We start from the raw sequence: 57,671 nt of genomic DNA, 5'->3' as shown, positions 1-57,671 counted from the left end.
ACCGTAACCCGGGCTACGGTCGAGGCCGTGTCGTAATGGGGGAACTGACCCCATGTGCAACTAGCCGCCGCCGATGCCGCGCATTACGCGCCCGGTGCCCCCGCATTCGGGACACGGCGCTCCGCCGGCCTGCTTGCCGCTGCCGCTGCACTGGTCGCAAATGTCTTCGGCCGCGCCTGGGGTGCCGGGCGCTGCTTCGTCGCCGGGATTGAGGATGGGATCAGTTGGAATTGCCATGCTAGCCTCGCCGTTGGAGTGGAGTGAACACCTATTCTAGGCGCGCGCGGGGGCGGGTGACGTTCAATTCCAACTAGAAAGGATCGGGACTTATTGCCGCTTCGATAGGAAGCTGACATTGACATTATCATGGTTTGGCGGATACTTCTAGGGCAGCAATCCAGGGCAGCAATCCAGGGCAGCAATGCGGTGCGTGTGGACCGTTACAGTCACGAGCAAGGATCGGCAATGACTCTCAAGCATCAGCAAGACAGCGGCGGCGCTCCTCGCGAGCGCGCCGACTACACGCGCCAGGACATGCGCCGGCGCACCATCGTCAATCAGGCGATCTCCATGCAGGAAAGCAGCAATACCGTGTCCGCCATCGAATATCTGAAGGCAAACGATATCGAGGCGGTTGTGATTGCGCGCGTCTTGCTCGAACCGATGCAGCGCAGCGCTGAAAGTTATCATTGAGTAGCGCACGTGTTGCTAACGCAACAACGCTATCTGCAACGAAATTGTCACATGCGTCCCTGCGCCGCGTCGGATCGCACCGGCGTGCGGCAGTGCTGCGCATGCGCGCCGCCGCGCACACGGTGTTGTTAAAGCAGCATTGATTTGCGCGGGGTTGAGCCGCCTGCCCAGGCCTGGTTATGCACAAAAGGGTCTTGTAGGAAATGTCCTAATATTTTTTCGGCCGTTCAAGCTTGACTTTGCAAGTCATTGATTTTAAACGCATAAAATTTTGCCTTTTGAACGGGCATTTTGTTGAAACCCGCATCGTTGCAGGCTTGCGCGCTGTCAAGGGGCGGTTATCCACAAAGTTATCCACAGCGATTGTGGATATCTGAAAAAGCCCTTAAGAAACGGCTACTTAGCGTTGAAAAGCTAATCGACTGGCAAGTTTCCGCTTACCACCGCGGGGCACCCCCGGCGCACAAGCCAGTACGCATTCTTTATTATCCTTGCTTTTGACTACTGTGTAAATGTACAGTTGTATTCTTTCTTGCCCGATTGCCCGCCATGCCCACCGCTTCCGTCGACGCCGCCCCGCTCGATCCCTTCGCCAGCCTCAATGATGCGCAGCGCGCCGCTGTAGAGCACGACATCGGCGCCGCCGACGGTACCGCGCGGCCCTTGCTGGTGATCGCGGGCGCCGGCTCGGGCAAAACCAGTACGCTGGCGCACCGGGTGGCGCGCCTGATCCTGAGCGGCGCCGATCCCCAGCGCATCTTGCTGCTGACGTTTTCGCGTCGCGCCGCCACCGAAATGACCAATCGCGCCGGCAGCGTGCTGCAGCGCGTCTTCGCGCTCGGCGCCGGCCAGGCGCCCACGCGCTTGCCGTGGGCCGGCACCTTCCACAGCATTGGCGCGCGCCTGCTGCGCGACTATGCCGGGCGCATTGGCCTGGACGACGCGTTTACCATTCACGATCGCGGCGACTCGGAAGACTTGATGGGCATGGTGCGCCACGAGATCGGCCTGACCACAACCCAGAAGCGCTTCCCCCTGAAAGGCACATGCCTGTCGATCTATTCGCGCGCGGTCAACAGTCAGGAACCCCTGGCCCTGGTGTTGCAAAGTACTTTCCCGTGGTGTAGCGAATGGGAGCCAGAGCTGAAAAACCTGTTCGGCGCCTATGTCGACGCCAAGCAGGAGCAAAACGTGCTCGACTATGACGACCTGCTGCTGTTCTGGGCCGAGATGGCCGCCGATCCCGAGCTCGGTCCGGAGATCGGCGCCCTGTTCGACCATGTGCTGGTGGACGAATACCAGGACACCAACCGCTTGCAGGCGGCCATTTTGGTGGGCATGAAGCCGGGCGGGCAGGGGGTGATGGTGGTGGGCGACGACGCCCAGTCGATTTATTCCTTCCGCGGCGCCACGGTGCGTAACATACTCGACTTCCCCAAGCAGTTCGCGCAGCCGGCGCGCATCGTCACGCTCGAGCGCAACTACCGCTCCACGCAGCCAATCCTGGACGCGTCAAACGCGCTGATCGCCGCCGCCCTCGAGCGCCACGCCAAGACCTTGTGGACCGACAAGACCTCCACGGTGCGCCCGCAACTGGTGCTGATCCCCGACGAAGCCGAGCAGGCGCGCTGGGTCTGCAACCGGATCCTGGAACAACGCGAAGCGGGCATGGCGCTGACGCAGCAGGCGGTCTTGTTTCGCGCGGCCAGCCACAGCGCCGCACTGGAACTGGAACTGATGCGCCGTAACGTTCCCTTCGTCAAGTTCGGCGGCCTCAAGTTCCTGGAAGCATCGCACATCAAGGATGTGCTGGCGGTGTTGCGCTTTGCCCAGAATCCCAGCGGGCGCATGGCGGGTTTTCGCGTGGTGCAATTGATTCCCGGCATAGGTGCGGCGACGGCCACGCGCTTGCTCGATGCGGTCGGCGAGGCGCCCGAGCCGGTGCGCGCGGTCGAAGATTTTGCCGCGCCATCCAAAAGCAGCGGCGACTGGCTGCCTTTCGTGGCGCTCTACAAAGCGTTGCGCGCACCCGGACTGCGCTGGCCGGCCGACATCGAATTGGTCAAGAACTGGTATCTGCCGCACCTGGAGCGCTTGCATGACGACGCCACGGTGCGCTGCGCCGACGTGGAACAGTTGGCGCGCCTGGCGTCCGGCTATGGTTCGCGCGAAATTTTTTTGGCCGAAATTACGCTCGACCCACCCGAGGCGACCAGCGACCGCGCCGGAGTGCCGCACCTGGACGAAGACTATGTGATCCTGTCGACCATCCATTCGTCCAAGGGGCAGGAATGGAAGTCGGTGCACGTGCTCAATGTCGTCGATGGCTGCATTCCGTCAGACATGAGCACCGGCAATGCCGACGATATCGAAGAAGAACGGCGCCTGTTATATGTCGCCATGACGCGTGCCAAGGAACAATTGCATCTGGTGGTGCCGAACCGCTTTTTCATCAAGCAGCAGGCGCAGATGGGCGACCGCCACGTGTACGCGGCGCGCACCCGCTTCATCACGCCGCTGATGCTCAAGCACTACGAAGAGTGCGTGTGGGCGACGGCGGACACTGCCGTGGTCAAGAAGCCGGTGCCCGACAGCGTGCGCATGCTGGTGCGCGAACGCTCGCGCAGCACCTGGAAGTGAGCGCAGCGCATTAGTACCACACTAGTACCGGGCGCTGGTACCGCTCGCTAGTGCCGCTCACTCATCGCCGTCTCTAAGACCGCTCAATAATACCGCTCGATAATGCCGCTCACTGATGCCGCTCAAGCACCGAGCCGACCACCACATACTGGCGCGGTGTGCCGGCCTCGTCGCGAAACGCCAGTGCCGCACAGCGCAGCGTCAGCGCCGCGCCGTCGCGGTCGGTGGCGCCGACGTCGCCGGCCCAGCCCGATTCGCGCGCGAGGGCGTCGACAATCGCGCTGGCCATCGGTTCGGGGAAGGGCGCGGGATGCAACGCATGCAGGTCGCGCCCCAGCAGCTGGGCGCGTTCGAGGCCGGCCAGGCGGCAGGCAAACGCGTTCGCTTCCAGGATGCGGCCGTGGGCGTCGAGCGTGAGCACCAGCGCGTGCTGGTCCAGTAGCGTCTGCAGCCGGCGCGCCTTGGCCAGTTCGGCGCCCAGGGCGTCGCGTTCGGCTTGCGCCGCCTTGAGCGTGGCATAGGCGCGCAGCGACGCCACAACCGTGGTGAACAGCTTGCGCGTGGTCAGATCGGCCTTGCACCAGAAATCGTTGATGTCATAGTCGACAATGATGCTGTGTTCCAGCGCCTGTCCCGGCTGGCCGGTGCGCAGCACAATGCGTACCAGGTCGTTGCGCAGTTCTTCGCGCACGCGGCGCGCCAGGCGCAAGCCCGCGTCCGGGGTTTCCATAATCACGTCGAGCAGTATCAGGGCGATATCGGGCATGGCGCGCAGCACCGCCAGCGCCTCGGCGCCACTGTAGGCATGCAAAAAGCTCAGGCGCCGGCCCTGGAAGTTGGTGTTGCTTAGGGCAAACTTGGTGACCACGTGCACGTCCACGTCATCATCGACAATCAAAATGCGCCAGGGCGCCTCGTCCTGCGCTTCGGGCGCTTGAGGCCCGGCGGCGTCCCGGGCGTCGTCGTCGTGCAGGACCGGCAGGGCGCCGGCGGCGGCGGCGTCAGGAAGGATGGAAGGCATAGGCTCACACTATGACAGTGCGGCTTTTTTGTCAAAGAAAATACCGTGCATCCGGTGCGCCCGGTCGGTAGCCCGGTCGGTAGCCCGGTCGGTAGCCGCCAAAGTATTGCGGGGGACGCCACGCGCAGGCGCTCCCCCTGACTTCAGGAACTTTGTCGCCGCCGCGACGGTCTACTCTGATTCCCCGCCCGGTCGTTCTGCGCCTGGCGAGCATCGACGACCGACTCAACGCGCTCATGGCTGATATCGCGACCGGCAAAGGATTCTGGCGTGGGCTTCTCAAACCGCGCCACATGCTGCAAATCCTGGTGTGGCCCTGTTTTTGCGCTGTTCTCGCCGGCCTGCTGTGGGCCGGCATGTTCTCTCAGCTCGAGAACGACCGGCGCCGTCTGGAGCACACCTTGCTCGGCCAGACTGCCGCCCTGGCCCGCGCCGTCGCCAAGGGAATTTCGCTGTCGGTCAGCCACGTCGACGAACTGAGCGCAGCGCTACAGACACACTGGGAGCGCACCAGCCACCCCGGCGACGACGCGCTCTTTCACGACGCCGAATTTGCGCGCGCATGGCTCAGCTTTGTCGGCGTTGCCAATCGCAGTGGCCAGGTGGTCAGCAGCATGCAGGGCGCAGGGGCGCTGCCAAACCTGGCCGCCGACGAGTATTTTCGCTTCCACGCGCAGAACCGCTCGCGCGCGCTGCATGTCTGTACCCATTGCAGCGCCCAAGATCGCGGCGACGCCATCATCTTCAGTCGCCGGCTGGACGCGCCCGACGGCGCCTTCAATGGCGTGGTGATGCTCAACGTAAAGCCGTCCTACCTGACCAGTTTTTACGACCGGGCCAGTTTCGGCAACAGCGGCTACCTTGGCATTCGTGGCGTCCACGGCGAACTGTACGCGGCCAGCCTTGGCGGGCGCGAGGTGCACCAGCCACTGTTGCGCGTTGGCCCCACGCTGGCCGAACCGTCCGGGGCGCGCCTGGTTGACCATAGCGACCGGCCCCGTTCGGACCAGCCTCGGCTGGTGGCCTGGCAGCAGATTGGCAACTTTCCACTGTTCGTCGTGGTCGGCCTGTCTGTCGAAGAGTCTCTCGCCCCGTACCGCAGCGTGGCCGTCAATTACACGCGCGGCGCTCGGGCTGCCACTTGGTTTCTTGCCATATTCGCGCTGTGCGGGGCGCTGGCGTCGTTCACGCTGGTGCGCCGCAAGCATCAAGCCCAGGAAATTCGCGACGCGTACCGCTTGGCCACCGAAGGGGCCAACGAGGGCTTTTTCTTCCTGCGCGCCGTATACGGCCGGGATGGCACGATCGTCGATTTTCTCATCGAAGACTGCAACCGGACCGGCGCTGCGCTGGGCGGCGTCGCGCGCGAGCAACTGCTCGGCATGCGCCTGTCCGCCTTGCCCTCGGTCAGTGACTTCATGATCGCCGCCGAAATGCCTTCCCAGATCGCCACCGGGCGCCGGGCCATGCAGGAAGGCCTGGTGCAAGATGAATGGGCCGCTGCGCCATCGAGTTCTTTCCGGGGCATGTGGCTGCACCGCAAAATCATGCGCGTGGGCAGTGGGCTGGCGGTGACGCTGCGCGATATTTCGTCGGCCAAGGCGCATGAAAAAAACTTGCTTGCCATGGCCCACGAAGATGCACTGACCAAGCTGCCCAACCGTCACTGGCTGATGGCTTTCCTGCCGTTGGCGCTGGCGCGCGCCCGGCAGGAGCACCACCAGCTGGCCGTTTTTTTCATCGATATCGACAATTTCAAGCAAGTCAACGACATGCTGGGCCACGGCGTCGGCGACGCATTGCTGCATGTTGCCGCCATGCGCCTGAAGGCCGAGCTGCGGCCCGGCGATAGCTTGGCGCGCTTGGGGGGCGACGAATTTACCGTGGTCCTCGAGCAGATCGGCGACGCCGGCGACGCCCGGCTGGTGGCGCAGCGCATCGTCGAGGCGCTGCGCCGTCCGATCGAGATCGGCACTGGCACGGCCGTGGTCGGCAGTTCGATCGGCATTAGCCTGTATCCCGGCGACGGCGAGGACGTCGATACCTTGCTGCGGCACGCCGATATCGCCATGTACGCGGCCAAGGCCGCGGGCAAGGGGCGCTATTGCTTTTTTGAACACGAGCAATATCAGTCGATCCTGGAGCGCGTCGAAACCCAGAGCGCGCTCGAAACGGCGGTGCGCAACGACCAGTTCGTAATGTATTACCAGCCGCGTCTATCCAGCATCAGCGGCAAGATTTGCGGCATGGAAGCGCTGGTACGCTGGCAGCATCCAGTGCGCGGCTTGCTCCCACCCAAGGAATTCATCGCGCTGGCCGAGGCGAGCGGGCTGATCGTGACTCTGGGGAAATTGGTCATGGAAATGGTCTGCGCGCAGATCGAACAATGGGTGCAGATGAAGTTGCCGCTGGTGCCGGTGTCGTTCAATGTGTCCGCGTTTGAATTTAACAATGGCGACGTGCGCGGCCAGCTCGCGCTATGCATCGAGCGCCACCACATTCACCCGCAGGAAGTGGAAATTGAACTGACCGAGTCGACGCTGGTCGACGACAAAGGCGACGCCGTCAATGCGCTGGCGGCAATCCGCAAGATGGGCGTCAAATGCCTGGTGGACGACTTCGGCACCGGTTTTTCATCGCTGTCGCAACTGCAACGGCTCGATACCGACATTCTCAAGATCGACCAATCTTTCACGGCTCAGCTGGGCCGCACCAAGAAGGCGGAAACGTTTTTCCGCGCCATCGTCTCGATGGCCGACGCGCTCGACATGGGGGTGGTGGCCGAAGGCGTAGAAACCATCGAGCAGCTACACTTGCTGCAATTGTTGGGGTGCAAAGAAGTGCAGGGCTATTATATGTGCCCACCCGTGCCGGGGCCGGTCATGGCAGGCTTGCTGGCCAAGCGCTTCATGATGACGCGCGAAGGGGTGCTGCTGTAAATGCCGCGCGCATCGGCGGCGCCCGGCACTACACCAGGCTGGCCTGGCGCGCGGCCGTTCCGCCCAGGCGCGTGAATTCCTGGAGGAACGCGCGCTTGGCCTCGCCCGGGCTCATGGGAACGATGCGCTGCGGCAGCGCACCGATACCATCCAGGTAAGCCCAGCGTTCTACCGAATGGGGCATCAGGTCGCGCTTTTCGGTGGCCAGTGCGATCAGGTCGGCGCGCTTGATGGGGGCATAATCGGAAAAATCGACATCGAACGCGGCCGCGATGATGGCGCTGACCTGGTCTTCGATCGCGGCAAACGCGGGCAGCAGCACCTTGAGCGGCTTGACCATGTCGCCGAGATACGCTTCGGCCGCGTCATGCAGCAAGGCCGCCAGGCGCAGGTCGGTCGGCACCAGCGAGGCAACGACGAGGCTGTGCTGGGCGACGGAATAAAACTCGTGCGTTTGCCCGTTAAAACGACATTGGTACGCCAGGCCGTGGGCAATATCTTCAATGCACACATGATCGATGCGCGGCACCAGCGGATAAAAACGGTTACCCAAGTACGTGGAAACATAGGGCGTGGTGATCATTTCACTGGGGCAGGAGTCGGACATGGTGTACTCTTTCACTGTATAGGCATACAGTATAATTCAAAACCATCGATTCGCACGGGCGAGCGTATAAAATAGCGCATTTCGCCTCAAGATAGCGCCGTGAACGCATCCGACCATCCCAGTTGCCACATCCTTCCCGCCCGCGTCGGCCTGGCGCGCGGGACCGGACTTGTCGATGCTTGGCAGTTGGCAGCCTTGCTCGGGCAATTGCCCGCGTCCGTTCTGCTGGAAGTGGGCTGCGGCCAGTTTGGGCAGTTTACGGGCGCGCATATTCCCGGCGCCGCCTACCTGGACACCAGCGAACTGGAACACGCACCCCTGTTCAACCGGATCGACGACGCCGCCTTGCTCGCGCTGCTGCTGCGTTGCGGCATCGATTGCGGCACGACCGTCATTTTGTACGGCCGCAACACGCTGGCCGCCGCCCGCGCCGCGCACCTGATGCTGTACGCGGGCGTGGCCGACGTGCGCTTGCTCGACGGCGGCTTTGCCCACTGGTGCGCGGCCGGCATGCCCTGCGCCGGCGGATCCGGGCGCGCGTTCACCCCGGTGCACGCATTTGGCGCCGCCTTGCCCCTGTGCCCGCAATTCATGACCAGCCTGGACGACGCCCGCAGCAACAGCGGCGCCCTGGTCAGCGTGCGCACCCGGAGCGAATACTCGGGCGCCAGTTCCGGCTACAGCTACATCGCCGCCCGCGGCGACATCGCCGGCGCGCGCTGGGGCCGGGCAGGGCGCGAGGGCGACGTCAACAGCATGAGCGAATACCAGCACGGCGACGCGCGCATGCGGCCGGCCGCCGTCATCGAACGCATGTGGGATGGCGCCGGCATCGTTCGCGGCCAGCCCGCCATCTTTTATTGCGGCACCGGCTGGCGCGCCTCGCTCGCCTTCTTTTATGCCTGGCTGATGGGCTGGGAGCAGATCAGCGTGTACGACGGCGGCTGGTTCGAATGGAGTCTCGATCCCGCCAATCCGGTTATCGTGCGCATCAACGACGCCGTCGCGGCCTGACGTGCCACACTGAGGTGCTGCACTGAGGTGCTGCACCGGCTTGCCGCAGTTTGCGTTTGCGCCAGCGTCGGGGCAAAAAACTTGAACGGAACCGCGTTTTTGGGCCACAATCGGCGCATGGTCCACAGGAAGTGCAGAGGGTGACGGCTGTGAAAAAAACGCAATGCGCGATGGAATGCGACGTGCTGGTGGTCGGCGGGGGCATCAACGGCGCCGGCATCGCGCGCGACGCCGCCGGGCGCGGCCTGTCCGTCATCCTGTGTGAAAAGGACGACCTGGGCGCGCACACTTCGTCAGCCTCGAGCAAGCTGATTCACGGTGGCTTGCGCTATCTCGAACACTACGCATTCGCGCTGGTGCGCAAGGCGCTGATCGAACGCGAAGTACTGCTGCGCAGCGCGCCCCACATCATGTGGCCGCTGCGGTTCGTGATGCCGCATGACCGCGGCCAGCGTCCCGCATGGATGATCCGCGTCGGCCTGTACTTGTACGACAGCCTGGCGCGCCGCGAATTTTTGCCCGGTTCGCAGGCGCTGGCGCTGCGCTCGCACGTCGCCGGGCGTCCCCTCAAGCGCGCGTTTACGCGCGGCTTTGCCTATTCGGACGGCTGGGTCGACGACGCGCGCCTGGTGGTGCTGGCCGCGATCGACGCTCACGAGCGCGGCGCGCGCGTGCTGACCCGCACCCTGTGCGGCGACCTGCGGCGCGAGGGCGGTCACTGGCGCGCCACCCTCACGCAGGAAAGCGGCGCCACCATCGACGTGAGCGCGCGCTGCCTGGTCAACGCGGCGGGACCTTGGGCCGGGCAACTGGCCGGCGTGCCGCGCGCGCGCGCGCTGCGCCTGATCAAGGGCAGCCACATCGTGGTGCCGCGCCTGTTCGAACATCCCTACGCCTACATCTTTCAGCACCCGGACGGGCGCATCGTGTTTGCGATTCCCTATGAAGGCAAGTTTACGCTGATCGGCACCACCGATCTCGATTTCAAAGGTGACCTGGACCAGGTGGCCATCAGCGACGCGGAAGTGGCGTATTTATGCGAGCTGTCGAATCGCTATTTCGAGCGTCCCATCAGCCCCGCCGACGTGGTGTGGAGCTACGCCGGCGTACGCCCGATCGTGCAAGACGGCGAAAGCGAGGCCGCCGCGGCCACGCGCGACTTCCGGCTCGAACACAATACCGATGGCGCACCGCTGCTCACCGTCTTGGGTGGCAAGCTCACGACCTTTCGCAAGCTGGCCGAGGAGGCGGTGGACTGGATCGGCCCCGTGCTGGGCAACGCCAGCCCAGGCTGGACGGCCAAGGCGTGCCTGCCGGGGGGCGACCTGTTCGGCGAAAAACCTTCCAAGCGCGGCGTGCTCGAATTCGACCAGTGGTTAAGCGGCGTGCAGCGCACTTACCCGTGGCTGCCGGCGCCACTGGCGGCGCGCTACGGTCGCGCCTACGGCACGCGGGTGCAAACCATGCTGGCCGGCTGCACTACGCTGGCCGACCTTGGCCGGGAAATCGTGCCTGGCCTGTTTGCCGTGGAAGCGAACTACCTGATCAAATACGAGTGGGCGTGCTGCGCTGCCGACATCCTGTGGCGCCGTTCCAAGCTCGGGCTGCACCTGGATGGTGACAGCGCCGCTGCGCTGGACGCCTGGATCGCCGAGCGCTAGCGCTTTAAGGCCGTGCTGGCGCTCAGGGTCGCGCGCTGGCCACAATATGAAAGCGCAGCGCCATCGCGTCTTGCACCACCATGGCCCCGCCCATGACCGACATGGGCGTGATGCCAAAGTCGCTCTGCAGCAGGCGCAGCTCGCCGCTGGCGCTGACCGTGGTCTTGGACTGGGTCAGCGTGACCGGCACATCGACCGTGCGCGCCACGCCGTGCAGCGTGACGGTCAGGCGCAGCAGCTTGTCGTTGCCGCGCACGCGCTCGGCGTGCAGCAGCACCAGCGGATAACGCTGCGCTTCCAGAACACGCGTGAGCATGTTCGCCCGCGTGCCTTCGATCGCGTCAAGCGATGGCTGGGTGTCCAGGCCCGCCTCGGTGCGCAAGGCGCTTTCGTCCACCGTCATCTGGTCCAGCCGGAAGTGGAAGTCGGCGCGCCCGGCGTCGGGTGCCACGAAGCCGGCCACGCTGCGGCTGGCGACGACGTGGTCGTGGCCAAAGCGCGCCAGTGCGCCGCCGCGCCGGACGGTGACGGTGATGAGCGACTGCGCCGCGTCAATCTGGTAGATTTTTTTGCCGCTGCGCGCCGCCTGCTGATACCAGGCGGCGCCCGTTTCCACCGAGGCGAACGCCGGCGCCGGCGGCGCCTCGATGGCGCACGCGGCGAGCAGCAAGGGCAGCAAACAATACAATGCAGGGCGTAGAATCGGTTTCATCCGCGCCATTGTGGCACGGCGACAGAAATGGCGGCGCTGTCCTGCGCAAGCTTGGTCCCGCCCAGGATCTGGAATGCCATCCATAGCGCCACCATGCTGTACAACAGGCGCGGCAGCCACGTCATCATCTCGCGCTGGATCTGCGCCAGCGCTACGCTCTCGGCATCGGCATGGCGCTGCAGCATCGCGGCCAGCGTGCCGCTTTCCTCACCAAGGTGGACCATGGCATGCAGCTGCGCCTTGTCGACCAGGCGCAGGGCCGCCACGGCCGACGACAGGGGCGCGCCCGACTGCACGGCCGGCAGCAGTGCATGCAGGTCGCGGCGCACCAGCTGGTTGTCGACCGTGGCCACGGCCACCGGCAGCGCCTCGAACAGCGACAGTCCGGCCTGCAGCAGCAGCGCCAGGCTCTCGACAAAGTCGCGCGTATTGCGGCGCAGGTGGACTTTGCCGACTATGGGCAGTGCGAGCAGCAGGCGTTCGAGCGTGGCGCGCCCGACGCCCGGCTCGCCGCTGGCAAACCAGGCGCTGGTGCGCATGACAAGCATGCCGGCCGTGGCCAGCAAGACCAGCGGCAGCAGCGCCTTGGCCAAGTAAAGCGTCGGCTTGAGTGCACCGGAAAACAGTTGGGGCAGCGGCTGCACGAACAGCGCGATGGCCAGCACTGCGCCCGGCAGCATCAGGCGCGAGCGCAGCGCGCGCTGTTGGGCGGCAGCGCCGGCCAGGCTGCGCGCGAGGCGTTCGTAGGTGGTTTGCGCGGTGCCGGCGGCAAAGGCGGCGCGCAGCAAGCGTGTTTCAAATAGCGTAAACAAACCGCTGCGCGACCCGGCGCCCGGCACGTCCACGCCGCGCCCGCACAGGTCGCGAAACGCCTCGACCCGCCCGCGCAGGGTAGGCCCCAAATCGAGCAGCGCATGGGCGCGCTCGGCCGGCATACCCGCTTTTTCCATGGCCCCCAGGTGCTGGAACAGCAGGGCGCGAACGGGCAAGGAAAGCGGTGGAAAGCGTCTCATGACATCGATTGTGGCACAGGCCAGGCAAGCCGGCCAAAATCGGCTAAGATTGCATTTCGCTCCTGCACCCAACTGCAAAGGAATGCCATGATCGACCTGTATTCAGCGGCCACACCGAACGGCCACAAAATTTCGATTGCGCTGGAAGAATTGGCGCTGCCGTACCAGCTGCACACGCTCGACCTGCTCCAGGGTACCCAGAAGGAGCCCTGGTTCCTGGCGCTGAACCCGAACGGGCGCATTCCCGCCATCGTCGACCGCGCCGAGGACAATTTCGCGGTCTTCGAATCGGGCGCCATCCTGGTCTACCTGGCCGAAAAGACCGGCCGCCTGATGCCGCCCGACGCCAAGGGCCGCGCGCAGGTGCTGCAGTGGCTGATGTTCCAGATGGGTGGCGTGGGCCCGATGATGGGACAGGCCAACGTGTTCTATCGCTATTTTCCGGAAAAAATCCAGAGTGCCATCGACCGCTACCAGGGCGAGAGCCGGCGCCTGTTTGGCGTTCTTGACGCGCGCTTGCAAGAGCACGAATACCTGGCGGGCGACTATTCAATCGCCGACATCGCCAACTGGGCCTGGGTGCGCACCCATAAATGGTCGGGCGTCTCGCTTGACGGCTTGCCCAGCCTGCAGCGCTGGGTCGATGCGATCCGGGCCCGCCCGGCGGTGCAAAAAGGGATTTTGATGCCGGCATCTGAACGCGACCTCGAAAAAGCCGAAGGCGAGACCGCTAGGGAATTTTCCGAAAAGGCGCGCAGCATGCTTGAAACGGGCCAGTCGGCCAAACGATAACAATAACGATAACAGGAGAACCGCATGAAGCTTTACGTCAGCAACTACGCACCGAACCCGCGTCGAGTGGCGATGTTCATCGCCGAAAAAGGCATTACCGGCATCGAGAGCATTCACGTCGATCTGGCCGCCAATGAACACAAGAGCGACAGCTTTCGCGCCAAAAATCCGATGGCGCGCACGCCCGCGCTGGAGCTCGACGACGGGCGCGTACTGTCCGAGTCGCGCGCGATCTGCAGTTATCTGGAAGGGCTCTATCCGCAGCCTAACCTGATGGGCGAGAGCTTTGAAGAGCGCGCTTTTATCGAGATGGCCGACCGCCGGGCGGAGCTCAATCTGCTGCTCGGCATTGCCAACTGCGTGCGCCATACGCACCCGGCGCTGGCCCATCTGGAGCAGCCGCAGTTTGCCGACTTTGGCGTTTCGCAAGGCGACAAGATGCGCGAGAATGCGCGCTGGCTCGACGCGCAGCTGGCCACGCAGCCGTATATTGCGGGCGAACGCTTTACCGTGGCCGATATCACGGCGTTTTGCGCACTGGAGTTCGGGCGCGGACTCATGAAGTTCAAGCCGGGCGCCGAAGGCTTGCACCATTTGCAGGCGTGGCGCGACCGGATTGCCAAGCGGCCTTCCGCGTTGGTGAAGTAGGCCGTATTCCTGGCCGCGCATTGGTGGCCGCGCATTGGTGGCGCGCATTTGTGGCCGCTTAGTGGCCGCTTAGTGGCCGCTTAGTGGCGGCCTACTGTTGGAAACATCGCGTGCCGCCGGTCTCTCAATTGCTGGTGGGACCTTGCAGATTGTGGTGCGCCTGCAGCAGCGCGAGCATGCCGTCGGCCTGCAAGGGAGCGCTGAGTAGTTCGCCCTGGTACTGGTCGCAGCCGAGCGCGGTGAGTACGCTCAGCTGGTCTGCCCGGTGCACGCCCTTGGCCAGCACGCGCATGCCGAGCGCGCGGCCAAGGTGGGTGATCGCGGCCAGCATGTCGGCGCCGCCGTCAGCGCCGCTCTGGGCCACGAACGCGGCATCGATCTTGAGCAGGTCGAGCGAGAGGTTGCGCAAGGTGGCCAGCGAGGTGCCGGCGCTGCCGAAATTGTCGACGGCCAGGCGCACGCCGGCGTCCTTGAGCTCGCGCAGCACCGGTCCGACGTCGCCCGCGCCCACCAGCAAGGATTCGGGGATGGACAATTCCAGCCAGTCCGGGTCCAGCGCGCACGTGCGCAGATGGGCCAGCACGCGCGCCGCCAGCTCGGCGCACAAGGCCGGCGCGGCCAGTTCGACCGAGATCGACAGCCCGGCCAGATTCAGCCCGGCCGCATGCCATTGCCCGAACTTGGCGCAGGCAGCGCCAATGCTCCATTCGCAGACCTGGGCGAGCAATTCGCGCTCGGTGATAAAAGGCAGGAATACGCCTGCGGCGAGCAGGCCGTGCTGCGGGTGGCGCCAGTGCAGCAGCGCTTCCACGCCGCACAGGGCGCCGTCTGGCAGGCAGGCGCGCGGCTGGTAGTGCAGTTCGAGTTCGGCGCCGGCCAGCGCCAGCTGCAGTTCGCTGACCCAGCGCGCGCGCTCGATTTCGCGGGCGTTGAGCTCCTCGCGGAAAAACTCGATGCTGCCGCGCCGGTTCTGCTTGGCGTGGTACATCGCGGTGTCGGCGTTTTTCATCAGCTGCGCGGCATTGCCCGCGTCTTGCGGGTACAGGCCGATGCCGATGCTGGTCGAGGTGTGCACGCGGTGGCCGTTGATGTCGAACGGGTGGTGGTGGGCCTGTTCGATCTTGCGCGCCACGCGCGCCGCATTGGTGGCCGCGCCGGCGCCGGCCAGCAGCACCACGAATTCGTCGCCGCCCAGGCGCGCCACCACGTCCGAGACGCGCACCGCTGCCAGCAGGCGCGCGGCCACCTGGCGCAGCAGTTCGTCGCCCACTTCGTGGCCCAGCGTGTCGTTGATCGACTTGAACTTGTCCAGGTCCAGGAACAGCAGGGCAAACTCGCTCTTGCCGCGGTCGGCGGTGGCCACTGCATGCTCGAGCTGCTGGATCAGCGAGCGCCGGTTGACCAGGTTGGTGAGCGGATCGCGGATCGACAGCGCGTGGGCGCGTTCTTCGGCCGTCTTGCGCACGGCGACTTCCTGCTGCAGCTCGCCATTGATGCGTTCGAGGTCTTGCAAGCGCTGCACGCGCAGATCCTGGTTCAGGCGCGACAGTTCGTCGGTCTTGGCCTGCAGTTCCAGGTTGCGCTTGGTCAGTTCGACGAACACCGCCACCTTGGTCTGCAGCACCTGCGCAATCACCGGCGTAAACAGATAGTCGGCCGCGCCCTTGCGGTAGCCCTCGAGGCGGTGCATCTCGTCGGCATGATGGGCGGTGATGAAAATGATGGGCACCGCACTGGAGCGTTCGCGCGAATGGATCGCGTCGGCGGTCTCGAAGCCGTCCATGCCCGGCATGTTCACGTCGAGCAAGATGACGGCAAATTCATGCTTGAGGACCTGGCGCAGCGCTTCCTGCCCCGAGGTTGCCGTGATCAACGCGTACTGGCTGGCTTCGGCCGCAGCCAGCAGCACGCTCTCGAGCGCCATCAGGCTCGCGGCATCGTCATTGACCAGAAGGACTTTGGGAATATGCACGGCGGATGGGATCGCTGAAGTTGGGTTGCGGATCACAATGTTACATCACGATGGCAAGCACCGACGCGCATTCTAGCTTCCATGCGGTAATAAATAGTGCATTTTGGAAAAACTGCGTGCAAGATGGTTGGCGAAACAAGGATCTCCTCGCCCGAGGATATTGCCAATTAAGTTTCCTAACGCACGCTTGCCATGCATGTTGCGTTGCACTATTCCAACGTCGACGTCAATGAATGAGTGAGAGAACGACCAACATTTACTTGCTGTAAGATCAATAGGCGTCTTACTTGTTCAAGTGGCGTAGTTTTGGTCAATTGATAACGTGATTGTTAGTCATAATTTATTGAGTTATGGTGTAAATGCAATTACGATCTGGTCTCAGTACATCACTTATTTGTGAAAAGTGTAAAAAGGATGGGTGTATGGTTGAGCTAGGTCAGCTGACGACGCTGTTAAAGAGTAGTACCGAAGCGGCTTGGCAAGCGTCGTTATTTTCGCTCGCGCAAAGCCAGGGCTTCGACCAAGTGCTGTACGGCGCCGTGGCGTCGAAACATGCGAAGCTGGAAAATGCTTTTTTGCATAGCAATTATTCGAGCGCGTGGCGCGAACGCTATGACGCCGACAAGCTGGCCTATGTCGACCCGACCGTGGCGCACTGCCTGGCAAGTTCAGTGCCTATTGTGTGGGAGCCCGACACCTTTTGCACCCCGGCGCAGCGCAATCTCTATGAGGAAGCGTGCGGCCATGGCATCCGCTGCGGCATCACATTTCCCATTCATGGGCCAAGCGGAGAATTTGGGGTGGTCAGTTTTGCCACCGACGCCAAGCCGAACGCCGATTTCGACGACAACCTGATCAACCTGATGCCGGCGCTGTCGCTGATCCGCGACTATGCTTTCGAATCGTCGCTCAAGTTCATTCACGCCCAGAACAGCGCCGAGCCGGCGCCGCGCCTGACCAAGCGCGAGCTGGAGGTGCTCAACTGGGTCATGGTGGGTAAATCGTCGTGGGAAATTTCCAAGATCACCGTTTGCTCGGAGGCGACGGTGAACTTTCACATCGGGAACATCCGGCAAAAGTTCAACGTCAATACCCGCCAGCAAGCCCTGGTGAAGGCCATCAGCATGGGAATCCTTACCCCGGAAGATCACCATCGCTAAGGCGCCCCTTGACGTACAGCTTGACCAGGATCGCCACCGGCGGCGGGATGCCCAGCCCGGTCTCGAAACGGCTGCCGCTCGACTGGGTCACGCCAAAACGGCCCCAAAACTTTTCCTGGCTCTCGCGTTTGCTGATGCGAAATTTCTTGAGGTCCCCATGTAGGGTCGACGCCGTCGAGGCAGCCTGGCTGTCGTGCCCGCTGGCCGCTGCCGTGTTGACGCCGGCAATTGCCTGGTACGTGAAGTCATCGTCCTTTGCCATACATTTCCCCTCGAACAAAAATGCAGTATTCCACCCAGCGCCATTTGCAGCCACCTAGCAACACTGCTAGTTATGCTCGTATCCTTTTTGCATGATTCTTTATGCGGGCGGCATAACTCAACTGGGGAGCTTCACTATGGCACTGCACATACGAATTGCACCACGACGTGACTTTAAATCCCGCGATTTGTGGGAAATGCACACCTTGCGGGCCAAGGTGTTCAAAGACCGGCTCGGTTGGGAAGTGCCGGTCATGAGCGGCATGGAGATCGATGGCTACGACGCGCTGGAGCCGTGGTACATGATGATCCGCGAACCCGGCGGTGGAACGCTGCGCGGTTGCTGGCGCCTGTTGCCCACTTTGGGCCCGTACATGCTCAAGGATTCGTTTGCGCAGCTGCTGCACGGCCAGGGCGCGCCCGAGGACGAGCGCATCTGGGAGCTGAGCCGGTTCGCCATCGAAACCGGCGGCGACGCCCGCTTCGGCTTTTCCCAGATCACCATGGAATCGATCGGCGAAATCATCAGTTACGGCTACCACGCCGGCATCGACCAGTACGTGACCGTCACTACCACGGCCATCGAGCGCCTGCTGCGCCGCGCCGGGGTGGTCACGCGCCGCTTCGGGGCGCCGCTGCAAATTGGCGTTGAGCAGGCCGTCGCGCTGTATGTGGATGTGGGCGCCACCCACGCCGTCATGTTCGACACCCGCCTCGCGTCTTAGCGTCCGGTCTTGGCGTCCGGTTTTAGCGTTCGGTCTTTGCGTCCGGTTTAGCGTCGTTTCCTGGCGCCTTGCCGTGCACCTGCTGGTGCATTCGCCTGGCCGGGGCGCAGCCTGTCCGCGCTGGCCGCCAGCGCGCGCCATTGCGTCAGGGCGGTGCGCAGCTGGGCCTCGACCGGGCCGACGCCATTGGGCTCCTCGGCCAGCACCCGTTTCAGCTCGTGCAGCTCGTAGAGCATGCTGGCCGCGCCGGCCTGGGCGGCCCGAATGCCCCCCGCCATGCGTTCCAGCGCATTCAGGTAGCCGGACAGCGAGGGCATCAAGTTTTGCAGGTAGTGCGCTTCGCCACGGTTGGACGCCTGTTCTGCCTGCAGGTAGTCGAGCTGGCGCCGCACGCCTTCAAGGGCGCTGCGGTGCAAGGCGATTTCCTGGCGAATCTGCTCGGCGTGGGGGCCTTGCAGCCAGTAGGCGTCCTGGCGCATGGTGGCGTCGTCGAGCTTGCTTTGCAGCGTGCTGGCTTGCTGCGACAGCAGGAAGGTATGCACGTGGTCCGCTTGCAAGCGTTCGCTCAGCAGCAAAGTATCGGACTCGAGTTCGCGCGTGGCGCCGGCCATGTTCCCCAACTGCTCATCCAGATCGGCGGCCAGCATTTGCAGCGACGCGGCCGGCGCCCCCATGCGCCGCAGCAATGCCTGCACCACGCGCGTGGCCGCCTGGCCGCCGTCCACGCGCCGGTTGGCCAGCGCTTCCATGGTGAAAGGCCGGGCCAGGCTGGCGCCCACGTGCGTTAGCGCTTCGACCGCCTCGAGCAGGGCGGGGCGGGTGTGCCGGCTCCAGTTGCTCGCCAGTGTCTTGACGGTAGCCAGGTAGCGGGTGACGGCGGGGCGCGCCACCGCGCTCGTTTCCGGCAGGCGCACGATGGCGCGCGAGAGCAAGTCGACGTGGAACGCCAGCTCCACCATGATGCAGGCGCCGGCGCCGATGGCCCCGCACCAGAATGCGCCGTCCGGGCTCGGCTGGCCTTCGAACGGCAAGCCCCTCGGACGTGCGGCGCCCACCTGGCGCGGCTGCTGTGCTGTGCTGTTGCTCATGCCATTCTCCTGTCCGGTCGTGATATTTGCCAAGCGGCAGCTTGTGCAAATCGATAGTAGGTGACGATGCTTTTCGGCTCTTGATCGGGATCAAGCACCTACGCTAGAGCCCGAACGGCGCGGCGGCCGGGTTGTCTGACAGCTAACAATGGAGGAACTATGGCGACACCGAAGAGCAAATGGGACGTGGAACGCGCCGCCGCTTGGCTGCGCAGGCATGCATGGGGCGCTTGCGGCGAGGAACGCAGCCCGGCGCTGGGGGCGGCGGTGGTGGCCGCCGTGGTGCACAGCGCAGCGCAGCTGACGCCGCTGTTGGGCCAGAGCCAGGGCGGCCAGAGCGAGAGCCAGGAGCAAAGCCAGGCCCACGGCCCGAATCTGGACCCGAGTGGCGACCAGGCTCCGAGCCTAGCTCAGACCCAGGCCCAAACTGAGGCTCGGAACCAGGATCACGACGACGGCAGCGACCAGGATGGCGACGACGAGATCGACATCGCCGGCTGGCCGGCGCTGGTCGCCCCATTCTACGATTGAGGAGAAGCGCGATGAATCGCATGCAAGAGCGGTTGGAGGTCAGCGTGCCCGCGCCGCTGCGTGACATTTTTGCCGAGTGGGCCGAGACGTGCGACCCCGGCGCGCTGTGCCAGGGCGGCGCCGATCCGCACGCCAGCGCCCGGCTGTACCGCGCGCTGTCGCGCTCTTCCAGCCGCACGGTCCTGGCGCGCCAGGCGCTGGCCCGCATCTACGCCGACGCGCTGGTCAACATGGAGTTCGGGCAGTTCGCCGAGCTGCGGCGCGAGGGCGCGCAAGTGTTTCCCTGGATCGCCCAGGTCATTGCGTCCGATCCGGTGCTGCGTGCCCAGTTGGACTAGGGCAAACGGCCTAGCTCGGCCTGCAGGAACGCATAGGTCAGCGCCCACATGCGCGCCTGTTGGGCGTTGTCGGCCGCGCCGGCATGGCCGCCCTCCAGGTTTTCCCAGTACAGCACGTCGTGGCCCTGCTGCTGCATCAGCGCCACCATCTTGCGCGCGTGGGCGGGGTGCACGCGATCGTCGCGGGTGGACGTGGTAAACAGCACGCGCGGGTAGCGCTTGTCCGGCGCCACGTTATGGTAGGGCGAATAGCGGGCGATGTAGTCCCATTCCGCGTCCAGGTCCGGGTCGCCGTATTCGCCCATCCATGAGGCGCCCGCCAGCAGCCGGTGGTAGCGCCGCATGTCGAGCAGCGGCACCTGGCACACGACCGCTTGGAACAGTTCCGGGCGCTGGGTCATGACGGCGCCCACCAGCAAGCCGCCATTGCTGCCGCCCATGATGCCCAGGTGGCGCGCGCTGGTGACTTTGCGCGCGGCCAGGTCTTCGGCCACGGCGATGAAGTCGTCAAAGGCGTTTTGCCGGTGCTGCTTGAGCGCCCCCTGGTGCCAGCGCGGGCCGAATTCCCCGCCGCCGCGAATGTTGGCCAGCGCATACACGCCGCCTGCGCTCAGCCACGCCGCGCCGGTGACGGCGCTGTAACTGGGTTTCAGGGAAATTTCAAAGCCGCCTTAGCCGTACAGCAGGGTCGGATTGCTGCCGTCAAGCAGCGTGTCCTTGTCCATGACCAGAAAATACGGCACCGGTGTGCCGTCGCGCGAGGCGGCATGCTGCTGGCTGACCGTCAGGCGCGAGGCGTCGAACAGCGCCGGCAAGGCCTTGAGCAGCTCGCGTTCATCGGTGCCGGCGCGGCCCAGGTACAGGCTGGTCGGCGTCAGGAAGTCATTGACGCTGAGAAAATATTCATCCGAGCCATGCCGGTCGACGGGCGCCACGCCCAGGCTGCCCAGCGCCGGCGCGTCGACCACGCGCCGGCTCCAGGCGCCGTCAAGCTCGGTCAGTTCGACGATGCGGTTGGCCACGTTGTCCAGTTCGGTCAGCAGCAAGGCGCTGCGCGTCATCGCCACCGCGTCCAGCGAGCGCGCCGCGCTGGGTGCAAACAGCACGGCAAAGTCGCGCTCGCCGCGCAGGAAGCGCGCCAGCGCGATGGCAAGCAGCGCGCCTTGCGGATAGGTGCGGCCGACCGTCTCCCAATCAGCGCGCAGTTCGATCACCAACTGGTCGCGCACGGTAAAGGCGTTGGCGCTGTCGGGCTTGTCGATCTTGAGCAATGTGTCGCCCTGGCGCAGGAACAGTTCGCTTGCGTAAAAGCTCAGCTGGCGTTGCACGAACTGCATTTCGTGGCCGGGCGTGAAAACCTTGTAGGCCGACGCGCTCAGGTCGTCCTCGGCGGCTTCATAGACAATCCTGGCGTGTTCCAGCGGCGTGCCGCGCCGCCATTCGCGCACCATGCGCGGATAGCCGGAACTGGTCATGGAGCCGGGACCGGTGTCGGTGCCCACCAGCAGCGTGTCGCGGTCAATCCAGCCCACGTCGCTCTTGGCCTGCGGCAGCGCGAAGCCACCTTCGACGAATGCGCGGGCCGTGACGTCAAATTCGCGCACCACGGTGGCGTCGCCGCCGCCGCGCGAGAACGAGAGCAGGCAGTGGTCAGTCTTGGCCTCGGCATCGGACTCGGCCTCAGCCGGCAAGGGCAAAAAACGCGCGCCGGCCCAGACCCAGTTTTCGCCTTCATCGCGCGCCAGCGCATCCAGGTCGAGCACGGTTTCCCACGAGGGCGTGGCTAGCCGGTACTGGGCCAGGGTCGTGCGGCGCCAGATGCCGCGCACATGGTCCTCGTCACGCCAGAAATTGTAAAAATACGCAGCATGCTTGGCCACATGAGCAATCCGTTCGCGCGCATTGAGAATGGCCGCCAGGCGCGCTTGCAGGGGTGCGTACGCCGGCGCGCCTTCCAGCTCGGCCAGCGTGACGGCATTGCGTTCGCGTACCCAGGCCAGGGCGGCGTCCCCATCGACCTCTTCCAGCCAGGCGTGCGGATCATGCGGTAATGACATCAGGTGCTCCCAAAACAGGCGCGGCCAGCGCGGCCGGAAGGCAATCGTAGCATCATTGTCACGTCCTTTCATGCAGGCGCACACACAAGTATTTATCAATTGCATGTTCGCTGCACCCCAAGTAACCTTGAGACCGGGACCACTGGCAGGGTTTGCCGTACCGAAACGATGAACGACTCAGGATGACCCAATCGACGCGCACGACAGGGAGCATGGGCAAGATCTGGCCAGCCGCGCCGGGCCTGCTGATGGCTGGCGCCGGCTGCGCGCTGTCCTTGCTGGTGGGCGTACTGATGTACCTCGGCGTCGAGCGCGCCGTCAGCGCCGACGCGCGTCAGCAGTTCGACGCGGCGGCGCGCAGCGCGCAGTCGCGCCTGGACGCCGGCATCCGTTCCCATACCGACCTGTTGCGCGGCGTCGCCGCCCTGTTCCAAAGTGCCGACACGCCGCCGGGCCGGCTGCAGTTTCGCCGCTACGTGGCCGGCCTGGCGCTGCACAAAAACGCTCCCGCGATCGACACCATCTCGTTTGCCAGTTACGTCAGCGACGCCGGGCGCGATCGGTTTGTCGCCGCCGTGCGCGCCGACCGCAGTGCCGACGCCGGCGGCTATCCGGATTTTACGATCCACCCGCCCGGCCGGCGCCAGGCATATACCGTGCTCAACTACATAGAGCCGACCGCGCCCCACCTGGCACGGATGGGCATGGATGTGAGCGCGGACCCGGTCGAGGCGGCCGCGCTCGACAACGGGCGCGACCATGCGCAGCTGAGCACCTCCGGCCTGCCGGTAACGATTGCGCTGCCCGCGCCGCATCTTGGGCTGTCGATGCGCCTGCCGGTGTACCGCAATGGCGTGCTGCCGGCGACCGTGGAGGCGCGCCGCGCCGCCTACATCGGTGCGGTGGGCATCGGCTTTTCGGTGCCGTCGCTGGTGCAGGGGACGCTTGACGAAGCCGTGTTGCGCGGCATGCACGTGGCCGTCTACGCGGACGCCGCGCTCGACCCGGAAAAGCGCTCGCTGGTGATCGGCAAGGATGACCGCTTGCTGTTTGCCCAGAGCGGCCGGCTCGCGCAAGCCGGCGACCCCGATGATGCCACTTGCGCGCGCTACGAGACCGTGCTGCCGGTCGACTTCAATGGCAGCCTGTGGAAGGCCCGGTTCCAGGTGTGCAGAAGCGACCTGCTGACCACCTTCGAGCGCTACGCGGGGCGTATTGCACTGCTTGCAGGCACGGCCGGGACCATGCTGATCTACGCCTTTTTCTACACCTTGTTCCGCTCGCGCCGCAGCGCCATCGCACAGCGCTTGCTGCTCGACTCCGTACTCGACAGTGTGGCCGCGCACGTCTACATGAAAGACCGGGAGCGGCGCTACCTGTATATCAATGCCGTGACGGCCGAGGCGATGGGTTTGCCGGCCGACCAGGTGATCGGCAAGCTCGACCGGGAAGTATTCCCGCAGGAAAAGGCGGACGCGTATTGGGAACAGGACAAGCAAATTTTCATTGACGGCGTGCGCCAGGGCGGGCGGGTGGAGCAATTCACCCAGATCGACGGCGACGTGCGCCAGCTCTGGTCGATCAAGGTACCGATCATGCAGGACGGCCAGGTGGCCGCCGTGATCGGCTTGTCGACCGACGTGACGGAACTGCACAAGCTCAAGGCCGAGGCAGACGCGGCCAACCGGGCCAAGAGCAACTTCTTGTCCAATATGAGCCATGAAATCCGTACCCCGATGAACAGCATCATCGGCATGTCGCACTTGGCGCTCAAGTCGGTCACCAACCCCAAACAGCGCGACTACCTGGAAAAAATTTACCATGCAAGCGCTCATCTGCTGGGCATCATCAACGACATTCTGGACTTTTCAAAGATCGAGGCCGGCAAATTGGAGCTTGAAGTGCTCGACTTCAGCCTGGCCGGCTTGATGCAAAATATCGTCAACCAGCTTGGCGACGCGGCCGCCAACAAGCAGCTCACGCTGGTGGTGGACATCGACGCTGCGCTGGCGCACCCGCTGCGCGGCGATCCGCTGCGCCTGGAGCAGGTGCTGCTCAACTTTGCCGGCAATGCGATCAAATTTTCCGACAGCGGCGCCATCACGATGCGCGCGCGCCTGCTGGGCGAGGTGCAGGGCGAGGGGCAGGGCGAGGGGCAGGGCCAGGCCCTGGTGCGCTTCGAGGTGCAGGACAACGGCATCGGCATCAGCGCGGCCGAGGTGGCCGAGCTGTTCACCTCCTTCCACCAGGCCGACCCGTCAACGACGCGCAAATACGGCGGCACGGGCCTGGGCCTGGCGATCAACAAGCAGTTGGCCGAGTTGATGGGCGGCGCGGTCGGCGTCGACAGTGCGCCCGGCCGCGGCAGCACCTTCTGGTGCACCGCGCGCCTGGGCAAGGCGCTGCACTTCCTGCCGGCCAATCCGGGTGCGGTGCGGGCCGACGTGCTGGCCTGCCTGAACGGCGCCTACATATTGCTGGTCGAAGACAATCTCTTCAGCCAGCAGGTGGGCCAGGAGCTGCTCGAACAAGTGCATGCGACCGTGATAGTGGCCAGCAACGGCAAGGAAGCGATCGACCTGATGCTCAAGCACCGCTTCGACTGCGTGCTGATGGACGTGCAGATGCCGGTGATGGACGGCTTCGAGGCGAGCCGCATGATCCGCGCCGACCCGCGCCTGCGCGACGCGGTGGTCATCGCAATGACGGCCAACGCCGGCAAGGACGACCAGGCCAACTGCATGGCCGCCGGCATGGACGAATTTGTCACCAAGCCGATCGCGCCCAATGTGCTGTTCGAAGTGATCGCCAAATGGCTGCGCGCGCGTCCGGTGCGCGGCGGGCGGCGCATGCCTCCTCCGGCGCCGCGCGCGGGACCAGCCATGCTTTTGCCCGTGCCCGTGCCCGTGCCTGCGGCTGCGGCTGCGGCTGCGCCTGCGGCGCTGATCGACGTCGCCGCGCTGGCACTCACCTTCGGCGGCAATCCCGTCAAAATGCGCAAATACGCCTTGCTTTTCATCGACTCGGCGCACGACGCCATGCGTGATATCCAGGATGCGCTTGCACACGCCGACAGCGCTCGCCTGGCCGACCTCGGGCACCGCCTCAAGTCTTCGGCCAGGGCGGTTGGCGCGATCAGCTTTGCCGAGCTGTGCGAAGCGCTGGAAGCGCAGCGCGGGCAGGCATCGATGGACCAGGCTGGCCCGGTGGTGGCGCGCCTGGCGGCGCTGCTAGAATTGCTGGCTGAACATATTGAACAGGAAGTCGCCTTGCCGCAGGTTTGAACGCGCTTTCTCTACCGCCTTGCGGCTAAAACTAGTATGCTGTGCCGCTGCGCATCCGCGCGTCTTCCCGGAGCACCATGTCTTTACCCGTAACACCCGGACTTCTTATTCTTCACGGTAATGAATTGGAGCAATTGCGTGCGGCCGTGTTCGGCTGGCTGCGCAAGCATCCGCTCGCGCCGCTGGAAACCGAGACCATCCTGGTGCAGTCGAACGGCGTGGCCGAATGGCTGAAAATTGCGCTGGCCAAGGAACTGGGCGTGTGCGCGGCCACGCGCGTGGCGCTGCCGGCGCGCTTTTTGTGGGAAGCCTATCGCGGCATGCTGGGGCGCGAATTGGTGCCGAAGCGCTCGCCGTATGACAAAGGACCGCTCACGTGGCGCTTGATGCGCCTGCTGCCGGCACTGCTGGCCGAGCCGGTGTTCCAACCGCTGCGCCATTTTCTGGGTGACGGCGACCCGGAACGGCGCCTGCAGTTGGCCGAACGGCTGGCCGACCTGTTCGACCAGTACCAGGTCTACCGGGCCGACTGGCTGGACGACTGGAGCGCCGGGCGCGACCTGCTGCGCAATGCGCGCGGCGAGGCGCTGGCGCTGCCGCACGACCAGCGCTGGCAGGCGCAGCTCTGGCGCGCCGTGCACGACGACTTGCCGCCTTCCCAGCGCGACTCGGGCCGCGCCACCATCCACCAGCGGTTTGTGGACGCCAGCGCGCACGGCGAACCGGCGGGGACACTGCCGCGCCGGGTGGTCCTGTTCGGCATGTCGACCTTGCCCTACCAGACCTTGCAGGCCGTGGCGGCGCTGGCGCGCCATACGCAGGTGCTGCTGGCCGTGCCCAATCCGTGCCGCTTTTACTGGGGCGACATTATCGAAGGGCGCGAACTGCTGCGCGCCGCCCACAAACGCCAGCGCCAGAAGGGCGGGATCGACCTGTCGACGGTGCCGCTGGAAGAACTGCACGCCCACAGCCATCCGCTGCTGGCAAGCTGGGGCCGGCAAGGACGCGATTTCGTCCGCATGCTCGACGAATTCGACAACGCCCAAACTGATGACGGCGCAGGCGCCAGCCATATGCGCCTGGACCTGTTTGGCGAAGGCGAGGGTTCGACCATGCTCGAGCAGGTGCAAGCTGCCGTGCGCGACCTGCTGCCCCTGCACGAGCATCCCCCTCGCGTAGTGGCGCCAGGCGACCGTTCGATTGACTTTCACGTCGCCCACAGCGTGCAGCGCGAAGTGGAAGTGCTGCACGACCAGCTGCTGACATGGTTTGCCGCCGGCGCCAAACTGCGCCCGCGTGACGTGGTGGTGATGGTGCCGGACATCGACACTTTTTCGGCGGCCATTCACGCCGTGTTCGACCAGCACAAGCGCAGCGACCCGCGCTTCATCCCGTTCGAAATCGGCGACGTCAAGGACCGCAGCGTCAACCCGCTGCTGGTCGCCCTCGAATGGTTGTTGCGACTGCCCCAGCAGCGCTGCCGCCAGAGCGAAGTGCGCGACCTGCTCGACGTGCCGGCGCTGGCCGCGCGCTTTGGCCTGGCCGGCGACGACCTGGCCACGCTGGGGCACTGGATTGAAGGGGCCAGCGTGCGCTGGGGCCTGGACCAGGCACATCGTGCCGGCCTGGGCTTAGGTTTCGCGGGCGAGCAAAATGCGTGGATTTTCGGCGTGCGCCGCATGCTGCTGGGGTACGCCTGCGGCGCGGGCGCCAACTTCCAGCAGATCGAACCGTATCCGGAAGTGGGCGGGCTCGATGCCGCGCTGGCCGGTTCGCTCGCGCAGCTGATCGAAACGCTGCTGGCGTGGCGCGCCTTGTTGTCCGAGGCGCGCACGCCGGCCGATTGGGGCGTGCAGGCGCGCGCCATGCTGGCCGCGTTTTTTGACGCCGCCGAAGAGGGCGACCGGCTGACGCTCGGGCAACTCAACGAAGCGCTGCAAAGCTGGTTAGAGACGTGCGACGACGCCGGCTTTGAGGAAGCGGTGCCGCTGGCGGTGCTGCGCGAAGCCTGGCTGGGCGCGCTCGACGAGCCCACCTTGAACCACCAGTTTGTGTCGGGCGGCGTGACGTTTTGCACCCTGATGCCGATGCGCGCGGTGCCGTTTCGGGTGGTGTGCCTGCTCGGCATGAACGACGGCGACTTTCCGCGCCGGGCGCGCCAGGCCGACTTCGACTTGCTGGCGCTGCCCGGCATGGCGCGCCCGGGCGACCGCTCGCGGCGCGATGACGACCGCTATCTGATGCTGGAGGCGCTGCTGGCCGCGCGCGACAAGCTGTACGTGAGCTGGGTCGGGCGCAATGTGCGCGACAACAGCGTGCAGCCAGCGTCGGTGCTGGTCTCGCAGCTGCGCGACTACCTGGGTGCCGGCTGGCAAATCGACGTGGCGCAGCTCACCACCGAGCACGCGCTGCAGCCGTTCAGCCGGCGCTATTTTGAAGCAGGCGGCTTGCTGACCTACGCCGGCGAATGGCGCGCCGCCCACGGCGACCAGGCTGCCACCGCCGCCGTGCCGCTGCCCCCGTTCGAGATTGAACCCGACTATTCGCTGCGCCTGGGCGAGCTGGCCAATTTTCTGCGCCAGCCGGCCCGCTATTTTTTCAAGCGCCGCCTGGGCGTGTCGTTCGCGGAACCGGACCTGGTGGGCGAGGACGAAGAACCGTTTTCGCTCGACGCACTGGAGCGCTATTTTCTTGAAGACAGCCTGCTCGACGACGCGGGCGAGCCGGAGTCGCTGGACCAGGTGCGCGCCACGCTCACGCAGCGCGCCGAGCGGCTGGCGCGCGAAGGCGTGCTGCCGATCGGGCTGATCGGCCAGCAGTGGCAGCGCCAGCTGGTCGAAGCGCTGGTGCCGGTGCGCACTGCCTGGCTCACGCTGGGCGCGCGCTTTACGCTTGCCGCGCCCAAGCTGGCCGTCAACCTGGTCTTTGAGGGCATCCATCTGGACGATTGGATCGACAAGTTGCGGGTGGGTTCGGCGAGCACGGTGGGCGATACTGCCTGGCTGATGCAAGTCTCGTCCAAGGTAATGGACAAAAAAGGCGGCGTGCGCGGCGACAAGCTGATTGCGCCGTGGCTGCGCCAGCTCGCCTGCGCCGCGGTTGGCCGGCGCGTGACGGGCTACCTGGTCGCGCGCGACGCGATTTTGACGATGGCGCCGCTCGAGCAGGCGGCAGCTTGCGGCGCGCTCGCGCAACTGGTGGCGCTGTGGCGGCGCAACCTCGACCAGCCGCTGCCGGTCGCCTGCAAGAGCGCGCTGGCGATGCTGCAAGACGGCGACGCGCGCACGGTCTACGATGGCGGCTTTGAACTGTCCGGCGAAGTCGATGACCTGTGCCTGGCGCGCCTGTGGCCGGACTTTAACGCGCTGCTGGCCAGCGGCGAGTGGGCCGGGAACAACGAAGCGCTGTATGGGCCGCTGGCGCGCTGGCTCGATGAGCACGTGCTGGTGGAGCCGCACGAGGAGAATCCATGAGCGAACTGCTGGACGCCATGACTTTCCCGCTGCACGGCTCGCGCCTGATCGAGGCCAGCGCCGGCACCGGAAAAACCTGGACCATTGCCGCGCTGTACCTGCGCCTGGTGCTCGGGCACGGCGGCGCCGCAGGTTTTGCGCGCGCGCTTGCCCCGTCCGAAATTTTGGTCATGACGTTTACACGCGCCGCCACGCGCGAACTGTCGAACCGCGTGCGCGAACGCCTGATCGAAGCGGCCGCGTACTTCCGCGGCGAGCGCGCAATCGACGACGATCTGTTGGCGTCCTTGAGCGCCTCGTACGCCAGCGACGGCGAGCGGCGCCTGGCCGCGCACCGCCTGCTCATGGCCGCCGAAACGATGGACGAAGCGGCCATCTTCACCATCGACGCATGGTGCCAGCGCATGCTGCGCGAGCACGCCTTTGACAGCGGCAGCCTGTTCGACGAAGAACTGGTCAGCGACGAGCATGCGCTGTTTGAAGACGCGGCCCACGACTACTGGCGCCAGAATGTGTATCCGCTGGGCGCGGGCGCCTTGGGCACACTGCTCGCTTGCTGGCCCGACGTCGACGCGCTCAAGCACAAGGTGCGCGACCTGGCGCGGCGCGCCGCCACGCTGGGCGAGGTGCCGGAAGAAACCCTGTCCAGCCTGCTGACGCGCGTGGCCAAAGAGCAGGGCGCACAACTGGCGCGCCTGAAACAAGGCTGGCACGCGCGCGCCACGCTGATGGAAGAATGGATCGCCGGCCAGCGGGAACTGTCGCCCAAGTGCTTTAACGGCACCAAGCTGAAACCGGCTTCGCTGGCCAAATGGTTCGACGCGCTGCGCGCGTGGGCGCTGGACGAGGCGATGCACATGCCGGCACTGAACGACACCGCCTGGCATCGTCTGACGCCCGACGGTATCCTTGACGCGTGCAGCAAGGGTTTTGACGTCGACATTCCAGCGTGTTTTACGTTCACCACCGACTTGTGGGAAGCGCTCAAGGCGATCGACCCGGTAGCGCACGCGCTGCACCGGCACGCCGCCTGCAGCATTGCGCGCCGCATGGCCGAGCTGAAAAAAAAGAGCCGCCAGTTCGGCTTTGCCGACATGCTCGAACGCCTCAAAGGCGCGCTCGATGGGCCGAACGGCGACGCGCTGCGCCAGCGCATCACCGCGCAGTTCCCGGTGGCGATGGTCGACGAATTCCAGGATACCTCGCGTGACCAGTACCGCATCTTCAATCTCTTGTACCGGGTGGCCGACAACGACCCGGCGCACGGCCTGTTCCTGATTGGCGACCCGAAGCAGTCGATCTACGGCTTTCGCGGCGCCGACATCCACAGCTACCTCGACGCGCGCAGCGCCACTGCGGGGCGGCACTACCAGCTGGGCACCAACTACCGCTCCACCGCCGCGCTGGTCGAAGCGGTCAACCAGTTGTTCCTGCACGCAGAGGGCAAGGGCGAACATCCCGGCTTTGCGGCCGGCGCCTTCCGGTTCCGGAAAAAAGGCGTCAATCCGCTGCCCTTCGAAGCCGTCGCCGCCAAGGGCCGCGCCCAGCAACTAATGGGCGTGGCCGGACCGTACCAAGCGCTGACGATCAACAGCTCGAACAGCGAGGAACTCAAGGCCGACGACTACCGCAGCCTGTTTGCCCACCACTGCGCCGAACACATCGTAGGCCTGCTTAACGACCCGCATGCCGGGTTCCAGGATGGCGCCAGCTTCACGCGCCTGGTGCCGGCCGATATCGCCATCCTGGTGCGCGACCGGCGCGAAGCTGCCGCCATCCGGCGCGCGCTCGAGCAGCGCCGCGTCGCCAGCGTCTACCTGTCGGACAAGGATTCCGTCATCGACAGCGATGAAGCGGCCGACATGCTGCGCTGGCTGCACGCGGTGGCCAATCCGCTGGATGGCGCGCTGGCGCGGGCCGCGTTTGCAACCGGCACGGCGGGCCTGTCGCTGGCCGAGCTGGCGCATTTGTCGTCCGACGAACTGGCTTGGGAAGCGCGCGTCGAGCAGCTCAAGGCGCTGCACATCGTCTGGCAGCGCCAGGGCGTGCTGGCCATGCTGCGCCGCTTGATCCACGAACTGCAGCTGCCTTCCACGCTGCTGCGCCAGGCCGGCGGCGAGCGGCGCCTGACCAACCTGCTGCACCTGGCCGAACTGCTGCAGTCGGCCAGCGGCCAGCTCGATGGCGAGCAAGCGCTGATCCGCTGGCTGGCCGAGCAGGTGGCAGGTCTCGGCGACGGCGGCGACGAGCGCGTGCTGCGCCTAGAAAGCGACGCCGAACTGGTCAAGGTGGTCACGGTGCACAAGTCCAAGGGCCTGGAGTATCCGCTGGTGTACCTGCCGTTTGCCGTCACCGCGCGCAAGACCGAACGGCGCAACCGCAGCTTTTTTGCGCTGATGGGCGAAGACGGCGTGCCCCAGATCGATCTGGGCATGTCGGACGCCTCGCTCGACGCAGTCGAGCGCGCGCGCATCGAGGAAGACCTGCGCCTGCTGTACGTGGCGCTCACGCGCGCGCGCCACTTCCTGTGGCTGGGCGTGGCCGCGCTGGGCGCGCGAAAAGGCGGCGAGAACAAGCTGCACGAATCGGCGCTCGGTTACCTGCTCACCGGCGGCAGCCCGATTGGCGTCACCGAGATGGCACAGCGGTGGGAGCATCTGCGCGGCGACTCGGCCGCCATCGAGCTGCGTGCGATCGAACCGGCGCAAGGCGTCACCATGCTCGCGCGCAGCGAACAGCACCCGCCGCTGATTGCCGCCGCCCGTTTCAACGCCAGTTTCGAGCGCAACTGGACTGTCGGCTCGTTCACCTCGCTCGCGCGCCAGACGCTTGCCGCGCCCATGCGCGCCCAGGAAGAAACGCTGCTCGAAGAAGAGCCCAAGCTGGCGCCGCTGCGCACCGACGACGCGCCGTGGCACCGTTTTCCGCGCGGCTCGGTGCCGGGTAACTTTTTGCACGAGCAGCTTGAGTGGATGGCGCAGGAAGGCTTTGCGATCGACGATCCGCAGTTCGACGCGCGCCTTTCGCAGCGCTGCGAGCGCGCCGGCTGGGGCAACCGGCGCGAAGACGCCGTGGCCTGGCTGCGCGCTGTCGCGCAAACGCGCCTGCCGCCGCTGGACGCGTCGCTGATGGAGATCGGCACGCTGCTGCCCGAAATGGAGTTCTGGTTCCCCAGCGACCAGCTCCATACCGGACAGCTTGACCGGCTATGCAGCGCGCACCTGCTGCAAGGCGCCCCCCGCGGCGCGCTGCCCGAGCGCGAGCTGCACGGCATGCTCAAGGGCTTTGCCGACCTGGTATTCGAGCACGATGGGCGCTACTGGGTGCTGGACTACAAATCGAATTCGCTGGGCGGGGGCGACAGCGCCTACAGCACGGGCGCCATGGCGGCCGGCATGGCCGCGCACCGCTACGACATCCAGGGCGCGATCTACCTGCTGGCGCTGCATCGGCTGTTGCAAAGCCGCCTGGGCGAGCAATACGACCCGGCCACCCAGCTGGGCGGCGCCATCTTTCTGTTCCTGCGCGGGATCGCCAACGTCCACACGCGCGGCTGCTACCTGCTGGCGCCGGACTTGATTCTCCTGGACGGCCTGGACGCGCTGCTGGCAAAGGAAAGCACATGAACACGCACGCGGCCTTGTGGGGCGAAGTGGCGGCGCTGACTGACGCCGGCCAGTTGCGCCGCCTGTCGGGCACCTTTGCCCGCTTCATCGGCGAGCTCGGGTCGCATAGTGGTCCGCTGATGCTGGCCTGCGTGCTGCTGTCCGAACTGGAAGGGCGCGGCCACAGCTGCCTGATGCTGGACGAACTGGCGGGCGACCCGTGCGCGCTGCTTGGCTGGAGCGCCGAACAATGGCAGCAACTGGCCAGCGCCACCGACGCGCTGCCCAAGAACCTGAAAGGCTGGCATGCGCAGCTTGGCGCGTGCGACCAGGTGTGGCAGGTGGGCGAACTCGATTTCGACCAGCCGCTGGTGCTCGACGGCGAACGCCTGTACCTGCGCCGCTACTGGCGCGACGAAACGCTGGTCGCCAAAACGATTCGCGCGCGCGCGCAGCACGTGCGGCCGGTGCAGGCCGAGCGCGTGCGTCACTGGCTCGACATGTTGTTTGCCTCAGAGCGTGGCCGGGATGGCAAGGATGGCCCGGACTGGCAAAAGCTCGCCTGCGCGGTGGCGTTGCGAGGATCGGTTGCCATCATCACTGGCGGACCGGGAACGGGCAAGACCTATACCGTTGCGCGCCTGCTGGCATTGTTGTTTGCGATGGCCGAGCATCCCGAGCGCCAGCGCGTGGCGCTGGCTGCGCCCACCGGCAAAGCGGCGGCCCGGTTGAAGCAATCGATCGACAAGGCGTTGGGGGAACTGGCCGACAAGGTCGGTGCCAAGCTCGCGCTGCGCGAACTGACGGCGCGCATGGGCGCCGCGCGCACCTTGCACAGCCTGCTTGGAGCCCGTCCCGACACGCGCGCCTTTGCGCATCACAAAGGCAATCCGCTCGACATTGACGTGTTGATCGTCGATGAAGCGTCGATGGTGCACCTGGAAATGATGGCCTCGCTACTGGACGCGCTGCCCGAGGGCGCCACCTTGATTTTGCTGGGCGACAAGGACCAACTGGCGTCGGTGGAAGCGGGCGCCGTGCTGGGCGACCTGTGTCGCGACGCGCAGGGCGGCGGCTACAGTGCCGCGACCGTGGCTTACGCGCTGGAGGCGAGCGGCGAGCTTATTCCGGCCGCCTTCCACGGCAGCGCGGGACCGTTGGCGCAGCAGACGGTGATGCTGCGCGAGAGCCGGCGTTTTGGCGGCCCGATCGGGCAACTGGCATTGGCCGTCAATGCTGGCGACGGCGCGCGGGCGCAAGGAGTGTTGCGCGAAGGTGGCACACTGCGCTGGATCGAGCAAGCCCACCCGCAGCACGTGGTGCAGCTTGCCGTTGACGGCTACGCCGCCTACCTTGGTCTGGTCGGTAAGGGACAGGAGCAGGAGCAGGAGCAGGAGCAGGAGCAGGAGCAGGAGCAGGAGCAGGAGCAGGAGCAGGAGCAGGAGCAGGAGCAGGAGCAGGAGCAGGGTGCCCACGACATCTGGGTGCGCGCCGTGCTGCACAGTTTTGAAGCATTTCGCATCCTGTGCGCCGTGCGCGAGGGCGAATGGGGCGTGACGGGCTTGAACGAGGCGATCGAACAGCGGCTCGACGGCGCCGGGTTGATCAAGCGGCGGGGCGAATGGTACGTCGGCCGTCCCGTCATGATCACCCGCAACGACTATGGCACACGCGTCTTCAACGGCGACATTGGCCTGACGTTACCGGACCCGGCGCGGGCGGGATCGCTGCGCGTCTATTTCCTGGAGGGCGAGGACATTCGCAGCGTGCTGGCCACCCGCTTGCGTCACGTTGACACTGCCTACGCGATGACGGTCCACAAGTCGCAAGGTTCGGAGTTTGCCCATACCGTGCTGGTCTTGCCAAAAGAACGGGGCGCCATGATCGCCCGCGAGCTGATCTATACCGGCATCACCCGCGCCAGTGCCCGGTTCACGCTCGTCACGCCGGGCAGTGCAGTCCTGGCCGACGCCATCGCCCGCCGCACCCGCCGCGCCAGCGGCCTCCAGGAAATGATTTCCCAATAAATATTTTAAAACTGGGGTCAGACCTCAATTAGAAAATAGTTTTTTAATTGGGGTCAGACCTCCAAATTCGAGCAACTTTTTCGGAAATCGTACCCAAATTGCGTACTTTAAAGCGGCCGATGTAGGTAATCCGTGTATAAATAGCGAAAAAATGGGCGCCAGCCGTAATAATCAAGCTAAAAATTGACCAGGGTAAACCCAAAAACGGGGTCAGACCTCCGATTAAAAACAATGTTTTAATCGTGGTCTGACCCCGATGTGGGGAAATTTTTTAGGCGCGGCGGCGGCGGAGGATGGGCGGTCGCTTGCCGCTGCGACTCGCCTTGACGCGCGTACGCAGCCCGGTCTTGATGATCGGCGCGCCGTGGCTAGCCATCATGCGCGGCGCAGCGCGCGTGCGCACCCGCGCTACCGGCGCTTCTTCGCCCGAAATGAAGCGGCGAATGTTCAGGGCGTCCATGATGCGCGCCGAACTGGCGTTTGCATTGAGCAGCACCAGCGTGGCGTACTTGCCCGCCGAGCGAATCCGCATGATCAGGCACTTGCCCGCTTCTTCGGTGTAGCCCGTCTTCGACAAGCCAATATCCCAGCCCTGCGCGCCAACCAGACGGTTGGTGTTGCGGTACTCGACGTTGCGCCCGTTGATGTTGATGAACTCGCTCGACTGGGTCGTGATCGCGGCAATCTGCGGGTAGGTCGAGGCGGCCGAGGCCATCTTGACCAGGTCTTGCGCTGTCGATTTGTTGTTCGGCGACAGGCCGGTCGGCTCTTCGATGACGGTATTGGTCATGCCCAGCGCAGCAATCTTGGCCCGCACGGCGGCCTTGAAGCCGACCACGCCGCCGTCAAACGTGCGCGCCAGCGAGGCTGCGGCGCGGTTGTCGGACGACATCAGGGCCAGTTGCAGCACATCCGCGCGGCTGATGCGCGAACCGACCGGTACGCGCGAGGTGCTGTGCTTGATGATGTCGACGTCGCGCTGTTCAATGGCGATCAATTCGTGCATGTCCTGTCCGGCGTCGAGCACGACCATGGCCGTCATGAGCTTGGTCAACGAGGCGATCGAGACCACTTGGTTGGCGTTTTTTTCAAGCAGCACTTTGCCGGTGCCGTCCTCCACCACAAGCACCGACTGCGATCCGAACGGCACCGCGACGGCTGCGGCAGCGCTGATCGATAGCACGATGGTAGCGAGAATTTTTTTGAGCATGGATGAGGTTCCTTGGTGCAAAACGCACGAGCAGGACGCCGCTGATCGGCAGGCCCCTGCCTCGTCAAATGGTATATATCTCTAAAGCAACTTACGATAGAGGGAAGATAGCATTATCGCTTGGATGTGTCTACGGTGCACGGAACAAAAGCAGGCAGAGGCGCAAGACAACGGCGAAAAATATGTGTAGTTAAGCGCTTATCTTGCTGTTTTGAAAGCTTTTAGGCGATGTGGCCGGATGCCGAAGGCAGGCGTCAAGGTAACGCCCGCCTTCGCGCGAGCGCGTGCGCGCCGACGCCAAAGCGCATCGGGGTTATTTCGGCTGGTAAATTTTGTCGAATTCGCCACCATCGTCAAAATGCTTTTTCTGTGCCTGCTTCCAGCCGCCGAATACTTCATCCACGGTGAACAACGCGATCGGTTTGTAGTTGGCGGCAAACTTTTTGTTGACCGCTTCGGAGCGCGTGCGCAGGAAGTGCTTGGCGCCTATCGTCTGGCCCGCCTCGGAATACAGGAAGTTCAGGTAAGCGCTCGCCTGCTTGCGCACGCCGCGCCGGTCGACCACTTTGTCCACCACGGCCACGGGCGACTCGGCCAGAATCGAGATGGTCGGATACACGACTTCAAAATTGTCGCCAAACTCGGTGCGCACCATCGACACTTCATTTTCAAACGTGACCAGCGCGTCGCCGATGTCGCGCTGGGTGAAGGTGGTGGTCGCCGCGCGCCCGCCGCCGTCGAGCACCGGCACGTTCTTGAAGATGCGCGTGACCAGGTCGCGCGCCTGCGCCTCGTTGCCGCCTTTTTTAAGCACCGAACCCCACGCGGCCAAGTAGCTGTAGCGCCCGTTGCCGGCCGTCTTGGGGTTGGGAATGACGACCTTGACGCCCGGCTTGCCCAGGTCGCTCCAGTCCTTGATCTGCTTCGGGTTGCCCTTGCGGACCAGGAATACCATCGTCGAATAGTACGGCGCTGCGCCATTCGGGAATTTTTTTGACCAGTCGCGCGCGACCAGGCCGCGTTCGGCCAGCATGTCGATGTCGTTGGCCTGGTTCATCGTCACAACCGACGCTTCGAGCCCGTCCGCCACGGCGCGCGCCTGTTTGCTCGAGCCGCCGTGCGACTGGTTGATGGTGACCGATTCACCGGTTTTCTTTTTCCAGTCGGCGATGAAGGCGGGATTGATTTCCTTCTACAGCTCGCGCGCGACGTCATACGACACGTTGAGCAACTCGACATCGGCGGCGCGCACCGACAAGGGCAGGGCAAGGGCGCTGAGCGCGATGGCGAGGATCCAGCGCCGTCCGCCCGGGTTATTGTTTGTGTGCATGGCTTCTTTCGTGAGAATGGTCGATGTGAGCATGCATAGTCTGAAATCCGGCGCCAAAACGGAAGGACTATTTTGTCATATGCTTAGACATCCGCGCGCCGGGGTGCTGGCCAACTGCTTGCGGCAGTTTGTTGTATAGTCCCGCTGAACGCTGTAATCCATTGCTTTAGATTATTTTTTCCGTTATTCGATTTGGTGAGATTCACATGGTTTTCGAAATTCGATCGGCGCGGCCTGACGATGCGATGGATGCCTGCCGCGTGCTGCGCCGCTCCATCACGCAATGCTGCGCCCAGGATCATCACGACGAGCCCGGCGTGCTGCAAGGCTGGCTTGGCAACAAGACGCCCGACAACGTCGCCAGCTGGATCGCCTCGCCCAGCAATTGCATGCTGGTGGCCATCCGCGACGACGAACTGGTCGGCGTTTCGCTGCTGACCCAGGCCGGCAAGCTCTCGCTGTGCTACCTGGTGCCCGAAGCCTTGCATGCAGGCCTGGGCAAGGCGATGCTGGTGGGGCTCGAAGCGCAGGCGCGCGCCTGGGGCGTGAGCGTGCTGCGGCTGCACAGCACAGCGACGGCGCGCGATTTCTTCGCCCGCAACGGCTACGTTTTGGCGGGCAAGGAAAAGTCGTGCTACGGCGTCGAATGCGATTTTTTCTGGAAAAAGCTGAACGCCCCGGCGAGCGAAGCTGCAACACAATCAGCAAGATTCTGTAACTGTAGCGCGCAGTAGCACGCCGCTGCGCTATAGTTGCGTCCTCGATTTTTTGATTGTTCTCCCATGGTTTCCCGTAGAGATTTTCTCAGTAAAAGTATCGGTGTGTCCGCGCTGGGCGTGATCGGCGCGCCCCTGATCGGCTGCACTACCGCCAAAGCGGCGCCGGCCGCTCCGTTCAAGGCCGCGCCGGCCCGCCGCGTGGCGGCCAGGCGGTCGCTGGTGCTGGCCCAGGCGGACGTGGTGCCATCGGTGGGCATGGCGCCGCCGCCCGACATCTTCGACGCCCAGGCGCTCGACCTGGAATTCTGGCTCAAGCCGCGCACCTTGACCATGATTCGCCCGCAGAGCGGCGAGCGGGCAAGCGTGCTGTACTGGAAAGATGGCGAGGTCATCGATTCAGCCTATCAGCAACTGTGCCACCTGATGCGCGACGTGAATGGCAAGGAAACCGCTCCGATCGACCCCAAGCTGTTCGAAACCTTGTGGGGCACGCAGGCGTTCATCGCGCGCTACGGCATGGAGGCGCCGCTGGAAATCCTGTCGGGCTACCGCACCTCAAAATCGAACCGCAAGCTGATCGAGCAGGGCATTCCCGCCGCCCGCCAGTCGCTGCATATCGAAGGCAAGGCGGCTGATATCCGGATTCCCAACCTGAACGCCGAAGTTCTCGGCGGCCTTGTGCGCAGTTTCCGCCAGGGCGGCGTGGGCTTTTACTACCGCGAGAATGCGGGCGGCGGCTGGATCCATGCCGATACGGGCTTGCAGCGCACCTGGAAGGGCTAGCAGCCTGTCGGACTTAATGGAGGCGGCCGAAAAATCCACCTGACCGGTCCATATTTCACCGCTTTTTTGGTCAATAGAACCACTATTGACCTTCAAAATCGTCGAAATCTGTCCTCGGCCAGCTGAATTTCCGGCTCGCCTCGTTAAGTCCGACAAGCTGCTAGTGTCAGTCGACGCACAGCTCGGGGTCAGGCACCAGGCAGTCCGCAGCCTGGCCGCCGATGCCACGCGTGAGCACCCCACCCGTGAGCACGCCGCCTGCGCCGACGCCCAGCTGCAGATTCTTTGGCAGCAGCAGCCACATGCGCCCGTTCTGTTTCATCTGGCTGGCGCGCGCGAACGCGGCCCGGCCGAAGCCCCAGAAAAAATCAGCCCGCACCGCGCCCTGGATCGCGCCGCCCGTGTCCTGCGCCATCATCAGCCGGTTGAGCGCATCCTTGCGCCCCGGTTCGGTAGTTGAAATGAAGACCGGCGCCCCCAGCGGCGTGGTGCGCGGGTCGACCGCCAGCGAGCGGCCCGGCGTCAGCGGCACGCCCAGCGCGCCGATCGGGCCGCCGTCGTTGTCGTTGATGGTGCGGAAAAAAACGTAGCTCGGGTCGGTGTTTGGACGCGTCGCCAGCGCTGCCTTGGCCACCGGTGCGCTGGCCGGGTCCTGCGCTTCCTGCCGCGCCGCGACTAGCTCGGCCTTGCGCGCGGCGCTGGCGCCCGGGCGCGCCTTGGACGGCGCCGCTTTGGACTCCAACCCGGGTTCGCCCGCCTGCAAGGCTGCCACTGCCGCCGGCACCGGCTCGGTGAGCACCGGCGCCACGGTCGCCTTGGCCGGCTTGCCACGCGCGTCCATCAGCAAGCCCGCCACGATATCGTCGCTCTTGCGCCTTGGGGCGCGTTGGGGCTGCGTCGTGGGCTGCGCCGTGGGCTGCGCCGTGTGCTGCGTTGTCTGTTGCGTCAGGGCCGCTTCGGGCGGCGCGCCCGGCATCAAGGATGCGATCATGCTCTCCACGTCATCCGGCTTCGTGTCAGCGCTCGCGCCTTCGGTCGGCGCGGCGTCGGCAAACTGCAGCGCCGGCCCCAGCCCGCGGGTGGTGATGGCCTGGCGCTTGCCGAGCGGGTCCACCAGTTGCGGCAGCGCCTGCAGCGAAGGCACGAAAGGGTGGCCGTTCTGTTCGCCATAGGCAACGCGGATGATGCCGCCGTCGGGCAGCCTGACCTTGCCCGAGCCCTGAATTTGCATCGAATACAGCGCCGACGGATTGTCGACCCAGGCAATCACCTTGGCTGCCGTCATGCGCCCGTTGGCGATGTCGTCGCGCGAAAAATAGCTGGTCACGCGCTGCCCGTCGAGCCGCACGCGGTAGCGCTTGGTGCGGGTGTCGGCCAAGGTGGCGCCCAGTTCGAGCAGGTAACCGGCGCCAGCCGCTTTTTCGGCCTCGGTCACTGGCACGACGTTGCGCCCCGCGAGCTTGACCCGCACTGGCGCGGCGCCGGCCGCGAGCAGCGTGCGCGCGTCCAGGTAGAGCAGGTCGTCGGGCACGCCGTAGATGGGATACAAGTAAGGGGCGCCGTAGCGGCGGCTGCCGTTCAGCTGTGCTTCATAGTAGCCGGTGATGACGCCGGCCGGGGTGCCATCGCTATTGCGAATCTGATACAGGCGGAACTCTTGCTCGAAGAATTCGCGCAGCAAGGCGTCGTTGCCGGCGCCGATTGCCGCGCTGCGCTTGCACGCTTGTTCCCAGGCGCTGCGTTTGCGCAGGGCGCCGCAGCTTTGCTTTAACGCGGCCATGGCGTCGCCCAGCAAATCGTCGCGCCAGCCGGGCAGGTCGCTAAAGGCAGCCGGCTCGAACATGGCGTGCCTGGTGCGGATTGACCCAGGCGCGGCGCCGTCCTGGGCGGCCACAGACGCGGCGTTGAGCAGCAGGGCAAGGCCGGTGGCGGTGATGCACGTCAGGCGATAGTCAGGTGTAAGACGCTTCATTCAAGGCTCCCGATGGCGTTCCCGTTCCGGCTGAACAGGACTCAATTGCTCTACGCGCAGTTTGCCGGCGCCGCTGTGGTGGGTGTTCGTGTAATTACAATTGTATTTACGACAGTAAGGCAATAATTTGTAATATACTAACATTGTGGAGGTGCGCTTCCGCATAGACTTTTTTTAAACTCGGGCATTGTCGGACTTCAGCCGGCCTCGAGTGATGGTCAAGGAGAACACGCAATGCCCTTCCTGAACGCTGCGCTGCGAAAGCGCCTGTTGACCATTGCCGCGCTGTTGTGCACGGGCGGGGCCCTAGCCCAGACGGGTGCAAGCTCGGCCGAAAAAGCCCAGGCCCGCTCCCGCGACGCGGAAACGGTCAAGTCGCTGTCCGCCGAAGGGCAACTGCTGTACCAGAAGGAAAGAATCAAGCTCGACGGCGCGATGTACTGCGCGCAAGCGGTGGCGCTGGCCGAAAAAGGGGAGTTTCGCCTCAGCATCCAGGCCGCCAGCAAGGCCCTGGTGCTGGGCAAGCAAGCGTCGCGCGCCGGCCTGGTGGCGTCGGCCAAGCGCGACCTGGCCATTGCCTACAACTACGCGGGCGACCTGGAGCACGCGGCGCAGTATGCGCAAGAGTCGCTCGAAGGCGAGGGTGCGGCCAACCCGGCAGTCGCTGCCCCCGCCTACAAGATTATCGGCGACGTGGCGCTGCGCCGCGGCCAGCCCAATGAGGCCATCAGTGCCTACCAGAAGGCACAAGCCATTGCCAGCGCCCGCTTCAAACCACTGGTCGACATATCGCTGGCCAACGCTTACGTGGCCGCGTCGCGACCGCAGGAGGCGCGCGCTGTTTTTGCGGCAATAGCGCCGTCGGAGAATCTGGCGCTGCGCCAGGCCTACCTGCGCGGCATGGGCAACCTGGCGCTGGCCGAAGGCAAACCGCTTGAGGCGATGCAGCACTTTTCAGCCGCCGCCGCGCAGGCGGGGGGCAGCGACATTGCCTACCATCGCCTGTGGGCGCAGGAAGGACGCGCACGCAGCCTGCTGGCACTGGGCGACAAGAAGGGGGCCACGGCCGCCTATGTTGACGCCGCGCGCGCTTCCGAACTGATACGGGCGCGCTTTCGCAGCGAAGAATTCAAGGCCGGCCTGTTTGGCGACGTGCAGCAAATTTTCGACCGCGCCATTGCGCTGTCGGCCGAAACGGGCGACGCCGCCACCGCCTGGCAACTGAGCGAAAGCAGCCGTTCGCGCGCCCTGCTCGACGTGCTGCGCGAGCGCGTCACGCCTGCCACCAATGAAGCGGCGAGCGCCATGCGCAGCGCTGCTCCCGACCTGGCCCAGCTGCGCGGCGCGCTGCGCGCTGGCGATGTCGTCATCGAGTTTCACAGCCTGGAAGACCGGCTGCTGGCGTGGGTGATTCGCCAATCGGGCATCACCGCCTTTACCGTGGCCCAGTCGCGCACCCAGCTCGGTGAGCGGATCCAGGCTTTCCGCGACGCCATCATCCGGCGCGACAAGAACAGCGGCGTGCTGGGGCGCGAATTGCACGCGCTGCTGGTCGACCCGCTTGGCCTGGCGACCGATGAACGGCTGGTCGTGGTGCCGCATGGCGCGCTGCATTACCTGCCGTTCCAGGCGCTGGGCGACGCGCGCGGCTACCTGATCGAGCGCCATGCGGTCTCGTACGCGCCGTCAGCTGGCGTGGCGTTGCAGCTGGCGCGCCGGGCGCCGGCCAGCAGCAGCACCTTTGTCGCCTTTGGCAATCCGGGCGTGGACGCGCGCATGGCGCTGCCGGCCGCCGAGCGCGAAGTGCAGCAGATCGGCGCGCTGTTTAACGAGCGCAAAATCTTCATCAAGAACGAGGCGTCCACTGCACAGTTTCGCAGCCAGGCCGGCAATGGCGCCATTTTGCACGTGGCCGCGCACGCCGAAGTCGATCTGATCGATCCCCTGCAGTCGCGCATCCTGCTCGCGCCCGACAAGAACGACACCGGTTTTCTCAATGCCCGCCAGGTCTACGACGTGGACCTCAAGAACGTGTCGCTGGTGACGCTGTCGGCCTGCGAAAGCGGCTTGGGCCGCATTGCCAACGGCGACGAAATCCAGGGCTTTACGCGCGCTTTCCTGTCGGCCGGCGCCTCGGCGCTGTTCGTGTCGCTGTGGCCGGTGGCCGACGAGTCGACCGAGCAGCTGATGACGCACCTGTATGGCGACCTGGCCGCCGGCAAGGAAGCGGCAAAGGCGCTGCAGGCGGCCCAGGTCAGCGTGCTCAAGCAGCCGCGCTTTGCGCATCCATTTTTTTGGGCGCCGTTCGACCTGGTGGGCAATGGGCGCTTGCAAATCGCGAATAAAACAATCGCCGCGCAATAAGCTAGTGTCCTGAGTTGAAAGTTCGTTGCTTATAAATGTTCCGAAATCGCCGAGAGACAAGAAACAAAAGCGGAGCAAGGCCGAGGCCTTGCGAGCATTTTTGACGCAGTATCGCGGCGATTCTCGGGCTATTTATTCAACGAACTTACAACTCAGGACACTAGGTGCCGGGCAAAACCAAAAAACGGATGGGGGAATGACGTGCAAGGACAAGCAAGCATGACGAACGGGCCGCGCAGCGGCCGCCGGCAAATCCGAGCGAGCGCGCCCATTTTGCGCTGCGATGCGCTCTGGTTTTCGGTGCTGATGATGGCCTGGCCGGCGCTGCATGCCCAGAGCGTGCCAACGGCACCAACCGTACCGAACGCCGGCAGCGCGCTGCGCGAATCGGCCATGCCCGTGCCCGCCGCCCCGCGTCCGGTCATGCCGCCATTGCTCAACACGCCGGCCGAGGCGCCGGTGCTAGCCATGGACAAGGCCGGCGGCGTGACTTTTGTGCTGCGCCGCGTCGAGTTTGCGGGCAACACCGTCTTTGACAGCGCCACGCTCACGGCGCTGGTGGCCGACCAGCTCGGCCAGCGCGTCAGTTTCGCCGACCTTGAAGCGCTGGCCGCGCGCGTGACGGCGCGCTACCGGGAAGCGGGCTACGTGCTGGCGCAAGTGGTGTTGCCGGCCCAGGATGTGGCTGGCGGGGCCGTAGCCATGTCGGTCATCGAAGGCAAGCTGGGCGCGATCCGTATCGAAAGCGAGGGCGCCTTGCCGGTGTCCGAGGCGGTCGTGCGCAAGATCCTCGCGCCGCTGCAGCCAGGCATGCCGCTGCAGCGGCGCCAGCTCGAGCGCTCGATGCTGCTGCTGACCGACCTGCCGGGCATTGCGCCGCAGTCCTCGCTCGAGTCGGGCACGGAGGCCGGCACATTCGATCTGGTCGTCGACCTTAAGGCTGCCAAGCGCATCAATTTCAGCATCGACGCCGACAACTACGGTTCGCGCGCCACGCGCGAGACACGCGTGGGCGCCTTTATGCGTGTGAACAGCCCAAGCGGCGTGGGCGACAACCTCGATTTCCGCCTGCTGTCGTCAACCGGCAAGGGCCTCGCTTTCGGGCGCATCGGCTACGAACGGCCGCTCGGTTCCAACGGCTTGCGCGCCGGCGTTGCCTACTCGCATTTGCAGTACGAGCTGATCAAGGAACTGGCGGCGCTTGGCGCCACCGGCCGCGCCAATGTCAGCGAGGCGTCGCTGAGCATGCCTTTGATGCGCTCGCGCCTGGACAATTTTTTCGGCCGGCTCTCGTTTGAGCACAAGGCCTTGACCGACGACTTGAGCGCGGTTGGCCAGTCGTCGCGAAAAAGCATCAACAGCCTGGGCGCCGGTTTCGTGTACGAAGCGCGCGATGCCACCGGTCCGGGCGGCTACAACAATTTTGGCATCACCATGTACTTCGGCAACCTGACGCTCGGTTCGCCCGACGAACGCTCGGCCGACCAGGCCGCGGGCGGCCTGCACACGTCCGGCCGCAGCACGCGCTTGGTGTACCAGATGTCGCGCCTGCAAGCGGTGACGGCCAAGACCAGCATCTTGCTGGCGGCAGCCGGACAGTGGGCCAACAGCAACCTGGACAGCGCAGAAAAGATTTCAGCCGGCGGCTCGCGCGCAGTGCGCGCCTTTGCCTCGTCGTCAGGCCTGGGCGACGAGGTGCATGTGGTCAATGCGGAATACCGCTGGGCGTTTCGACCGGAAGCGTCGGCCAGCCTGTTTTACGACGCCGGCTGGGTCAGCGCCGTCAACCGCGACCCGGCACCGGGCGTGGAAAACAGCTATTTGCTGCGCGGCGCGGGCCTGGGCCTGACCTGGAACACGGCCAAAGGCCTCTCGCTGCGCTCCAGCCTGGCCTGGCGCGTGGGCGAGAAGCGCGCGGGCGAACGCGAACGCCAGCCGCGCCTGTATGTCCAGGCCATGCAAACCTTCTGAAATGCCGCCAACCCTGCGAGGTCGCACATGAAAAGCACACCGTCTCCTTTTCCGTACCAGCGTACGCTGCTCAGTATTGCCGTTGCCATCGCGCTGGGCCAGTATGGGGCGGCGCTGGCGGCCCCCACCGGTCACCAGGTGGTGGCCGGGCAGGTGACTGTCACCCGGCCCGACCTGCTGCAAACAGTGATCAGCCAGGCCTCGCAGGGCGCCATCGTCAACTGGCAATCATTCTCGGTGGGGGCAAGCGAGCGGGTCGACATTCGCCAGCCGAATGCGTCGAGCGTGCTGCTCAACCGCGTGATCGGCAACAATCCCAGCGAAATCTATGGGCGGCTGAGCGCCAACGGCCAGGTCTTCCTGGTCAACCCGAACGGCGTGCTGTTCGGACGCGATGCCCAGGTCAGCGTGGGCGGCCTGGTGGCCTCCACGCTGGACATTGCAAACGACGATTTTCTGTCCGGGCGTTTTCATTTTGCCGGCAACAGCGGCGCCGCTGTCGAGAACTTCGGCCAGTTGCAGGCGGCCGAGCGCGGGACGGTCGCCTTGCTGGGTGGACGCGTGAATAATGACGGCACCATTTCAGCGCGGCTGGGCACGGTCGCGCTGTCGGCGGGCGGGAAAATCGCGCTCGACTTCGAAGGCGATGGCTTGACCAAGATCCGGGTCGAGCAGGGCGCCGTGGCGGCCATGGTGGAAAACCGCGGCATGATCATCGCGGATGGCGGGCAGGCCGTGATGAGCGCGCGCGCGGCGCAGGCGCTGGCCGACACGGTGCTCAACCAGCAGGGCGTGGTGCGCGCCCGCTCGCTGGTTGAACGCGACGGCAAGATCGTGCTTGACGGCGGCAGTCATGGCGTCACGCTCAACAGCGGCACGCTGGACGCGACTGGCGGGGCGGGCCTGACCGGCGGCGTGGTCAATGTGCTGGGCCACCATGTAGGCCTGGTCGGCAATGCGCTGATCGACGCCAGCGGCGACGCCGGCGGCGGCCAGGTGTTCGTGGGCGGGGGCGTGCAGGGCGGCGATCCGCTGCTGCGCCACGCGGCAGCTACCTTCGCGAGCGCGCAAACCACGCTGCGTGCAGACGCGCTTGGCAGGGGAGACGGCGGCACCGTGGTGCTGTGGAGCGACGGCGCCACGCGCATGTTCGGCGCGGCCAGCGCCATGGGCGGCGCGCTGGGGGGCAACGGCGGTTTGATTGAAACCTCGGGCAAGACGCTGAGCGTTGCGGGCATGCGGGCCGACGCAGCCGCCGCGCGCGGCCGGGCCGGCACCTGGCTGCTCGATCCGTACAATATCGATATCGTGGATTCGCCCTCAGGCACGCCGCTCGGGAGCAATCCCGATTTTGTCAGCGACACCCCGTCCTCGCAATTGTCCAGCACGGCAATCGACAGTGCGCTCGACAAGGGCACCAGCGTCACCGTGACCACCGGCCCGCACACCGACCCGGACAGCGCGCAAGAAGGCAGTATCAATGTGTACGCCAACATCACCAAGTCAAGCGGCGGCGACGCTGCGCTGACCTTGAACGCGGCCGGCAGTATCAATATCGCGTCGGGCGTGCGCATTGGGTCGAGTTCGGGCGCGCTGCAGCTGGACTTGAACGCTGATGCTGACCACGCCGACGGCGGCAATATCAATATCGCCGCCAATGCTGTGATTGCCTCCAACGGCGGCAACGTGCGCCTGTTCGGCCAGGGCGATCCGGTCAACGGTTTTGCCACCGGCATGTCGAGCAATAACGTGATCGGCGTATACCTCGGCTCGGGCGCCAGCATCGATACGACGGCGCTGCTTGGCGGCGGCTCGGGCAATATCATGATCCGCGGCAAGGGCTTGCAAGACACCTTTTCCGGCCCTGGCGTCACGCTCGATAGTGCAATCCTCCTTGCCGGGGCCGGTTCCATCAGCGTGACCGGTATCGGCGGCCCGGGCGGCGCCGGCTTGTCCATGCTCTCACCCACTATTTCCACCAACGGCGGTGGCGCGATCGACCTGCGTGGCCTGGCCGTGCCGAACCTGGACTACGATCTCTACGGCAACGGCATTTACGCCGACGACGGGCAAATTTTTACTACTGGCGGGCCTGGCAACATTGTGCTGAGCGGCGAAGCGGTGGGCGCCTCGGGCATTGCCCTTGGCGGAATGGTGCTTGGCTCGCCTGGCATGAGCGGCAATATCACGCTGCGTGCCTTTAACACCGCCACCAGCGACCTCGCCGCCCCCATGCTGGCGTTGCAAGGGCCGATCGAGACCTCGGGCGTGCTGGCCTTGCGTCCCGGCGGCGTAAGCGCCACGGGCGAGCTGACCCGCAAGGATGCCGTTCCCATCAACCTGGGGGACTACTTCAGCGCCGGGCCGCCGCCGGACAGCTTTACCGTCAACGAACTCATTCTCGGCGAGGTCGTGCACCCGCGGGTCCAGGCCGTGGTGCTTGGCGGCGACACCCATACCGGGCTGATCGACATTACCACGCGCCTCAATCTTGGCGGCAGCTTTGACCTGACACTGCAAAACGGCGGCGCCGGCAGCGCCGGCATCGCGCTGTCGAACGACTTGTCGCTGCCCGGGCGCACGCTGGTGCTCTCGACCGGCGGCGGCGTGACCCAGGCCGGCGCCATCACGGCCGACGGCTTGCTGCTGCACGGCTCCCAGGCGCAATCGAACTTTATCCTGACCAATACCGGCAACAGCGTCGCGACGCTGAACGCCACCTTCGACCAGCCCAAGGGGGTAGGCGTGCTGGACGGCGACGTGCGCCTGGTGAACAACGGCGCGTTGCAGCTGGGTCCACTGTCGGGCGCCGGCTTCGACGCCAACACCAACCTGGCCCAGGTGCTAGGCAACGCAGAGAGCGTGATCGCAGGCGACCTGGACATCCAGAGCACGGGCGACCTGACGCTCGCCCAGCCGCTGAACATGATGGGCAGCAATGTGCTGATGGCGCTGCGCACCGACAACGATTTGTTCGTCAACGGCGCGCTCAATGCGTATGGCAGCAACAGCAGCATGCGGCTGGCGGCCACGCGCGACATCGCCATCGCCGGCGCGATCAACCTGAACGGCGCGAATGGCGCGCTGACGGTGGACGCCGGGCGCGCCCTGAATGCGGCGTCGAGTTCCTTGATCAGCACCCTTGGCAGCGACAGCGCCGTCACGCTGGGCGCGCTCGCCGGCGTCACGCTTGACGCCAGCATCAGCATGCAGGGCCAGCGTTCCAGCCTGACCGTCAACGCCGTCGATTTTTTGACCACCTCGGGCAATATCGACATGGTCGGGTCCGATGCCCTGCTGCGTTTGAATGCCGACGGCGACATTACCACCAACGGCGCGCTCACACTCACGGGCGCCAATAGCGCCTTGGCGCTAGAAACGGTCGTGGGCGACGTCACCGTGTTCGGCCCCGTCAACATGACCGGCAGCAATGCGCTGCTGCGCTTGAGCGGCGCGGGCGACGTGGTCGTGGGCGCCGCTGTGGACATCGCAGGCGGGACGAATGTGCAGCGCGTCAACGCCGGGCGCAATATCCTGCTGGGAGGGGGCACGCAATTTTTCTCCAGCGCGGGCGGTCCCCTGAATCTCGACTTGAATGCCGACGCCGACGACCTGAACGGCGGCGCCATCGCCATCAACGGCGGGGCGTCGATCTTCACCCAGGGTGGCGCTTTGCGGCTCTATGGCCAGGGCGACGCGGCCACCGGCTACGCGTCCGGTTCGACCCAGTCGTATGCCGACGGCATCCGGATCGGCAACGCGAGCATCAATACCGGCAGCGGCGCGCTGACCATGCGCGGGCGCGGCAATCAATTTTTCCCGACAGACCCGCCATCGATTGTGTCCGGCACGGGCGTGTCCTTAAACGGGGCCGCTATCGCCAGCACCAGCGGCGCGCTGTCGATCACCGGCATGGGCGCGGCAGGCGGAGATGGGGTCGCCCTGCGCTCGTCCACCGTGGCGAGCAGCGCAGGCGGGGCGATCGACATGCGCGGTCGCAGCGGACCCGTCTCGAACGCCACGCTCTTTACGGCGGGGACCGGCCTGTCGGTCACGAACTCCACCATCGTGGCGGGCGGCGCGGGCAGAGTGCAACTGAGCGGCGAATCGGCCGGGGCCAGCGGCATTGTGCTGTCGGGCAGCACGGCCATCGGTGGCAGCGCTGCTACTGGCAACATTGTCTTGCGCGCCTTTAATACGGCCAGCAGCGCGGAAATGCTGTCGCTGGGCGGCACCATCCAGACCGGCGGGGTAGTCAACCTGCGCCCGGGCGGGGTGACGGCGGCAGGCTTGCTGACCGAGCAGCTGGCCACGATGATCCAGCTGGGCGGCCCGATCGCTGCGGGCCAGTTCAGCCTGTCGGCGCCGGCGCTCGACGCCGCCATGCGGCCCGGCTCGGCCGGCGTCGTGATCGGCAGCGCTGCGCAGAGCGGCGCCATCACGACAGCGCTAAGCGCGCCTTTGAGCGGCCGGTACAACCTGACCTTGCAAAACGATGCGCCCGGCAGCGGCGGCATCAGCCTGCAAGGCGTGTCCAATCCCGGTGCCATGCTGACGTTTTCCAGCGGCGGCGCGGTGAGCCAGAGCGGCCCGGTCGTGGCCGGCAGTGTGCTGCTGCGCGGAACGCAGCCGCAAGCGCGCTTTACGCTGACCCATACCGGCAATGCGATCAATGTGCTGAGCGCCACGTTCCTGCAGCCCAGGGGCGCGGCAGCGGGCGACGGCGACGTGCATGTGTACAGCAGCGGCAATTTGCTTCTCGGGCCGCTGTCGGGCGTGGGTTTTGATGGCGCGACCAATTTGGCGCAAAACTTCAGCACCAGCGCCGCGACGGTGGTGGCGGGCGATTTGACGCTGAACGCGGGGGGCGATCTGAACGTTGCGGGCGGCATCAGCATGCTGGCCAATGACGCGACGGCCATGCTGGGCGCCGGCCGGGACATCACGCTTGGCGCCAGCATTGCCAAGGCGGCGCCGGCCGGGGCGCTGCAGGTGAACTTGAACGCCGATGCGGACGGCGTGAATGGCGGCGCGATCGTCATGGCGCCGCTGGCGGCTATCGCCACCAATGGCGGCAGCGTCATCATGTATGGGCAGAGCAACGCGGCTGCCGGTTACGCCAGCGGCTCGGCAGCCGGCATCTCCGTCAGCGGCACGATTGATACTAGAGGCACGGGTGGCAACGGCGGCGCTACGCTGCGCGGGCGCGGCCTGGCAGGTAGTGGCGTTGCAATTAACGGGGCGGCAATCAGCAGCGGCGCGGGCGCGGTCAATGTCAGCGGCCAGGGCGGGGCGGGCGGTGCGGGCGTGCAGATAGGCGCCTCGCAAATCACTACCAGCGGTGGCGCGATCGACTTGCGCGGGCGCAGCGGCGCCGACAGTGGGGCGAGCCTGGGTGCGGGCATCGTCGCCTCCGGGTCGACCGTGCGCAGCGCCACCGGCGCCATCGCGCTGGCCGGCGAAGCGTTCGGCGGCGCGGGCCTGGCCTTGTTGGGCGGCACGGCGATCGGCGGCGCCGCCACGACCGGCAATATCGTGCTGCGGGCGAGCAACACCAGCAGTGCGCGCACGCTGGACGCGAACGGTCCGATCCAGACGGCCGGCGTGCTCAATATCCGACCGGGGGGCGTGTCGGCAAGCGGCGCGCTGACCGAGGCGACCGGGTCGGTCATCAACATCGGCGCCAGCGCGACGGCGGGCGAGTTTTCGATGCCGCAAGACGTGTTTGTGAGCGGCATTGCGGCCGGCACCCCGACCGTCATCGTCGGCAGCGCCGCGCAGAGCGGGGCGATTCATGTCCAAACCAATGCCGCGCTGGGCGGTACCTATGACTTGACGCTGCAAACCGACGGCGCCGGCAGCGGCGGCATCAGCCTGTACAACGGGCTGTCCATTCCCGGGCGCATGCTGACCCTGTCGAGCGGGGGCAGCGTGAACCAGGGCGCGGCCATTGTGGCCGGACGCCTGCTGTTGCACGGCACCCAGGCCCAGTCCAGCTTTCAGTTGATGGACGCGGGCAATGCGATCGGCCGCTTCAGCGCGCGCTTCGAGGTGGTCAAGGGCGCGGCGCCGACCGACGGCGACGTCAATCTGGCCAGCAGCGGCAACCTCGACATCGGCCCGCTCACCGCGCTGGGCTTTGACGGGGCCAGCGGCCAGACCCAGTCGTTCGTGGCGGCCAACGCCGTCATCGCCGGCGACATCGTGGCGCAGGCGGGGGCCAGCCTGAGCTTGCTGCAAAATGTCAGCACCCTGGGCAGCGACATCACGCTGGTGGCCGGTGGCGTGCTGCTCAACCCGGCCAACGCTACCTTGAATCCGGGCGGTGGCGGACGCTGGCGCGTGTTTGCCAATACCTGGATCGGGGAAGTTGACGGCGGCTTGACCGGCACAGCGCCTGCCGCCAATTTCTACAACTGCCTGTTCGGCGCCGGATGCATGAGCCTGCTGCCAGCGAAAAACAATTACTTTGTCTATCGCCAGCAACCCGTGCTCAACGTGGCGCTCGACACGCCGACGCAAACGCGGCTGTACGGGACGGCCAATCCCGCCTTCCCGTTCACCGCCAGCGGCCTGGTCAATGGCGACGCGCTGGCGACGTCGCTGGCCGGCGCCTACACCGTTCCTGCGGCAAACGACGTCGGCAGTTATGCCGTGCCGGGCGCGTTCAGTTCGCCCCTTGGCTACCTGGTCAATGCCGTTCCCGGCACGCTCAATGTCGCGCCGGTAACGCTGACTTATGTGGCCAACCCGGCCAGCCGCCCGGCGGGCCGCGTGAACCCGGCGTTCAGCGGCGCCGTTACCGGCCTGGTGGGTGGTGACACACTGGCGAGCGCAACTACTGGCGCCCTCGGCTTCACCAGCACCGCGCCCGTCTTTACGGCAACCGGCCAGTATCCGATCAACGGCGGCGGCTTGAGCGCGCGCAATTACGTGTTCCAGCAAGCGCCGTCGAACCTGACAGCCTTGAGCGTGACCGCAGCGCTTGCCTTGATGCCGTCGATCACGCATGACGTCAGCATGCCTTCCAGCGACTTGTACGGCGCGAACTTCGGCATGCAGCGCGCCTGCGTGGGCAGTGGCTCGCTGGCCGGCGCGTCGGGGGCGGGCGACGCCAACGATTCGCTGGCCATGGAATGGTCGCGCGTGCGGCAAACGCCTAACCTGAGCAATTGCATCGGGCTGGCGCAGCGCTACAGTTGCGGCGACTTTTAACATCCGGTCCGGGTCCGCTACCCGGTGTTTTAATCGGGTAGCGGATCATTCGTACGAATACGGTTTTCTGGCCACAGCATCCTCGCGCTGCTTGTCGAGCTCATCGAGATCGACCCGGTGGTCCCACCAGATGTACCAGCCGCGCTGGCGCTCTTCCCGAACTTCGGGGTGCTCTGCCAAAAAGCCGTTCAGGAATTGCTCGAATTCGGATACATAGCCGCCCGCCATGGGCCGGTATTGCTCTGGCTTGGCTGGCATGGCGGACTCCTCAAATGCGCTTTGACTTGCGCCGTCCGGTAAAGGTTCACCATGTACGGGCACGGGAAAATGCCGTACGATATGTGCCGTTACCGCAAAACTCCAGGAAGCAATGAATCAAGACCCTACGCAGCCCCTTGAGGCCGCGCCGCGCTTTCGCCCGGTGCCGTGGATTGCACTGCAAACGCCGCAGGATGTCGAAGCCTGGATCGACGAGCACAACCGCTGCCTGATGGAGAATATCGGCCCGCAGGAAACCGGGGTCGGCGTGTGCTTCACGCTGACCGAAGGAGGCAATCTCTACCTGCAAACCAGCGGCGACGCCGTCATTCTCGACGTGGACGCGGAAGCGGAGTGGATCGCGCCGCTGATCAGCGCCGCCACCCAGACCCCGGTCCCGCCCGCGCAACTGTGGATACTGCAGGACGACAAGCTGATTCAGCTAATTGTCGGCCTGTCCAGTCTGGTTGCCAGCACGACCTTGGTTAGCGGACACAATTTTGGTTCGCGCAGCCGGAAGGTGCAGTATTCGCGTTAAACTCGGTTTCTCTCAGTTTCTCTCAGTTCCTTTCTGCTACGGATAACGCTGCCATGATCTCTTTGTTCCCGCGCCGCCGCGCCCTCGCGCTTGCCATTCTGGGGGCGGCCCTGGTGGCCGGCCCCGCTGCCGCCAGCGACCTGCTGGCCACGGCCAAGGCACGCGGCACGCTGAAAATCGCGATGGAGGGAACCTACCCGCCCTTCAATTTCAAGGACCAGAAGACGGGCCAACTGACCGGTTACGACGTTGACGTTGCGCGCCTGGTCTTTGCCAGGCTGGGCGTAAAGCCCGAATTCGTGACCACCGAATGGAGCGCCATTCTCGCCGGCCTGGCCGCCGGGCGCTACGACGTGATCATCAGCCAGGTCGGCATCAATCCCAAGCGCGAACTGGTGTTCGATTTTTCGATCCCCTATACCTATTCCAGCCCCCAGCTCATCGTGCGCAAAAACGACAGCGCACGCTACGCCAGCCTGGCAGACTTGAAGGGCAAGAAGGTCGGCGTGGGGCAGGGCAGCGTGTTCGAGCAGCAGGCCAAGGCCGTGCCCGGGATCGACGTCAAGAGCTACCCGGCGGCACCGGAAAACCTGCAAGACCTGGCCACCGGCCGCGTGGACGCAGCGCTCAACGACAGCCTGATGGTGTCGTACCTGCTGAAAAACTCGCGCCTGCCGATCCAGGCCGGCGCGCGCGTGGGCGCAATCGAGCGCGTGGGGGTCGCGTTCCAGAAGGGCAGCCCGCAGTTCAAGGCGGCGCTGGACAAGGCGCTGACGGACGCCGGCGCCGACGGCAGCCTGAAGGCGATTTCGGTCAAGTGGTTCGGTAGCGACGTCAGCCGTCCCGCCGTGGCCAAGCCGTAGCAGCGTGGCGCCCGACTTAGACTTGCTGCACCAGGTGCAAGATGTGGCAGCGCTGCTGCGCGAGGCGGCGCCGGTCATGCTCACGGGTGCGCTCTACACCGTCATATTTGCGCTGGCGTCGATGGTCGGCGGCCTGGCGCTGGGCTTTCCCGCAGCGGTCATGCGCCTGTCGCCATGGGCGCTGCTGCGCTGGCCGGCCAGCCTGTACGTGAGCATCATGCGCGGCACGCCGCTGCTGGTGCAAATCTTCGTCATTTACTACGGGCTGCCCAGCATCGGCATTCAATTTTCGCCCGTCACCGCGGGCGTGCTGGCGCTGTCGCTCAATGCGGGCGCGTTCTTGTCGGAGAGCCTGCGCGGCGCCATCGGGAGCATTAACCCGGGCCAGTGGCGCGCCAGCTTCAGTCTTGGCCTTGGCTATTGGCAGACACTGCAGCACGTGGTGCTGCCGCAGGCCGTGCGCGTGGCGGTGCCGTCGATGAGCAATACCTTGATCAGCCTGATCAAGGATACGTCGCTGGTATCGGTCATCACCATGACCGAGCTGATGCTATCGACCAAAGAAGTGATCGCCACCACGTTTCGCCCACTGCCGCTGTATATCGCCGCCGCGCTCATCTATTGGTGCATGAGCCTGGGCTTTGAAACGCTGCAGAAGGTGCTGGAGCGCCGTTTGAACCGCGCTCACCGTTAAATGTCGTCGTATCTGAAGCCTCATCTGACGCCTAATTGCATGCATCGCGGCTAGCATTCTCGACAGGGCGCCCACGCGCGTGCTAGTCTAGTCTTGACTGCTGTTACCACCGATCCACGTGCGAGGTGAAATGGACAAAAAATTCGCTCCGGCACCCCAAAACGGTCCGCTGTTGCCCCCGCGGACAGGGCGCGCCTGCGAACCTTTACTCGACAGCAGCGGCATGACGGCCGAGCGTTTGCGCTTCGAGGAAGAGCACGCTAATTACAACGAGTTGTATCTGCTCGCCCCTGTTGCGTACTTGCTGGTCGCCTTCGATGGCGCTCTGTTGCAAGTGAACCTGGCGGGCGCCGGCATGCTTGGCATCGAGCGCGCCGCATCGGGGCGGCACCGGCTGCGCGCGTTTGTGCGCCCCGGCTACCATGCCGACTACGACCGCTTCATCAGTAACGCTTTCAACTGCGCCGAACCGAGCCAATGCATGCTGCAGATGCAGCGCCTGGACGGCGAGCGCTTCCAGGTCACGCTGGTGGCCAGCGCCGACTGCAGCGGGCAGGCTTGCCGGGTGCTGATTGAACCGGCCGAAGGCAGCTACGGTGCGCTGGCGCGCAGCGAAGAGCGCTGCCGGCGCATCGTCCACAGTGCCGAAGAAGGCGTGTGGGAACTGGATGCGCAATCGCGTACCAGCTTTGTCAATCCGCGCATGGCCGCCATGCTCGGTTATGAAATCGAAGACATGCTGGGCAAACCGCTGGTGGCCTTCATGGACGATGAAGGCAAGCTGATGCTGGAGCAAAACATCGCGCGGCGTCAGGACGGGATTTTCGAGCGTCACGAATTCAAGTTCCAGCACTGCGACGGGCAGGCGGTATGGACGACGATGGCGACCAATCCAATTTTTGACGGCACCAGCCGCTACACGGGCGCGCTGGCCTTGGTGACGGACATCACCGGCGACAAACTGTCAACTGAGCTGGTGTGGCAGCAAGCCAATTTTGACGCGCTCACCGCATTGCCCAACCGCCACATGTTCCTTGACCGCTTGCAGCACGAAACGCGCAAGGCCGACCGCAACGGCGCCTTTCTCGCGCTGCTGTTTTTGGACCTGGACCACTTCAAGGAAGTGAACGACCGGCACGGGCACGCGATGGGCGACCTGGTGCTGATCGAGGCCACGCGCCGCATCGCCAGCTGCGTGCGCGGCACCGACACGCTGGCGCGGCTGGGCGGCGACGAATTCACCATCATTTTGGCCGGGCTCGACCATGTAGGCAGCGTCGAGCGCATTGCGCGCACCATGATTTCAATGCTGTCGCTGCCGTTCGACCTGAAGGGCGAAAAAGTGTTTTTGTCGGGCAGCATCGGGATCGCCCTGTATCCGCCGGACGCGCAAGACATGAACGTGCTGGTCGAGCGGGCTGACCAGGCCATGTACGCGTCCAAAAATGGCGGGCGCAACCGGTTCAGCTACTACACCCCGGAACTGCAGGAAGCGGCGCAGGCGCGCCAGGGCATTGCTGCCGACTTGCGCGCAGCGATCGCCGCCCAGCAGTTCGAGATCTGGTATCAGCCGATCGTGTCGCTGCAAACGGGCGCCGTGCACAAGGCCGAAGCGCTGCTGCGCTGGCGCCACCCCACGCGCGGCTTGCTGGCGCCGGCCGAATTCATTCCGTTTGCCGAATCGAATGGCTTGATTGTCGAGATCGGGGACTGGGTATTTCGCGAAGCGGCGCGCCAGGCGCGGCGCTGGCAGGAGCTGGTCGATCCAGCGTTTCAGATCAGCGTGAACAAGTCGCCCGTGCAGTTCCGGCGCGACGCCAGCCTGTACGAGGGCTGGATCGCCTACCTCAAGGAGCTGGCGCTGCCGGCCAACAGCATCGTTGTCGAGATTACCGAGAGCGTGCTGATGGACGGCGTGGAGCAGGTCATCGAACGGTTGCGCCAGTACCGGGCGATGGGGCTGCAGGTGTCGCTGGACGATTACGGGACGGGCTTTGCGTCGCTGTCGCACCTGAAGCGTTTCGATATCGACTTCGTCAAGATCGACCAATCTTTCATTGCCACGCTGGAAGACGACGATGGTGACCTGTCGCTGTGCGAAGCGATCATCGCCATGGCGCACAAGCTGGGGTTGAAGGTCGTGGCCGAAGGCGTGGAGACCAAGGTGCAGCGTGCCTTGCTGGTGGACGCCGGCTGCGACTACGCCCAAGGCTATATTTTTGCCAGGCCCATGCCGGCCGGCGAGTTTGAAGCGATGGCCATGGCGGCCGTCCCGCGCTTGCCGCATTAACGTTTCTCTCATTTCCCTCTGGGGATCTGGCGGCCATTCCGGCGCTTGACACACTGAATCTCCGATACGGCTCACCCTGCGATACGGGCTCATCGGACAAATAGACGCTTGCGCAAGCAATATGAGGGCGGCGTCTTTTCTTAGAAGCTAGGAAAATGGAGGCATTTATATCAACGCCTCCTGCCTCGCATTTAGCAACTATGACATGTAAAAGATTCAAAAAAGAGATTTAACTACGCGATTAGTACAAAACTATTCGATTGCACCTCGAGTTCAAGCTGCTGGGCCACAGCAGGCCGTTGAATTGGCGCCAACATTTCATGTCTGTCAGTTTGAGTCAGAAAGTAAAAGGGGCTGCCGATGGCAACCGGCGTTCCAAAGACCTGAATAGCCAGATTGGTTCGAGCATTATGAATAGCGAGTGCTACGCCATTAATCGATGAATGGCACGTCCACACTCAGATTCGCTCGACGGTGGTGGGCGCTTGGAGCATCCTTGACAGCACTTCCCCAATCTCTGTTGCTGTCTTCTTAGGCTCGGGAAGCAAGCATGCACTGCCGCCTGCAACTACTGAACCCGGCTGATCGGATGAATGTCCCATAATGACGATATCCGTCGCACCGTTAGCAATATGAGTGCGTAGCTTATCCGGCGTTTTTGTGACATGGCTGTTTTGGACCCCCGCGAAATAAATTTTCCCTTCAGTATATTCGCGTCCCAGCGTTCCGCCGCCGAGGCCATATTTCATGAGAGTAGGATAATAAAAAACAAGTCTGTTGCCGTTGTGGGTGAAAGGCGATGGCATGAGCATGTCCCAGTTCTAGGTTTATGAATCCTGTCGTGTCTTTAAGATCGGAAATTATTTTATTGTAAATATTTTATGAAAAATAGCAGGTCGTTGCAAGACTAGCTATCATGATGTTGTGTTTACATGACGCACGCGAATACCATCAAAAAAGGCCGCAATCTCTGCGGCCTTTGTGCTTACATATTCGGGTAATTCGGCCCGCCGCCGCCCTCCGGCGTCACCCACACGATGTTTTGCGTCGGATCCTTGATGTCGCACGTCTTGCAATGCACGCAGTTCTGGGCATTGATTTGCAGGCGGTCCTCGCCGGCGTCGGTTTTCACGTATTCGTACACGCCTGCCGGGCAGTAGCGCGCTTCAGGGCCGGCATACCTGGCCAGGTTCACCGCCACCG

General features: G+C 64.9%; 39 protein-coding genes and 1 pseudogene (1 of these 40 cut by a window edge). 24 read left to right on the top strand and 16 right to left on the bottom strand.

What is annotated here, in order from left to right; genetic code table 11:
• Positions 1-60: 60 nt before the first annotated feature.
• On the bottom strand, positions 61-237 hold the full coding sequence (locus tag ACP7BV_RS02690) for a hypothetical protein (protein WP_426101238.1): 177 nt from the start codon (positions 235-237) through the stop codon (positions 61-63).
• A 228-nt stretch (positions 238-465) separates the two neighbouring features.
• Here ACP7BV_RS02690 and ACP7BV_RS02685 point away from each other — a divergent pair, with 228 nt between their 5' ends.
• Complete coding sequence (locus ACP7BV_RS02685) at positions 466-693, top strand: hypothetical protein (protein WP_426101236.1); 228 nt, start codon at positions 466-468, stop codon at positions 691-693.
• 549 nt (positions 694-1,242) lie between these two features.
• On the top strand, positions 1,243-3,333 hold the full coding sequence (locus ACP7BV_RS02680; protein WP_426101234.1) for an ATP-dependent helicase: 2,091 nt from the start codon (positions 1,243-1,245) through the stop codon (positions 3,331-3,333).
• Between the two features lie 109 nt (positions 3,334-3,442).
• Here ACP7BV_RS02680 and ACP7BV_RS02675 read toward each other — a convergent pair whose 3' ends face one another.
• Positions 3,443-4,354, bottom strand: a complete 912-nt coding sequence (locus tag ACP7BV_RS02675) for a PAS domain-containing protein (RefSeq protein ID WP_426101232.1) — start codon at positions 4,352-4,354, stop codon at positions 3,443-3,445.
• Between the two features lie 236 nt (positions 4,355-4,590).
• Here ACP7BV_RS02675 and ACP7BV_RS02670 point away from each other — a divergent pair, with 236 nt between their 5' ends.
• Complete coding sequence (locus ACP7BV_RS02670) at positions 4,591-7,293, top strand: bifunctional diguanylate cyclase/phosphodiesterase (protein ID WP_426101229.1); 2,703 nt, start codon at positions 4,591-4,593, stop codon at positions 7,291-7,293.
• Positions 7,294-7,321: 28 nt separating this feature from the next.
• Here the strand turns inward: ACP7BV_RS02670 and ACP7BV_RS02665 are convergent, their stop codons facing one another.
• Positions 7,322-7,900, bottom strand: a complete 579-nt coding sequence (locus tag ACP7BV_RS02665) for a phosphohydrolase (protein ID WP_426101227.1) — start codon at positions 7,898-7,900, stop codon at positions 7,322-7,324.
• Between the two features lie 99 nt (positions 7,901-7,999).
• Between ACP7BV_RS02665 and ACP7BV_RS02660 the strand changes: the two genes are divergently transcribed.
• Positions 8,000-8,914 carry a sulfurtransferase gene (locus ACP7BV_RS02660; protein WP_426101225.1) on the top strand — a complete coding sequence of 305 codons (915 nt, stop codon included), beginning with the start codon at positions 8,000-8,002 and terminating at the stop codon, positions 8,912-8,914.
• Positions 8,915-9,084: 170 nt separating this feature from the next.
• A complete protein-coding gene (gene glpD, locus ACP7BV_RS02655) occupies positions 9,085-10,575 on the top strand; it encodes a glycerol-3-phosphate dehydrogenase (protein ID WP_426101404.1) in 1,491 nt (496 codons plus the stop codon).
• Positions 10,576-10,597: 22 nt separating this feature from the next.
• Here glpD and ACP7BV_RS02650 read toward each other — a convergent pair whose 3' ends face one another.
• Both ACP7BV_RS02650 and ACP7BV_RS02645 read right to left on the bottom strand, forming a co-directional pair.
• Entirely contained in the window at positions 10,598-11,287 is a 690-nt protein-coding gene (locus ACP7BV_RS02650) for a YceI family protein (protein ID WP_426101223.1), read from the bottom strand.
• Positions 11,284-12,300, bottom strand: a complete 1,017-nt coding sequence (locus ACP7BV_RS02645) for a type II secretion system F family protein (RefSeq protein WP_426101221.1) — start codon at positions 12,298-12,300, stop codon at positions 11,284-11,286. The genes ACP7BV_RS02650 and ACP7BV_RS02645 overlap by 4 nt, the downstream gene beginning before the upstream one ends.
• An 87-nt stretch (positions 12,301-12,387) precedes the next feature.
• Between ACP7BV_RS02645 and ACP7BV_RS02640 the strand changes: the two genes are divergently transcribed.
• Both ACP7BV_RS02640 and ACP7BV_RS02635 read left to right on the top strand, forming a co-directional pair.
• Complete coding sequence (locus ACP7BV_RS02640) at positions 12,388-13,092, top strand: glutathione S-transferase family protein (protein WP_426101219.1); 705 nt, start codon at positions 12,388-12,390, stop codon at positions 13,090-13,092.
• A 24-nt stretch (positions 13,093-13,116) separates the two neighbouring features.
• A complete protein-coding gene (locus ACP7BV_RS02635) occupies positions 13,117-13,740 on the top strand; it encodes a glutathione S-transferase family protein (protein ID WP_426101217.1) in 624 nt (207 codons plus the stop codon).
• 124 nt (positions 13,741-13,864) lie between these two features.
• Here the strand turns inward: ACP7BV_RS02635 and ACP7BV_RS02630 are convergent, their stop codons facing one another.
• Positions 13,865-15,712 (bottom strand): putative bifunctional diguanylate cyclase/phosphodiesterase, encoded by a 1,848-nt coding sequence (locus ACP7BV_RS02630; RefSeq protein WP_426101215.1) that lies wholly within the window; start codon positions 15,710-15,712, stop codon positions 13,865-13,867.
• Between the two features lie 422 nt (positions 15,713-16,134).
• Between ACP7BV_RS02630 and ACP7BV_RS02625 the strand changes: the two genes are divergently transcribed.
• Positions 16,135-16,872: an autoinducer binding domain-containing protein gene (locus ACP7BV_RS02625; RefSeq protein WP_426101214.1), complete on the top strand. Its 738-nt coding sequence runs from the start codon at positions 16,135-16,137 to the stop codon at positions 16,870-16,872.
• Here the strand turns inward: ACP7BV_RS02625 and ACP7BV_RS02620 are convergent.
• Complete coding sequence (locus tag ACP7BV_RS02620; RefSeq protein WP_426101212.1) at positions 16,847-17,134, bottom strand: helix-turn-helix domain-containing protein; 288 nt, start codon at positions 17,132-17,134, stop codon at positions 16,847-16,849. The genes ACP7BV_RS02625 and ACP7BV_RS02620 overlap by 26 nt on opposite strands.
• A 136-nt stretch (positions 17,135-17,270) precedes the next feature.
• Here ACP7BV_RS02620 and ACP7BV_RS02615 point away from each other — a divergent pair, with 136 nt between their 5' ends.
• Positions 17,271-17,858: an acyl-homoserine-lactone synthase gene (locus tag ACP7BV_RS02615; RefSeq protein ID WP_426101210.1), complete on the top strand. Its 588-nt coding sequence runs from the start codon at positions 17,271-17,273 to the stop codon at positions 17,856-17,858.
• 47 nt (positions 17,859-17,905) lie between these two features.
• Here ACP7BV_RS02615 and ACP7BV_RS02610 read toward each other — a convergent pair whose 3' ends face one another.
• Positions 17,906-18,946, bottom strand: a complete 1,041-nt coding sequence (locus ACP7BV_RS02610) for a hypothetical protein (RefSeq protein ID WP_426101208.1) — start codon at positions 18,944-18,946, stop codon at positions 17,906-17,908.
• A gap of 159 nt (positions 18,947-19,105) precedes the next feature.
• Here ACP7BV_RS02610 and ACP7BV_RS02605 point away from each other — a divergent pair, with 159 nt between their 5' ends.
• Both ACP7BV_RS02605 and ACP7BV_RS02600 read left to right on the top strand, forming a co-directional pair.
• Positions 19,106-19,477, top strand: coding sequence for a hypothetical protein (locus tag ACP7BV_RS02605; RefSeq protein WP_426101206.1), 372 nt, complete (start codon positions 19,106-19,108; stop codon positions 19,475-19,477).
• Between the two features lie 11 nt (positions 19,478-19,488).
• Positions 19,489-19,815: a hypothetical protein gene (locus ACP7BV_RS02600; protein WP_426101204.1), complete on the top strand. Its 327-nt coding sequence runs from the start codon at positions 19,489-19,491 to the stop codon at positions 19,813-19,815.
• Here the strand turns inward: ACP7BV_RS02600 and ACP7BV_RS02595 are convergent.
• A complete protein-coding gene (locus ACP7BV_RS02595) occupies positions 19,812-20,429 on the bottom strand; it encodes a prolyl oligopeptidase family serine peptidase (protein ID WP_426101402.1) in 618 nt (205 codons plus the stop codon). The genes ACP7BV_RS02600 and ACP7BV_RS02595 overlap by 4 nt on opposite strands.
• A gap of 57 nt (positions 20,430-20,486) precedes the next feature.
• Positions 20,487-21,872 (bottom strand): hypothetical protein, encoded by a 1,386-nt coding sequence (locus ACP7BV_RS02590; RefSeq protein WP_426101202.1) that lies wholly within the window; start codon positions 21,870-21,872, stop codon positions 20,487-20,489.
• Between the two features lie 212 nt (positions 21,873-22,084).
• On the opposite strand from ACP7BV_RS02590, the gene ACP7BV_RS02585 reads away from it, so the two are divergent.
• The 4 genes from ACP7BV_RS02585 to recD all read left to right on the top strand — a co-directional run bounded on the left by ACP7BV_RS02585 (position 22,085) and on the right by recD (position 34,261).
• A complete protein-coding gene (locus tag ACP7BV_RS02585; RefSeq protein ID WP_426101200.1) occupies positions 22,085-25,156 on the top strand; it encodes a CHASE domain-containing protein in 3,072 nt (1,023 codons plus the stop codon).
• Positions 25,157-25,233: 77 nt separating this feature from the next.
• Positions 25,234-28,629: an exodeoxyribonuclease V subunit gamma gene (gene recC, locus ACP7BV_RS02580; RefSeq protein WP_426101198.1), complete on the top strand. Its 3,396-nt coding sequence runs from the start codon at positions 25,234-25,236 to the stop codon at positions 28,627-28,629.
• A complete protein-coding gene (gene recB / locus ACP7BV_RS02575; RefSeq protein ID WP_426101196.1) occupies positions 28,626-32,255 on the top strand; it encodes an exodeoxyribonuclease V subunit beta in 3,630 nt (1,209 codons plus the stop codon). The genes recC and recB overlap by 4 nt, the downstream gene beginning before the upstream one ends.
• Positions 32,252-34,261: an exodeoxyribonuclease V subunit alpha gene (gene recD / locus ACP7BV_RS02570; protein WP_426101194.1), complete on the top strand. Its 2,010-nt coding sequence runs from the start codon at positions 32,252-32,254 to the stop codon at positions 34,259-34,261. Before recB ends, recD begins: the two co-directional genes overlap by 4 nt.
• A 271-nt stretch (positions 34,262-34,532) precedes the next feature.
• On the opposite strand, the gene ACP7BV_RS02565 is transcribed toward recD, so the two are convergent.
• Together ACP7BV_RS02565 and ACP7BV_RS02560 are read right to left on the bottom strand one after the other, a co-directional pair.
• Positions 34,533-35,471 carry a serine hydrolase gene (locus ACP7BV_RS02565; protein ID WP_426101192.1) on the bottom strand — a complete coding sequence of 313 codons (939 nt, stop codon included), beginning with the start codon at positions 35,469-35,471 and terminating at the stop codon, positions 34,533-34,535.
• 313 nt (positions 35,472-35,784) lie between these two features.
• Positions 35,785-36,801 (bottom strand): annotated as a pseudogene (locus ACP7BV_RS02560) (sulfate ABC transporter substrate-binding protein).
• Positions 36,802-37,007: 206 nt separating this feature from the next.
• On the opposite strand from ACP7BV_RS02560, the gene ACP7BV_RS02555 reads away from it, so the two are divergent.
• Together ACP7BV_RS02555 and ACP7BV_RS02550 are read left to right on the top strand one after the other, a co-directional pair.
• On the top strand, positions 37,008-37,535 hold the full coding sequence (locus ACP7BV_RS02555; protein ID WP_426101190.1) for a GNAT family N-acetyltransferase: 528 nt from the start codon (positions 37,008-37,010) through the stop codon (positions 37,533-37,535).
• A 48-nt stretch (positions 37,536-37,583) separates the two neighbouring features.
• On the top strand, positions 37,584-38,303 hold the full coding sequence (locus tag ACP7BV_RS02550) for a YcbK family protein (protein ID WP_426101188.1): 720 nt from the start codon (positions 37,584-37,586) through the stop codon (positions 38,301-38,303).
• A 166-nt stretch (positions 38,304-38,469) separates the two neighbouring features.
• Here ACP7BV_RS02550 and ACP7BV_RS02545 read toward each other — a convergent pair whose 3' ends face one another.
• Positions 38,470-40,275: an MltA domain-containing protein gene (locus ACP7BV_RS02545; protein WP_426101186.1), complete on the bottom strand. Its 1,806-nt coding sequence runs from the start codon at positions 40,273-40,275 to the stop codon at positions 38,470-38,472.
• A 234-nt stretch (positions 40,276-40,509) separates the two neighbouring features.
• Between ACP7BV_RS02545 and ACP7BV_RS02540 the strand changes: the two genes are divergently transcribed.
• From ACP7BV_RS02540 to ACP7BV_RS02530, 3 genes are all read left to right on the top strand, one after another.
• Positions 40,510-42,639 (top strand): CHAT domain-containing protein, encoded by a 2,130-nt coding sequence (locus tag ACP7BV_RS02540; protein ID WP_426101184.1) that lies wholly within the window; start codon positions 40,510-40,512, stop codon positions 42,637-42,639.
• Between the two features lie 219 nt (positions 42,640-42,858).
• Positions 42,859-44,610 (top strand): ShlB/FhaC/HecB family hemolysin secretion/activation protein, encoded by a 1,752-nt coding sequence (locus ACP7BV_RS02535; RefSeq protein ID WP_426101182.1) that lies wholly within the window; start codon positions 42,859-42,861, stop codon positions 44,608-44,610.
• Positions 44,611-44,637: 27 nt separating this feature from the next.
• Positions 44,638-51,825, top strand: a complete 7,188-nt coding sequence (locus ACP7BV_RS02530) for an MBG domain-containing protein (protein WP_426101180.1) — start codon at positions 44,638-44,640, stop codon at positions 51,823-51,825.
• Between the two features lie 45 nt (positions 51,826-51,870).
• Here ACP7BV_RS02530 and ACP7BV_RS02525 read toward each other — a convergent pair whose 3' ends face one another.
• Positions 51,871-52,083, bottom strand: a complete 213-nt coding sequence (locus tag ACP7BV_RS02525; protein ID WP_426101178.1) for a DUF3460 family protein — start codon at positions 52,081-52,083, stop codon at positions 51,871-51,873.
• A gap of 112 nt (positions 52,084-52,195) precedes the next feature.
• Between ACP7BV_RS02525 and ACP7BV_RS02520 the strand changes: the two genes are divergently transcribed.
• The 4 genes from ACP7BV_RS02520 (at position 52,196) to ACP7BV_RS02505 (ending at position 56,468) form a co-directional block, all read left to right on the top strand.
• Entirely contained in the window at positions 52,196-52,621 is a 426-nt protein-coding gene (locus ACP7BV_RS02520; RefSeq protein ID WP_426101176.1) for a hypothetical protein, read from the top strand.
• A gap of 53 nt (positions 52,622-52,674) precedes the next feature.
• Positions 52,675-53,484, top strand: a complete 810-nt coding sequence (locus tag ACP7BV_RS02515) for a transporter substrate-binding domain-containing protein (protein WP_426101174.1) — start codon at positions 52,675-52,677, stop codon at positions 53,482-53,484.
• Between the two features lie 76 nt (positions 53,485-53,560).
• Positions 53,561-54,178 (top strand): amino acid ABC transporter permease, encoded by a 618-nt coding sequence (locus ACP7BV_RS02510; RefSeq protein ID WP_426101400.1) that lies wholly within the window; start codon positions 53,561-53,563, stop codon positions 54,176-54,178.
• 130 nt (positions 54,179-54,308) lie between these two features.
• Entirely contained in the window at positions 54,309-56,468 is a 2,160-nt protein-coding gene (locus ACP7BV_RS02505) for a putative bifunctional diguanylate cyclase/phosphodiesterase (protein WP_426101172.1), read from the top strand.
• Positions 56,469-56,926: 458 nt separating this feature from the next.
• Here the strand turns inward: ACP7BV_RS02505 and ACP7BV_RS02500 are convergent, their stop codons facing one another.
• Both ACP7BV_RS02500 and ACP7BV_RS02495 read right to left on the bottom strand, forming a co-directional pair.
• A complete protein-coding gene (locus ACP7BV_RS02500) occupies positions 56,927-57,280 on the bottom strand; it encodes a hypothetical protein (protein WP_426101170.1) in 354 nt (117 codons plus the stop codon).
• Positions 57,281-57,453: 173 nt separating this feature from the next.
• Positions 57,454-57,671, bottom strand: partial view of an electron transfer flavoprotein-ubiquinone oxidoreductase gene (locus tag ACP7BV_RS02495; protein WP_426101398.1) — the 3' portion only. 1,411 nt of this gene lie beyond the right edge of the window; 218 of the gene's 1,629 nt are visible here — the last part of the coding sequence; its start codon lies off the right edge, out of view; it ends in the stop codon at positions 57,454-57,456.

The organism is Massilia sp. TSP1-1-2, from assembly GCF_049896185.1.
Taxonomy (GTDB): Bacteria; Pseudomonadota; Gammaproteobacteria; order Burkholderiales; family Burkholderiaceae_D; genus Telluria_A.
Note: the sequence above shows the minus strand (reverse complement) of the source record. Positions and strands in the feature narration are given on the sequence as shown.

What these genes read in the sequence shown, in the direction of transcription:
- ACP7BV_RS02690 (WP_426101238.1), bottom strand. Translation starts at nt 237, where the DNA reads ATGGCAATTCCAACTGATCCCATCCTCAATCCCGGCGACGAAGCAGCG.
- ACP7BV_RS02685 (WP_426101236.1), top strand. Translation starts at nt 466, where the DNA reads ATGACTCTCAAGCATCAGCAAGACAGCGGCGGCGCTCCTCGCGAGCGC.
- ACP7BV_RS02680 (WP_426101234.1), top strand. Translation starts at nt 1,243, where the DNA reads ATGCCCACCGCTTCCGTCGACGCCGCCCCGCTCGATCCCTTCGCCAGC.
- ACP7BV_RS02675 (WP_426101232.1), bottom strand. Translation starts at nt 4,354, where the DNA reads ATGCCTTCCATCCTTCCTGACGCCGCCGCCGCCGGCGCCCTGCCGGTC.
- ACP7BV_RS02670 (WP_426101229.1), top strand. Translation starts at nt 4,591, where the DNA reads ATGGCTGATATCGCGACCGGCAAAGGATTCTGGCGTGGGCTTCTCAAA.
- ACP7BV_RS02665 (WP_426101227.1), bottom strand. Translation starts at nt 7,900, where the DNA reads ATGTCCGACTCCTGCCCCAGTGAAATGATCACCACGCCCTATGTTTCC.
- glpD (WP_426101404.1), top strand. Translation starts at nt 9,085, where the DNA reads ATGGAATGCGACGTGCTGGTGGTCGGCGGGGGCATCAACGGCGCCGGC.
- ACP7BV_RS02650 (WP_426101223.1), bottom strand. Translation starts at nt 11,287, where the DNA reads ATGAAACCGATTCTACGCCCTGCATTGTATTGTTTGCTGCCCTTGCTG.
- ACP7BV_RS02645 (WP_426101221.1), bottom strand. Translation starts at nt 12,300, where the DNA reads ATGAGACGCTTTCCACCGCTTTCCTTGCCCGTTCGCGCCCTGCTGTTC.
- ACP7BV_RS02640 (WP_426101219.1), top strand. Translation starts at nt 12,388, where the DNA reads ATGATCGACCTGTATTCAGCGGCCACACCGAACGGCCACAAAATTTCG.
- ACP7BV_RS02635 (WP_426101217.1), top strand. Translation starts at nt 13,117, where the DNA reads ATGAAGCTTTACGTCAGCAACTACGCACCGAACCCGCGTCGAGTGGCG.
- ACP7BV_RS02625 (WP_426101214.1), top strand. Translation starts at nt 16,135, where the DNA reads ATGGTTGAGCTAGGTCAGCTGACGACGCTGTTAAAGAGTAGTACCGAA.
- ACP7BV_RS02620 (WP_426101212.1), bottom strand. Translation starts at nt 17,134, where the DNA reads ATGGCAAAGGACGATGACTTCACGTACCAGGCAATTGCCGGCGTCAAC.
- ACP7BV_RS02615 (WP_426101210.1), top strand. Translation starts at nt 17,271, where the DNA reads ATGGCACTGCACATACGAATTGCACCACGACGTGACTTTAAATCCCGC.
- ACP7BV_RS02610 (WP_426101208.1), bottom strand. Translation starts at nt 18,946, where the DNA reads ATGAGCAACAGCACAGCACAGCAGCCGCGCCAGGTGGGCGCCGCACGT.
- ACP7BV_RS02605 (WP_426101206.1), top strand. Translation starts at nt 19,106, where the DNA reads ATGGCGACACCGAAGAGCAAATGGGACGTGGAACGCGCCGCCGCTTGG.
- ACP7BV_RS02600 (WP_426101204.1), top strand. Translation starts at nt 19,489, where the DNA reads ATGAATCGCATGCAAGAGCGGTTGGAGGTCAGCGTGCCCGCGCCGCTG.
- ACP7BV_RS02590 (WP_426101202.1), bottom strand. Translation starts at nt 21,872, where the DNA reads ATGTCATTACCGCATGATCCGCACGCCTGGCTGGAAGAGGTCGATGGG.
- ACP7BV_RS02585 (WP_426101200.1), top strand. Translation starts at nt 22,085, where the DNA reads ATGGGCAAGATCTGGCCAGCCGCGCCGGGCCTGCTGATGGCTGGCGCC.
- recC (WP_426101198.1), top strand. Translation starts at nt 25,234, where the DNA reads ATGTCTTTACCCGTAACACCCGGACTTCTTATTCTTCACGGTAATGAA.
- recB (WP_426101196.1), top strand. Translation starts at nt 28,626, where the DNA reads ATGAGCGAACTGCTGGACGCCATGACTTTCCCGCTGCACGGCTCGCGC.
- recD (WP_426101194.1), top strand. Translation starts at nt 32,252, where the DNA reads ATGAACACGCACGCGGCCTTGTGGGGCGAAGTGGCGGCGCTGACTGAC.
- ACP7BV_RS02565 (WP_426101192.1), bottom strand. Translation starts at nt 35,471, where the DNA reads ATGCTCAAAAAAATTCTCGCTACCATCGTGCTATCGATCAGCGCTGCC.
- ACP7BV_RS02555 (WP_426101190.1), top strand. Translation starts at nt 37,008, where the DNA reads ATGGTTTTCGAAATTCGATCGGCGCGGCCTGACGATGCGATGGATGCC.
- ACP7BV_RS02550 (WP_426101188.1), top strand. Translation starts at nt 37,584, where the DNA reads ATGGTTTCCCGTAGAGATTTTCTCAGTAAAAGTATCGGTGTGTCCGCG.
- ACP7BV_RS02545 (WP_426101186.1), bottom strand. Translation starts at nt 40,275, where the DNA reads ATGAAGCGTCTTACACCTGACTATCGCCTGACGTGCATCACCGCCACC.
- ACP7BV_RS02540 (WP_426101184.1), top strand. Translation starts at nt 40,510, where the DNA reads ATGCCCTTCCTGAACGCTGCGCTGCGAAAGCGCCTGTTGACCATTGCC.
- ACP7BV_RS02535 (WP_426101182.1), top strand. Translation starts at nt 42,859, where the DNA reads ATGACGAACGGGCCGCGCAGCGGCCGCCGGCAAATCCGAGCGAGCGCG.
- ACP7BV_RS02530 (WP_426101180.1), top strand. Translation starts at nt 44,638, where the DNA reads ATGAAAAGCACACCGTCTCCTTTTCCGTACCAGCGTACGCTGCTCAGT.
- ACP7BV_RS02525 (WP_426101178.1), bottom strand. Translation starts at nt 52,083, where the DNA reads ATGCCAGCCAAGCCAGAGCAATACCGGCCCATGGCGGGCGGCTATGTA.
- ACP7BV_RS02520 (WP_426101176.1), top strand. Translation starts at nt 52,196, where the DNA reads ATGAATCAAGACCCTACGCAGCCCCTTGAGGCCGCGCCGCGCTTTCGC.
- ACP7BV_RS02515 (WP_426101174.1), top strand. Translation starts at nt 52,675, where the DNA reads ATGATCTCTTTGTTCCCGCGCCGCCGCGCCCTCGCGCTTGCCATTCTG.
- ACP7BV_RS02510 (WP_426101400.1), top strand. Translation starts at nt 53,561, where the DNA reads ATGCTCACGGGTGCGCTCTACACCGTCATATTTGCGCTGGCGTCGATG.
- ACP7BV_RS02505 (WP_426101172.1), top strand. Translation starts at nt 54,309, where the DNA reads ATGGACAAAAAATTCGCTCCGGCACCCCAAAACGGTCCGCTGTTGCCC.
- ACP7BV_RS02500 (WP_426101170.1), bottom strand. Translation starts at nt 57,280, where the DNA reads ATGCTCATGCCATCGCCTTTCACCCACAACGGCAACAGACTTGTTTTT.